37 protein-coding genes and 3 tRNA genes are annotated in these 46,761 nt (G+C 70.9%); 21 read left to right on the top strand and 19 right to left on the bottom strand.

Annotation, left to right across the window (positions count from 1 at the left end):
• Window positions 1–296: 296 nt before the first annotated feature.
• The 3 genes from ON36_RS00190 to lysX form a co-directional block, all read right to left on the bottom strand.
• A complete protein-coding gene (locus ON36_RS00190; RefSeq protein ID WP_043646146.1) occupies window positions 297–986 on the bottom strand; it encodes a hypothetical protein in 690 nt (229 codons plus the stop codon).
• 84 nt (window positions 987–1,070) lie between these two features.
• A complete protein-coding gene (locus ON36_RS00185) occupies window positions 1,071–1,484 on the bottom strand; it encodes a hypothetical protein (protein ID WP_043646143.1) in 414 nt (137 codons plus the stop codon).
• 173 nt (window positions 1,485–1,657) lie between these two features.
• On the bottom strand, window positions 1,658–4,981 hold the full coding sequence (gene lysX / locus ON36_RS00180) for a bifunctional lysylphosphatidylglycerol synthetase/lysine--tRNA ligase LysX (protein ID WP_174377522.1): 3,324 nt from the start codon (window positions 4,979–4,981) through the stop codon (window positions 1,658–1,660).
• Between the two features lie 73 nt (window positions 4,982–5,054).
• On the opposite strand from lysX, the gene ON36_RS00175 reads away from it, so the two are divergent.
• Window positions 5,055–5,276 carry an RNA-binding S4 domain-containing protein gene (locus tag ON36_RS00175; RefSeq protein WP_043646140.1) on the top strand — a complete coding sequence of 74 codons (222 nt, stop codon included), beginning with the start codon at window positions 5,055–5,057 and terminating at the stop codon, window positions 5,274–5,276.
• A gap of 145 nt (window positions 5,277–5,421) precedes the next feature.
• On the opposite strand, the gene ON36_RS00170 is transcribed toward ON36_RS00175, so the two are convergent.
• Together ON36_RS00170 and gltB are read right to left on the bottom strand one after the other, a co-directional pair.
• Complete coding sequence (locus ON36_RS00170; RefSeq protein ID WP_043646137.1) at window positions 5,422–6,894, bottom strand: glutamate synthase subunit beta; 1,473 nt, start codon at window positions 6,892–6,894, stop codon at window positions 5,422–5,424.
• Window positions 6,895–6,953: 59 nt separating this feature from the next.
• Window positions 6,954–11,615 carry a glutamate synthase large subunit gene (gltB, locus tag ON36_RS00165; protein ID WP_043646134.1) on the bottom strand — a complete coding sequence of 1,554 codons (4,662 nt, stop codon included), beginning with the start codon at window positions 11,613–11,615 and terminating at the stop codon, window positions 6,954–6,956.
• Window positions 11,616–12,606: 991 nt separating this feature from the next.
• On the opposite strand from gltB, the gene ON36_RS00160 reads away from it, so the two are divergent.
• The 6 genes from ON36_RS00160 to ON36_RS00135 all read left to right on the top strand — a co-directional run bounded on the left by ON36_RS00160 (window position 12,607) and on the right by ON36_RS00135 (window position 20,466).
• Window positions 12,607–14,472, top strand: a complete 1,866-nt coding sequence (locus ON36_RS00160) for a DUF4407 domain-containing protein (RefSeq protein ID WP_043646130.1) — start codon at window positions 12,607–12,609, stop codon at window positions 14,470–14,472.
• A gap of 208 nt (window positions 14,473–14,680) precedes the next feature.
• Complete coding sequence (locus ON36_RS00155; protein ID WP_245557785.1) at window positions 14,681–16,249, top strand: adenylate/guanylate cyclase domain-containing protein; 1,569 nt, start codon at window positions 14,681–14,683, stop codon at window positions 16,247–16,249.
• 107 nt (window positions 16,250–16,356) lie between these two features.
• Complete coding sequence (locus ON36_RS00150) at window positions 16,357–17,151, top strand: hypothetical protein (protein WP_245557783.1); 795 nt, start codon at window positions 16,357–16,359, stop codon at window positions 17,149–17,151.
• On the top strand, window positions 17,148–18,164 hold the full coding sequence (locus tag ON36_RS00145) for a DUF4129 domain-containing protein (protein ID WP_043646127.1): 1,017 nt from the start codon (window positions 17,148–17,150) through the stop codon (window positions 18,162–18,164). The genes ON36_RS00150 and ON36_RS00145 overlap by 4 nt, the downstream gene beginning before the upstream one ends.
• Entirely contained in the window at window positions 18,161–19,168 is a 1,008-nt protein-coding gene (locus ON36_RS00140; RefSeq protein WP_174377521.1) for an AAA family ATPase, read from the top strand. Before ON36_RS00145 ends, ON36_RS00140 begins: the two co-directional genes overlap by 4 nt.
• A 2-nt stretch (window positions 19,169–19,170) precedes the next feature.
• On the top strand, window positions 19,171–20,466 hold the full coding sequence (locus ON36_RS00135; protein ID WP_043646125.1) for a DUF58 domain-containing protein: 1,296 nt from the start codon (window positions 19,171–19,173) through the stop codon (window positions 20,464–20,466).
• A gap of 403 nt (window positions 20,467–20,869) precedes the next feature.
• Here ON36_RS00135 and ON36_RS00130 read toward each other — a convergent pair whose 3' ends face one another.
• The gene (locus ON36_RS00130; protein ID WP_043646155.1) at window positions 20,870–21,634 is read right to left on the bottom strand and encodes an RDD family protein; all 765 of its coding nucleotides are present in this window, start codon (window positions 21,632–21,634) and stop codon (window positions 20,870–20,872) included.
• A 19-nt stretch (window positions 21,635–21,653) separates the two neighbouring features.
• Here ON36_RS00130 and ON36_RS00125 point away from each other — a divergent pair, with 19 nt between their 5' ends.
• Window positions 21,654–22,649 (top strand): stage II sporulation protein M, encoded by a 996-nt coding sequence (locus tag ON36_RS00125; RefSeq protein ID WP_052313487.1) that lies wholly within the window; start codon window positions 21,654–21,656, stop codon window positions 22,647–22,649.
• Between the two features lie 714 nt (window positions 22,650–23,363).
• Here ON36_RS00125 and ON36_RS00120 read toward each other — a convergent pair.
• Entirely contained in the window at window positions 23,364–25,523 is a 2,160-nt protein-coding gene (locus ON36_RS00120) for an MMPL family transporter (RefSeq protein ID WP_043646123.1), read from the bottom strand.
• 91 nt (window positions 25,524–25,614) lie between these two features.
• Between ON36_RS00120 and ON36_RS00115 the strand changes: the two genes are divergently transcribed.
• Together ON36_RS00115 and ON36_RS00110 are read left to right on the top strand one after the other, a co-directional pair.
• Window positions 25,615–26,262, top strand: a complete 648-nt coding sequence (locus tag ON36_RS00115; protein ID WP_043646121.1) for a TetR/AcrR family transcriptional regulator — start codon at window positions 25,615–25,617, stop codon at window positions 26,260–26,262.
• A gap of 32 nt (window positions 26,263–26,294) precedes the next feature.
• Window positions 26,295–26,942, top strand: a complete 648-nt coding sequence (locus ON36_RS00110; protein ID WP_043646119.1) for a methyltransferase domain-containing protein — start codon at window positions 26,295–26,297, stop codon at window positions 26,940–26,942.
• A 94-nt stretch (window positions 26,943–27,036) separates the two neighbouring features.
• On the opposite strand, the gene ON36_RS00105 is transcribed toward ON36_RS00110, so the two are convergent.
• Window positions 27,037–27,122: transfer RNA gene (locus ON36_RS00105), tRNA-Leu, on the bottom strand.
• Window positions 27,123–27,344: 222 nt separating this feature from the next.
• Here ON36_RS00105 and ON36_RS00100 point away from each other — a divergent pair.
• The 7 genes from ON36_RS00100 (at window position 27,345) to pknB (ending at window position 37,226) form a co-directional block, all read left to right on the top strand.
• Complete coding sequence (locus ON36_RS00100) at window positions 27,345–28,760, top strand: FHA domain-containing protein (RefSeq protein WP_043646117.1); 1,416 nt, start codon at window positions 27,345–27,347, stop codon at window positions 28,758–28,760.
• Window positions 28,761–28,928: 168 nt separating this feature from the next.
• Window positions 28,929–29,405: an FHA domain-containing protein FhaB/FipA gene (locus ON36_RS00095; protein WP_043646114.1), complete on the top strand. Its 477-nt coding sequence runs from the start codon at window positions 28,929–28,931 to the stop codon at window positions 29,403–29,405.
• On the top strand, window positions 29,402–30,844 hold the full coding sequence (locus tag ON36_RS00090) for a PP2C family protein-serine/threonine phosphatase (RefSeq protein ID WP_043646111.1): 1,443 nt from the start codon (window positions 29,402–29,404) through the stop codon (window positions 30,842–30,844). The genes ON36_RS00095 and ON36_RS00090 overlap by 4 nt, the downstream gene beginning before the upstream one ends.
• On the top strand, window positions 30,844–32,316 hold the full coding sequence (locus tag ON36_RS00085; protein ID WP_043646108.1) for an FtsW/RodA/SpoVE family cell cycle protein: 1,473 nt from the start codon (window positions 30,844–30,846) through the stop codon (window positions 32,314–32,316). The genes ON36_RS00090 and ON36_RS00085 overlap by 1 nt, the downstream gene beginning before the upstream one ends.
• Window positions 32,313–33,779 carry a peptidoglycan D,D-transpeptidase FtsI family protein gene (locus tag ON36_RS00080; protein ID WP_043646106.1) on the top strand — a complete coding sequence of 489 codons (1,467 nt, stop codon included), beginning with the start codon at window positions 32,313–32,315 and terminating at the stop codon, window positions 33,777–33,779. The genes ON36_RS00085 and ON36_RS00080 overlap by 4 nt, the downstream gene beginning before the upstream one ends.
• 37 nt (window positions 33,780–33,816) lie before the next feature.
• Window positions 33,817–35,346, top strand: a complete 1,530-nt coding sequence (locus tag ON36_RS00075) for a protein kinase domain-containing protein (RefSeq protein ID WP_043646102.1) — start codon at window positions 33,817–33,819, stop codon at window positions 35,344–35,346.
• Complete coding sequence (pknB, locus tag ON36_RS00070) at window positions 35,343–37,226, top strand: Stk1 family PASTA domain-containing Ser/Thr kinase (protein ID WP_043646098.1); 1,884 nt, start codon at window positions 35,343–35,345, stop codon at window positions 37,224–37,226. The genes ON36_RS00075 and pknB overlap by 4 nt, the downstream gene beginning before the upstream one ends.
• Before the next feature lie 53 nt (window positions 37,227–37,279).
• On the opposite strand, the gene ON36_RS00065 is transcribed toward pknB, so the two are convergent.
• The 3 genes from ON36_RS00065 to ON36_RS00055 form a co-directional block, all read right to left on the bottom strand.
• The gene (locus ON36_RS00065; RefSeq protein ID WP_043646094.1) at window positions 37,280–37,738 is read right to left on the bottom strand and encodes a cytidine/deoxycytidylate deaminase family protein; all 459 of its coding nucleotides are present in this window, start codon (window positions 37,736–37,738) and stop codon (window positions 37,280–37,282) included.
• A gap of 113 nt (window positions 37,739–37,851) precedes the next feature.
• On the bottom strand, window positions 37,852–38,565 hold the full coding sequence (locus ON36_RS00060) for a RibD family protein (protein WP_043646090.1): 714 nt from the start codon (window positions 38,563–38,565) through the stop codon (window positions 37,852–37,854).
• Window positions 38,562–39,224, bottom strand: coding sequence for an aminodeoxychorismate/anthranilate synthase component II (locus tag ON36_RS00055; protein WP_043646087.1), 663 nt, complete (start codon window positions 39,222–39,224; stop codon window positions 38,562–38,564). Before ON36_RS00055 ends, ON36_RS00060 begins: the two co-directional genes overlap by 4 nt.
• A 94-nt stretch (window positions 39,225–39,318) precedes the next feature.
• Between ON36_RS00055 and crgA the strand changes: the two genes are divergently transcribed.
• Both crgA and ON36_RS00045 read left to right on the top strand, forming a co-directional pair.
• Window positions 39,319–39,585, top strand: a complete 267-nt coding sequence (gene crgA, locus ON36_RS00050; RefSeq protein ID WP_043646084.1) for a cell division protein CrgA — start codon at window positions 39,319–39,321, stop codon at window positions 39,583–39,585.
• A gap of 90 nt (window positions 39,586–39,675) precedes the next feature.
• Window positions 39,676–40,119: a PH domain-containing protein gene (locus ON36_RS00045; protein ID WP_085999543.1), complete on the top strand. Its 444-nt coding sequence runs from the start codon at window positions 39,676–39,678 to the stop codon at window positions 40,117–40,119.
• A 42-nt stretch (window positions 40,120–40,161) separates the two neighbouring features.
• Here the strand turns inward: ON36_RS00045 and ON36_RS00040 are convergent, their stop codons facing one another.
• The gene (locus tag ON36_RS00040; RefSeq protein ID WP_043646078.1) at window positions 40,162–40,695 is read right to left on the bottom strand and encodes a peptidylprolyl isomerase; all 534 of its coding nucleotides are present in this window, start codon (window positions 40,693–40,695) and stop codon (window positions 40,162–40,164) included.
• A gap of 80 nt (window positions 40,696–40,775) precedes the next feature.
• Between ON36_RS00040 and ON36_RS35355 the strand changes: the two genes are divergently transcribed.
• A complete protein-coding gene (locus ON36_RS35355) occupies window positions 40,776–40,952 on the top strand; it encodes a hypothetical protein (protein WP_169334661.1) in 177 nt (58 codons plus the stop codon).
• Window positions 40,953–40,956: 4 nt separating this feature from the next.
• On the opposite strand, the gene ON36_RS00035 is transcribed toward ON36_RS35355, so the two are convergent.
• The 3 genes from ON36_RS00035 to ON36_RS00025 all read right to left on the bottom strand — a co-directional run bounded on the left by ON36_RS00035 (window position 40,957) and on the right by ON36_RS00025 (window position 44,237).
• The gene (locus tag ON36_RS00035; RefSeq protein WP_043646149.1) at window positions 40,957–41,751 is read right to left on the bottom strand and encodes an ABC transporter permease; all 795 of its coding nucleotides are present in this window, start codon (window positions 41,749–41,751) and stop codon (window positions 40,957–40,959) included.
• Window positions 41,752–41,801: 50 nt separating this feature from the next.
• Complete coding sequence (locus ON36_RS00030; RefSeq protein WP_043646075.1) at window positions 41,802–42,788, bottom strand: daunorubicin resistance protein DrrA family ABC transporter ATP-binding protein; 987 nt, start codon at window positions 42,786–42,788, stop codon at window positions 41,802–41,804.
• 528 nt (window positions 42,789–43,316) lie between these two features.
• Entirely contained in the window at window positions 43,317–44,237 is a 921-nt protein-coding gene (locus ON36_RS00025; protein WP_043646072.1) for an acyl-CoA dehydrogenase family protein, read from the bottom strand.
• A 105-nt stretch (window positions 44,238–44,342) separates the two neighbouring features.
• Here ON36_RS00025 and ON36_RS00020 point away from each other — a divergent pair, with 105 nt between their 5' ends.
• Window positions 44,343–45,938, top strand: coding sequence for a serine hydrolase (locus ON36_RS00020; protein WP_043646069.1), 1,596 nt, complete (start codon window positions 44,343–44,345; stop codon window positions 45,936–45,938).
• 24 nt (window positions 45,939–45,962) lie between these two features.
• On the opposite strand, the gene ON36_RS00015 is transcribed toward ON36_RS00020, so the two are convergent.
• The 4 genes from ON36_RS00015 to ON36_RS00005 all read right to left on the bottom strand — a co-directional run.
• Window positions 45,963–46,035, bottom strand: a tRNA-Ala gene (locus ON36_RS00015).
• A 20-nt stretch (window positions 46,036–46,055) separates the two neighbouring features.
• Window positions 46,056–46,163 (bottom strand): DLW-39 family protein, encoded by a 108-nt coding sequence (locus ON36_RS35740; RefSeq protein ID WP_218001152.1) that lies wholly within the window; start codon window positions 46,161–46,163, stop codon window positions 46,056–46,058.
• Between the two features lie 30 nt (window positions 46,164–46,193).
• Window positions 46,194–46,267: transfer RNA gene (locus tag ON36_RS00010), tRNA-Ile, on the bottom strand.
• Between the two features lie 136 nt (window positions 46,268–46,403).
• A partial coding sequence (locus ON36_RS00005) for a DUF3566 domain-containing protein (protein WP_043646068.1) occupies window positions 46,404–46,761 on the bottom strand: 358 nt, incomplete at its 5' end.

Raw genomic sequence — 46,761 nt, 5'->3', positions numbered from 1 at the left:
GCACGACCTGCCCACCGTCGCGGGCTCCAGGACGACCAGCCGTCGCAGGCGGGCACTAGCGCGACCTGCCCACCGTGGCGGACTCCAGCGCAACCCGCCCACCGCGGCAGGCCCACGGCGACCCAACCACCGCGGCGGGCCCACGGCGACCCAACCACCGTGGCGGACTCCAGCGCGACCGGTTCCTCGGGGGTCCGCAGCCGATCGGGCGGCGCCGCGTTCCGGTCGGGCCGGGACCGGCGCCGGTTCGATGCATGGAACGTGTTTCGGGAGCATGGGTTTCGGCGCGGTGGGGGTCAGGGTTCGGGGTCGATTTCCTCGCGGTGCAGGACGTCGTTGACGTCGATGATGCGGATCTCGCGGTCGCGTTCCAGCAGCACCTTGAGGAAGCCGGGCGGGTTCTCCAGCACCCAGCCCTCGACGCGGCCGGTGCGGGTGTCGATGTCCTCCTTGGTCATCCACGGCACCTGTACGGCGGCGGCGAGGCCGAGCGCGGCGGCGGCGATGACGATGCCGGTGCGGGTCATGAACCAGCGCGCGAAGCGGGCGCCGTCGGTGTTGCGCTTGCTGGTCCACAGGACCGCGAGCAGGAGGGCGGCGAGGGCCGCGGCGGTGCCGGGGACCCACCAGATGCGGTAGGTCCAGGTGAGACTCGCGGCGAACAGGCACAGCAGGATCAGCCAGACGGTGTTGCCCGCGGACTCCCAGCGCGGCATGCCCAACCGGATCTGGCGGATCAGCGCCTCGGCCAGCAGCACGCTCACCGCGATGCCGCCGAGGAACGGGCTGGCCATGAGGGTGCCGAGGATCATCGGCGGCACGTCGTCGAGCTCGAGCGTGCTGACCACCGAAAAGGCGGCACCCCAGTGATAGTCGGTGATGGCGAAGACCCGCAGGACGATGAACAGGGCGGCCGCGCCGGTGGCGGTCAGGCCCTTGGCGACCAGGTGCCGGTTCTCGGGCGCGCTGCGCGCCGTGCCGGACATCAGCCGGCCCGCCGTGACGTCATGGGCCGACAATAGGCGAGCGGCCCGGTCCCCTCGGGGAACCGGGCCGCTCGGCGCGACGGATCAGTGCTGGCCGTAGGGCGGCTGGCCGCCCTGACCGTACGGGGGCTGCCCGCCCTGGCCGTAGGGCGGCTGGTTCTGGCCGAAGGACTGCTCACCGGTCTGGTACGGCTGGCCGCCGGGCTGACCGTACTGCTGCCCGTAGGGCTGCTGGCCGTACTGCGCGGGCGGCTGGCCGTTGCCGCCGTTGTCCTTCTTCTTCTTGAGCAGCACGATCGCGACCACGATCAGGATGACGATGATCAGGCAGCAGATGCCGCCGAAGAGGAAACCGCCACCGCCCCGGCTCTTCCTCTTCGACTTGGCGAGCAGGTCGACCACGGTGTCGGTGGTGCCCGAGCTCGCCAGGGTGTCGATGCTGTGGCCGACCACGTGCGGGTCGACGAGCGCGGCGTTGGTGAGCAGATCCAGATACATGTCCCATCCCGGTTTTCGAAGTGTCGACATCCTCCCGGTGCCGAAGGTCCTACCCTAACGCCCGCTACGCGAAATTCGTCCTGCGAGTCTCGGCGGCGGGCGCGCGGAAGCCCTGTAGTGAGTAATCGCCACCGGGCACCCCACCGTAAACATTCCGGTCGCCCGTGTCTCGCTCAGCGCGGCTTGACCAGGGGGAACGGCAGGGTCTCGCGGATGCTGCGGCCGGTGATCAGCATGACCACCCGGTCGACGCCCATGCCGAGCCCGCCGGTGGGCGGCATGGCGTGCTCGAGGGCCTGCAGGAAGTCCTCGTCGAGTTCCATCGCCTCCGGGTCACCGTTGGCGGCCAGCATGGACTGCTCGGTGAGCCGGCGTCGCTGCTCGACCGGATCGGTCAGTTCGCTGTAGGCCGTGCCGAGCTCGACGCCCCAGGCGACCAGGTCCCAGCGTTCGGTGACCCCGGCGATGCTGCGGTGGGAGCGGGTCAGCGGCGACACCGAGGTCGGGAAGTCGAGGTAGAAGGTGGGTTCCTTCGTCTGCGACTCCACGAGGTGCTCGTACATCTCGAGCACCACCTGTCCGCAGTCCCAGCCGTGCTGCACCGGGACGCCGGCCTTGTCGCAGAGCTCGCGCAGGGTGTCCAGGTCGGTGCGCGGGGTGATCTCGGTGCCGACGGCCTCCGACACCGCGCCGTGCACGGTCTTGACCGACCACTCACCGGAGATGTCGACCGGCTCGTAGCCGCCGTCCCCGGTGGGGCGCATGGCCACCTCGGCGCCGTTGGCCGCCATCGCCGCGTCCTGGATCAGCCTGCGGCACACGTGCATCATCCGCAGGTAGTCGCTGTGCGCCTCGTAGGCCTCGAGGATGGTGAACTCCGGATTGTGGCTGAAATCGACACCCTCGTTGCGGAAGGTGCGCCCGATCTCGAAGACCTTCTCCATGCCACCCACGCACAGCCGCTTGAGATAGAGCTCGGGGGCGATGCGCAGATACAGGTCGAGGTCGTAGGCGTTGATGTGGGTGAGGAACGGGGTCGCGTTGGCGCCGCCGTGGACCTGCTGCAGGATCGGCGTCTCGACCTCGAGGAAACCCCAGTGGTACAGCGAGTCCCGCAGCGAGTGCAGGACCGCGCTGCGCTTGGCCATGAGCTCGCGGGTCTCGGCGTTGATCGCCATGTCGACGTAGCGCTGGCGCACCCGCGACTCGGGATCGGCCAGGCCGCGCCACTTGTCCGGGAGGGGGTGCAGGCACTTGCCGTTCATCCGCCAGTCCTGCGCCAGCAGCGACAGCTCGCCGTTGCGGCTGGTGCCGATCCGCCCGCTGACCTCGATGAGGTCGCCGAGGTCGAAGAACTCGCCGAACTCGGCGCTGCGTTCCGCGCCGACCCGTGCCTTGTCGATGACCAGCTGGATGTCCCCGGACCAGTCCCGCACCAGCGCGAAGATCACGCCGCCGTAGTCGCGGATGCGCAGCAGCCTGCCCGCGACGCGGACGGTGGTGCCGCGCGGGGTGTTCCTGGCCGCGGCGATGGTGTGGGTCGGCGGATAGGCGACCGGGTAGGCGTCAACGCCCGCCGCGGTGAGCCGGTCCAGCTTGTCCATGCGGACCCGCACCTGCTCCGGGCGCCGCGGGCCCTGCAGCTCCTCCTCGCCGTCGGGCGCGTCGGGCGCCGAGCCGTCGGCGTGCAGGCCGACCATGCCCTCGGGCACCGCGGGTTTCGTGCCGGTGTGCCGGTAGGCGTCGGGCTCCTTGCCGAAGCGCGGCAGGAAGCCCTCGGCGAGGCCGCTGGCCGTGGCGACCCGCGGCAGCTGCCTGCGCTCCTCGAACAGGAAGAAGCGCGGCACCCAGCGCGGCTGGTACTTCACGTTGGACCGGTAGAGCGCCTCGAGCTGCCACCAGCGCGAGAAGAACAGCAGCACCCCGCGCCACAGCCGCAGCACCGGGCCTGCGCCGATCCGGCCGCCCTCCTCGAACACCGAGCGGAAGACCGCGAAGTTCAGCGAGACGCGGGTGATCGCGTGCTGGTCGGAGTTCAGCGCGAGCTGGGAGATCATCAGCTCCATCACGCCGTTGGGGCTGCGCGGGTCGCGGCGCATCAGCTCCAGCGAGACGCCGGTGCGTCCCCAGGGCACGAACGAGAGCATGCCGACCACCTCGTCGTCCCCGCGCACAGCCTCCACCAGCAGGCAGTCGCCGTCGAGCGCGTCGCCGAGGCGGCCGAGCGCCATGGAGAACCCGCGTTCGGACTCGGTGTCACGCCACGCCTCGGCCCGGCCGATGATGCCCGGCCACTCGGAGACCGGGACGTCGCGGTGCCTGCGGACCCGCACGCTCAGCCCCTGCTTGCGCAGGCGGTTGGCGGCCTGGCGGACCTGCTTCATCTCCGGCCCGGCCAGCGAGAAGGTGCGGGTGTCGAGGATGGCCTCGTCGCCGAGGCGCAGCGCCGAGAGCCCGGCCCGGCGGTAGGCGGTCGCGCCCAGCTCGCTGGCGCCCATCACCGCGGGCGCCCAGCCGAAGTGGTCCGCCTGCCGCAACCAGGCGTCGATGGCCTGCGGCCAGGCCGAGCGCGGCCCGATCGGGTCGCCGGAGGCGAGGCTGACCCCGAGCTCGACCCGGTAGGTCACCGCGGCCTTGCCGTTGGGCGCGAACACCACCGCCTTGTCGCGGCGGGTGGCGAAGTAGCCGAGCGAGTCCTCCACGTCCGAGGCGGCCAGCAGGCCGCGGATCGCCGACTCGTCGTAGCCGGTCATGGCGTTGTCGGCGCGCTGCGAGCGCAGCAGCACCACGACCGCGGCCAGCAGCGCGATCGCGCCGAACAGGCCGAGCAGGAAGTTCACCCAGGCCCGCGGGTGCCCGTCGAAGTGCTCGTTCTCCACCAGCACCACCGCGGTCACCCGGTAGACCGCCCACAGCGGCCGCTGGATGCCCTCGGGCAGGGTGCCGGGCGCGAGCTCGACCAGGCCCCAGCCGAGCAGGCAGCCGGCCGCGAGCCCGACCAGCAGCACCCCGAGCGCCTTCCACGCCGCGCCGCGGCGTACCCGCGTGTAGAACTCCCCCCGCGCGGCGATCAGCACCCCGAGGACCACCAGGTGCACCACCAGCGCGACCAGCGCGTTGACGTTGTCCTCGGTGACGAACTCGGCGAGGTTGGCGACCGCGAACAGCAGCATGTAGACGACGAGCAGCCACCAGGCGATCCGTTTGCGTGCCGCGGTCGCGCCGGCCAGCAGGCCGATCACCACCGCCCACACCAGGCTCGTGTCCGGGGCGTCGAAGTAGTACGCGTCGATGTAGCGGCGCGGCACCTGCGTGACGAAGCGCAGGGCGGGCGAGAGGCTCCACAGCAGGATGGCCACCGCGAAGACCCCGAGTACGGTGCCCGCGATGTGCGGTACCTCGGCGAGCCTGCCGTGCCCGCGATGGGGCACCGGCGCGGCCGGCCGGTCCGCAGCGACGTCGACCGGTTGGGGCACCTCGGTGTGCGTGGAAGTCACCGATCCAGTGTGGCCGCTCCACCGGGGTAACCGCCACGCGGGCCGCTGCGGCGTGTTGTGGTGTGATTAGCCCATGTCGGATCCAGTCGAGGTGCCCATCGATGACGACGTCATCCGGCTCGGGCAGTTCCTCAAACTCGCCAATCTCATCGATTCCGGTTCGGAGGCCAAGCTGGTCATCGCCGAGGGCCTGGTCCGGGTGAACGACGAGGTCGAACTACGCCGCGGCAGGCAACTACGCGCGGGCGACGTCGTCTCGCTCGCGGGGCACAGCGCGGTGGTCGGCACCGCCTGAGCGTCCGGCGTCCGGAGGCGGCAGCGCAGCGTCACCACGCAGGACGCCCGCTCAGGCGACATGGACACCGCCTGAGCGGTCGGCGTCCCCGAGACGAACGAAGGCGCCCACGGAGAGTCCGTGGGCGCCTTCGGTTCTCGATCGATCAGCGCTGCGCGACCGCCGTCGGGACGATCGGCGCGGGCAGCGCGGTCTCGCCTTCGAGGTAGCGGTCGACCGCGGCTGCGGCGGAGCGGCCCTCGGCGATGGCCCACACGATCAGCGACTGGCCGCGACCCATGTCACCGGCGACGAAGACGCCGGGCACGTTGGTGGCCCAGTTCTTGTCGCGCTGGACGTTGCCGCGCGCGTCGTAGCCGACGCCGAGGTCGTTGAGCAGGCCGTTCTTCTGCGGGCCGACGAAGCCCATGGCCAGCAGCACCAGGTCGGCCTCGAGGGTGAAGTCGGTGCCCTCGACCTTCTCGAAGCGCCCGTTGGCCATCCTGACCTCGTGCGCCTCCAGGCCGGTGACCTTGCCGTCCTTGCCGACGAAACGCTCGGTGTTCACGGAGAACACCCGCTCGCCGCCCTCCTCGTGCGCCGAGGACACCCGGTACATGAGCGGGTAGGTCGGCCACGGGGTCGACCCGGCGCGCTCCTCCGGCGGGCGCGGCATGATCTCGAACTGGTGGACGCTTTCGGCACCGTGGCGGTGCGAGGTGCCGAGGCAGTCGGCGCCGGTGTCGCCACCGCCGATGATGACGACCTTCTTGCCCTTCGCGTGGATGGGCGGCAGGCCGTTCTCGTCGGTGATGTCGTCGCCGAGCTGGACGCGGTTGGCCAGGGGCAGGAACTCCATCGCCTGGTGGATGCCGTCGAGCTCGCGGCCCGGGATCGGCAGGTCGCGGGCGATGGTGGCGCCACCGGCGAGGACGACCGCGTCGAACTGCTCGCGCAGCTGTTCGGCGGTGATGTCGACGCCCACGTTCACGCCGGCCTTGAAGATGGTGCCCTCGGCCTCCATCTGCGCGAGGCGGCGGTCGATGAAGCGCTTCTCCATCTTGAATTCCGGGATGCCGTAGCGCATCAGGCCGCCGATGCGGTCGTCGCGCTCGAAGACCGTGACGGTGTGGCCGGCGCGGGTCAGCTGCTGGGCGGCGGCCAGACCGGCCGGGCCGGAGCCGACCACGGCGATCTTCTTGCCGGTCAGACGGGTCGGGTACACCGGGGTGACCCAGCCCTCGTCGAAGGCGTTCTCGATGGTCTCGAGCTCGACCTGCTTGATGGTGACCGGGTCCTGGTTGATGCCGAGCACGCAGGACGCCTCACACGGAGCCGGGCACAGGCGGCCGGTGAACTCCGGGAAGTTGTTGGTCGCGTGCAGCCGGTCGATGCCGTCCTTCCAGGTGCCCTTGTAGGCGAGGTCGTTCCACTCGGGGATCAGGTTCCCCAGCGGACAACCGTTGTGGCAGAACGGGATACCGCAGTCCATGCAGCGGCTGGCCTGGCGCTGGAGGGTGTCCTTCGAGAACTTCTCCTCGACGTACACCTCCTTCCAGTCCAGCAGTCGCAGCGGCACCGGCCGGCGGGCGGGCAGCTCCCGAGAGGTGTGCTTCAGAAATCCCTGAGGGTCAGCCACGTGCGGCCTCCGTATTCTCGCCAGACCAAGCCGCGCCGGCCTGCTGATCGCGGGTCGATTCAGCCACGTGCGGCCTCCATAATCGCCTCGTCCACGTCCTTGCCGCTCTTCTCGGCTTCGGAGATGGCGAGCAGAACCTTCTTGTATTCGCGGGGCATGACCTTCACGAAGTGGTTCACCTGCTGGGACCAGTCGCTCAGGATGCGTTCGGCCACGGCCGAACCCGTCTCGTCCCGGTGCACGGTGATGATGTCGCGCAGCCAGGTGAAGTCGTCGCCGGACAGGGCCTCGATGGCCTCGGCCTGCTCCGGGCTCAGGCGCCCGGCGAAGGTGCCGTTCGGGTTGTAGACGAACGCCACGCCGCCGGACATGCCCGCGCCGAAGTTGCGGCCGGTCTCACCGAGGATGACCACGCGGCCACCGGTCATGTACTCGAGGCCGTGGTCGCCCACGCCCTCGACGACCGCGGTCGCGCCGGAGTTGCGGACCGCGAAGCGCTCGCCCGCGACACCGTTGATCAGGGCCCGGCCGCTGGTGGCGCCGAACAGGATCACGTTGCCCGCGATGATGTTCTCCTCGGCGACGAACCCCTCGGGCGCGGTCGGCGCCGGGCGGACCACGATGTGGCCGCCGGACAGACCCTTGCCGACGTAGTCGTTGGCGTCACCCTGCACCCGCAGCGTGATGCCCGCCGGGACGAACGCGCCGAAGCTGTTGCCCGCGGAACCGGTGAAGGTGATGTCGATGGTGTTGTCGGGCAGGCCCGCGCCACCGTAGAGCTTGGTCACCTCGTGGCCGAGCATGGTGCCGACCGTGCGGTTCACGTTGGTGATCTTGGTTTCGATCTTCACCGCCTGACCCCGCTCGAGCGCGTCGGCCGACAGCGCGATGAGCTCGTTGTCCAGGGCCTTGTCCAGGCCGTGGTCCTGGGTCTTGGTGCAGCGGGTGTCCTGGTTCATGAACGCCGTCTCCGGCTGATCCAGGATCGGCGACAGGTCCAGCTTGCTCGCCTTGAAGTGGTTCTTCGCGGCGGAGGTGTCGAGCAGGTCGGAACGGCCGACCGCCTCGTCGAGGGTGCGGAAGCCCAGCTGCGCGAGCAGCTCACGGACTTCCTCGGCGATGAAGCGGAAGAAGTTCTCGACGAACTCCGGCTTGCCGGTGAACCGCTCACGCAGGGTGGGGTTCTGGGTGGCGATGCCGACCGGGCAGGTGTCGAGGTGGCACACGCGCATCATCACGCAGCCGGACACCACGAGCGGGGCGGTCGCGAAACCGAACTCCTCGGCGCCGAGCAGTGCGGCGATCATCACGTCGCGGCCGGTCTTCATCTGGCCGTCGACCTGGACCACGATGCGGTCGCGCAGACCGTTGAGCAGCAGGGTCTGCTGGGTCTCGGCGAGGCCGAGCTCCCAGGGGCCGCCCGCGTGCTTGAGCGAGGTCAGCGGCGAGGCGCCGGTGCCGCCGTCGTGGCCCGAGATGAGCACGACGTCGGCGTGTGCCTTGGACACGCCGGTCGCGACGGTCCCGACGCCCGGCTCCGCGACGAGTTTCACGTGAATCCGCGCCTGCGGGTTCGCGTTCTTCAGGTCGTGGATCAGCTGCGCCAGGTCCTCGATCGAGTAGATGTCGTGGTGCGGCGGCGGCGAGATCAGGCCGACGCCCGGCGTGGAGTGCCGCACCTCGGCGACCCACGGGTACACCTTGTGCGGGGGCAGCTGGCCGCCCTCGCCCGGCTTCGCGCCCTGGGCCATCTTGATCTGGATGTCGGTGCAGTTGGTCAGGTAGTGCGCGGTGACGCCGAAGCGGCCCGAGGCGACCTGCTTGATCGCCGACCGGCGCCAGTCACCGTTCTCCTCGACCTCGAAGCGGGCCGGGTTCTCGCCGCCCTCACCGGAGTTCGAGCGACCGCCGAGCCGGTTCATGGCGATGGCCAGGGTCTCGTGCGCCTCGGCCGAGATGGAGCCGTAGCTCATCGCGCCGGTCGAGAAGCGCTTGACGATCTCGTCGACCGACTCGACCTCGTCGATCGAGATGGGCGCGCGCTGCCCGGACTTGAACTTGAACAGGCCGCGCAGCGAGGCGAGACGCTCGGACTGGTCGTCGACCAGCTTGGTGTACTCCTTGAAGATCGAGTACTGGCCCGAGCGGGTCGCGTGCTGCAGCTTGAACACGGTGTCCGGGTTGAACAGGTGGTACTCGCCCTCGCGGCGCCACTGGTACTCGCCGCCGACCTCGAGCTCGCGGTGCGCGCGCTCGTTGCGGTTCTCCAGGAACGCGCTGCGGTGGCGGGCGGCCACCTCCTCGGCGATCTCGTCGAGGCCGATACCGCCCAGCGGCGAGCGCAGGCCGGTGAAGTACTCGTCGACCAGGTCCTGCGCCAGGCCGATGACCTGGTACAGCTGGGCGCCGTTGTAGGAGGCCATGGTGGAGATGCCCATCTTGGACATCACCTTCAGCACGCCCTTGCTCGCGGCCTTGTTGTAGTTGTAGACCGCAAGACGGTAGGCGGCGTCGCCGGTGGCGTTCGGGATCTGCAGCGCGCCGCGCTCGAGCATGTCCTCGATGGTCTCGAAGGCCATGTACGGGTTGATCGCGGCCGCGCCGAAGCCGACCAGCATGGCCATGTGGTGCACCTCGCGGGCGTCACCGGCCTCGACGACGAGGCCGACCATGGTGCGGGTGCGCTCGCGGACCAGGTGGTGGTGCACCGACGAGGTCAGCAGCAGCGACGGGATCGGCGCCAGCTTCTCGTTGGACTCGCGGTCGGAGAGCACGATGATCCGGGCGCCACCGTCGATGGCGGCCGAGACCTGGATGTTGATGGCTTCCAGGGCCTTGCGCAAACCCTCGCCGCCCTCGGCGACCGGGTACAGGCCGCGCACGACGACCGACCGCAGGCCGGGGTGGCTGCCGTCGTCGTTGATGTGGACCAGCTTGGCCAGCTCGTCGTTGTCCAGGATCGGCTGCTCGATGGCGATCTGCTTGCAGGACTCCGCGCTCGGGTGCAGCAGGTCGGACTCGGGGCCGATGTTGCGCTTGAGGCTGGTGACGACCTCTTCGCGGATGGCGTCCAGCGGCGGGTTGGTGACCTGCGCGAACAGCTGCTGGAAGTAGTCGAACAGCAGGCGCGGCCGCGAGGACAGCACCGCGATCGGGGTGTCGGTGCCCATGGAGCCGAGGCCCTCGGCGCCGGTACGGGCCATGGGCGAGATCAGCAGGTTCAGCTCTTCGTTGGTGTACCCGAAGATCTGCTGGCGGATGAGCACGCGGTCGTGCGACATGTGCACGTGCGGGCGGTCGGGCAGGTCGGCGAGGCGGCTCACGCCGGCGTCGAGCCACTCCTGGTACGGGTGCTCGCCCGCCAGTTCGGCCTTGAGCTCGTCGTTGCCGATGATCCGGCCCGCGGCCGTGTCGACGAGGAACATCTTGCCCGGCTGCAGGCGGACCTTCTTGACCACGGTGGCCGGGTCGATGTCCAGGACACCGACCTCGGAGGCCATCACGACCAGGCCGTCCTCGGTGACCCAGATCCGGCCGGGGCGCAGGCCGTTGCGGTCGAGGACGGCGCCGATGACGGTGCCGTCGGTGAAGCACACCGAGGCCGGGCCGTCCCACGGCTCCATCAGCATCGAGTGGTACTCGTAGAACGCCCGCAGCTGCGGGTCCATGTTCTCGTTGCGTTCCCAGGCCTCGGGAATCATCATCAGCACGGCGTGGGGCAGGCTGCGGCCGCCGAGGTGCAGGAGCTCGAGCACCTCGTCGAACCGCGCGGTGTCGCTCGCCCCCGGCGTACAGACGGGGAAGATCTTCTCGAGCCGGTTCTTGCCCGCCTCGTCGGTGCCGAAGACGTCCGAACGCAGCAGCGCCTCACGCGCGCGCATCCAGTTCTCGTTGCCGGAGACGGTGTTGATCTCGCCGTTGTGGGCGACCCGGCGGAACGGGTGCGCCAGCGGCCACGACGGGAAGGTGTTGGTGGAGAAGCGCGAGTGCACGATGCCGAGCGCCGACTCGACACGGTCGTCCTGGAGGTCCAGGTAGAACGCGCGCAGCTGCGGGGTGGTGAACATGCCCTTGTAGACGAAGGTCTCGCCGGACAGGCTCGGGAAGTACACCGACTCCTTGCCGAGGCCGCCCTCGCCCGCGCCGGACTTGCCGAGCTCGTGCTCGACCCGCTTGCGGATGACGTAGGCGCGACGCTCGAGGTCCATGCCGGAGAGCTGCTCGGCCGAGCCCTTGGGCGAGGCGATGAAGATCTGGCGGAAGGTCGGCATGGCGTCGCGGGCCAGCGCGCCCAGCGACGACTCGTCGATGGGGACCTCACGCCAGCCGAGGACGGTCATGCCCTCTTCGGCGACGATCTTCTCCACGCCGTAGGCGGCACGGGAGGCCTCGCGGCGCGACTGGGGCAGGAACGCGATACCGGTGGCGTAGGACCCCGCGGCGGGCAGCTCGAAGGCGGCGTTGTTCTCGGCCAGGATCGCCCGGAAGAACTTGTCCGGGAGCTGGATCAGGATGCCCGCGCCGTCGCCGGAGTTCGGCTCGGCACCGGCGGCACCACGGTGCTCCAGGTTCAACAGGGCCGTAATAGCCTTGTCGACGATGTCACGGCTGCGGCGGCCGTGCATGTCGACGACGAGCGCGACACCGCAGGCGTCGTGCTCGTATGCCGGGTCGTAGAGCCCGATGGGTCCAGGTGACCTGTGGCCAGGAAGTTGCGTCATGCCTCTGCCTTCAAGAAAGTCGGCTGTCGATGAATCGGCCTTCGTGTGGTTCGAAGCCTCTCGTCGTACGCCTCCGTCAAGACTGCGTCCGTACGATCCTCAGAACCAGCCGCGCTGATGGTCTTCGGCGTGCAGTCACGTCTCCAGTTGTCCACCCGCTTCGTTGACGTAGTGGGTGCTCGGAGGTAACGGAGCGCTTACACACTCCTAACCTCCGCGCGGGCTTGCGCCCGCTACAGTGAGCCCGTCCTCACGGGCCCGCAACGGGCTGTCTCGCCGAGCATTTGTGTGTTCGGCGTAAGAGCAAACGATAAGTCAGGTCGCAGACCCAACCAACTAAGGTTGTGCTAATAACCCGATCTAGCTGGGCTTTATGTCAGCGGTCCTCCACGTCGCACGCGTCGTCCAGTGTAAAGCAGGAGCAGGGGTGGATCGATCCCCGCCCGCACGCCGCCGACCTGCGCGAACCGGGCTTCCGGACACCTGTCTCCGACACTGCCGCGCGTTCCCGCACCGCTGTTCACCTGCATCGCAGCAGATTTCCCCGGTTCCGCCCAGGTCAAACCGCTGTCGAGACGGCTAACCCGACGGTCACGGGATGAGACATTCGCGACAGCGCCTCCGACAGGCCACAGCAGTGATCCGACCGTACGGTCTGTAGCCCGAATCACGCCGCTGGCAATCGATCGGCAAATACTTTCAGTGGTGTTCGACACAGCACCGGCGACGCGCCGAAGGCGTTGTGCGGCAACACACGCCTTCCGCGTGTCGCGGGCCGCGTCACCGGCGCGCCCCGGGGTCCGCGGGCGCGGCACAGATACCGCGCCGCCGGCGGTGTGAGGCTGCACACAGGTACGGCCACCCGCTCGGTGTGTCGGCCGCGAGGCTGTCACGCTGAGACAACGAATCCGTGACAGTTTCGCCAGCCCGCGCCCTGGGAAGCGCGGCACCGGGCCACCACGGCGGGGGAAGCAGAGGATGTGAGTTCCCAATGACCGTCACCGGCACGCTGACCTGGCTCGGCGGAGGTCTGTCCGCCCCGCGCGCCGCCACCGATCCGGCCGTTCGCCAGGAATCCGCGGGATATGTGCTGACCGGTACCGCGGTGCTGCTGTTCGCCGTGGTCTCCGGCGCGGTCACCGCGGCCGCGCTCGCGGCCGCCGACGGCGTCGCGGGCTTCGTGGTCGTCCTCGGCGCGCTGCTGGCCTGCGCCGCGACGGGCGCGATCGGGCGCGCGCTCGTGACCGGCCGGGCAGGCGACCGGACCGATCGGGTGGCCCGGATCGCGGTCGCGGTGCTGGCCGGCGCGCTGGTCGCCGAGCTGGGCAGCACGGTGCTGCTCGGCGCGACGGTCGACCGCGCCCTCGACCAGCGCGCCCAGTCCGCCGCCGAGTCCGCGCCCGCCGTCGTCACCGCCCGCGCCGAACACGAGCGCGCCGTCGCCGACCGCGCCGCGCTCGACCAGACGCTCGGCCGGGCCCAGGGCGAGATCGACCGCGCCCTGGTCACCGCCCGCTGCGAATACAACCCGACGCCGGAGTGCCCGCAGACCCGGATCACCGGCGTCCCCGGCCGCGGCCCCGAATCGCGGACCGCCGAGGCCATGCTCGACGACGCGCGCAAGCAGCTGACCGCCGCGCAGGACCGCGTCGCCCCGCTCGACACCCGGGTCACCGAGACCGACCGCGCCCTGGCCACCGCCCGCGCGGCCGCCTTCGCCGAGGGCGACCGCGGCCTCGGCGCCCGCTGGGTGGCGCTCAACGACCACACCCTCGACCACCCCGGCGCGCTGGCGCTGCGGCTGCTCGTGCTGGCGGCCGGCGTCCTGCTGGCCGTCGCGCCGCTGCTGCTGCGCCGCTGGCGCGGCGAGACCGCGCTCGACCGCGCGGTCACAGTGGCCGAGGTGACCGACCGCGCCGAGCGCGAGGCCGACGCGGCCATCGCGATCAAGCGCGCCGAAACCCGCGCCGAAGCCGAGACGCTGCGGGCGGAGGCCGAACTGGCCTCGACCCGGCTGGCCGTGCACGCCGACTCGGTGATCGACCAGGAGCGTCAGCGCACCCGGATCATCGCGGCCGTCGGCGGCTTCGAAATCGGCATCACCGACCGAAAGGACAATCCCGTGGCCCTGGAGGGAAACGCGAGCCCGGCGGCGCTGCCCGCCGCCTATCTCCCGAACGCGCTGCCGCAGGCCGGCACCACCGGCGGGGCCCTTGTGCCCGCGCCGCTCCCGCAGCCGCAGCCGGTGATCACCGAGGGGGTGCCGGTGGAGAGCCCGCGGCCGGGCGGCCTCGCGCTGCCGATCATCGGCCAGGTGCCGTTCACCGACACCGCCGCCCGCTGGATCCGCCCGCTGGTCCCGTCCTTCGTGGCCAACGCCATCGACACCGCGACCCATCCGCTGCGGACCGCCCGCCAGGCGTTCGAGGAGGTGGAGGAGGTGACCTTCACCCTGCGCCGCAGCCGCAAGGTCACGGTGAACAGCGAGGATTCGGGCGCGCAGGCCGTGCCGCAGCAGCTGCCGCCGGGGTACGCCGTGCCCGGATATCCGCAGCTGCCCGGCCATCCCGCGCCGGGGTACGCCGGGCAGGGGTACGCCGCACCGAATCCGGTTCCGCCCCAGGCCGATCCGTACGCCGCGCAGTACGCCCGTCAACTGGCGTCGTCCGTCGTCGACGCGCCGGGTGCGGTGTACCACCCGGACCCGCGCCAGTACCCGAGCGCGCCACAGCATCCCGGGCTGCCCGCCGCGGCCCAGGCCCCGCTGACCGCCGCCGAGCAGGCCGAACTGTCCGGACCCGGCACCGGCGAACTGCCGGGACGGCGCGGCCCGCGCGCGCTGCCGCCCGGACGCTGACCTCGGCGCGGCCGGGCCCGGCGCGCCCTCGGCCCGGCCGTTTGAGTGGACAAGTGTTCTCGGCGACGGTTTCCGCCCCGACCACTCGTCGCGGCCGACGAATCCCCGATCGCGACGCGCTTCCATCACCTCATATAGCCGAATGCTCGGCATAGTGACCTGAGCGACAACGGGGCGCCGTCCCCCGGTTCCGGTTTACAGTGCGAAGGTGATTCACAGCGCGGCTCCGGACCGAGCGGCCACCGCCGCGCCCTGGGGTTCGCCCCTGCTCGGCCCCGTCGAGGAGAACTCGCGCATCCGGCGCGTCCGCGTTCAGCTGCTGCTGACCATCCCGCTGCTGGTCGCCAACATCACCGGCGCGACCATGACCATCGTGCTCGCCGGCTTCGTCCTGCCGGGGCCGTCGATCTTCACCCGGGAACTGTTGCTGCTCAACGCCGTCTTCGCGCCGCTGTGCGCGGTGGCGGCGCTGACCGCGGGCACGATCTGGGGCACCGTCGGCGGCGTCCGCTCCCTGGGCTGGGCCATCGACCCCGACCACGTGCCGACGCCGCGTCAGCAGCGCTCGGCCATGGCCGCCCCGCGCTGGCTGATGCTGCAGCAGGCCGCCCTGTGGACGATCGCGGCGACCGCACTGGTCATCGGGTACGGGGTGGCCGACCCGCGGCTCATCCCCAAACTCATCCTGGCCATCGGCGCCGCCGCGATCGTGGTGTGCACCAACAGTTATCTGATCGCCGAGTTCGCGCTGCGGGTCGTCACGGCGCGCGTACTCCAGGCCGACCCGCAGCGCAACCGGCACGGCATCGGCGTCTTCGGCCGGACCATGCTGACCTGGCTGGTCGGCAGCGGCGTCCCGGTGGGGGTGTCGATGGTGGTCGCGGTGTGGGCGCTGACCGATCCCGAGGTGAGCAAGGCCCGGCTCGCGGTGTGCGTGCTGAGCCTCGGCGGGTCGGCGCTGCTGTTCGGCATGGTGCTCATGGCCCAGGTCAGCAGCGCGACGCTGGCCCCGATCCGCGGGGTGCGCCAGGCGCTGCGCCAGGTGGAGAACGGGGACCTGACCGTCGAGATCCCGCTCTACGACGGCACCGAACTCGGCGACCTGCAGAGCGGGTTCAACCGAATGGTGCAGGGGCTGCGCGAGCGCGCGCTCATCGAGGACCTGTTCGGCAAGCACGTCGGCCGCAAGGTCGCGATGGCCGCCATCGAATCGGGCGCCGAACTCGGCGGCGCCGAGACCGACGCCGCCGCCCTGTTCATCGACATCATCGGGTCGACCACCATGGCCGCGACCCGGCCCGCGCCGGAGATCGTGGCCATCCTGAACCGCTTCTTCGACATCGTGGTCGACGAGGTGGACCGGCACGGCGGCCTGCTCAACAAGTTCGAGGGCGACGCGGCGCTCGCGGTCTTCGGCACGCCCGCCCAGCTCGACGATCACGCCGGGCAGGCGCTGGCGTGCGCCAGGGCCATCCAGCGCAGGCTGCGCGGCGCCACCGACCTGGCCGCCGGCATCGGCGTCGCCGCGGGGCGGGTGGTCGCGGGCAACGTCGGCGCCCACCAGCGCTACGAGTTCACCGTCATCGGGGACGCCGTCAACGAGGCGGCCCGGCTGTGCGAGCTGTCGAAGTCCCATCCCGAACGCCTGCTGACCTCGGCGGCCACCCTCGACGCGGCGGGCGACGCGGAGGCGGCGCACTGGGTGCTCGGTGACACGGTGACGCTGCGCGGCAGGCTGACGCCCACCCGGCTGGCCGCCCCGGTCCTCGACGAGTAGCCGATCCGGACGTATCGCCGCATAGACTGCACCTCGTGCCCGTCGTCGATACGGCCGGTGCCGTCGGGGCGGGAGTCGATCCGGTATCAGAGCGCTCTGGTCCGACGGTGCCGATCCGCCCTTTGCGATTCCGCGAGCAGCTCGATGAGCCGTTCGCCCTGCTCCAGGCCCACCTGCGACCGCTGGCCACCCTGGGCGGCCTCGGCCTCGCCGTGGCGCTGCCGGTGACGCTGGGGGTGACCGGGCTGGTCGCCGAACTGACCGGCGACAACGACGCGGCGGTCGGGTGGACCGCCGTCGGGATCACCGCGCTGGCGATCTGGCTGCTGCGCTTCGTGCTGCGCGGCGCGACGGTCGCCATCGGGCTGGCCGACCTCGCCGGCGTCCGGCTCGGCCTGAGCGCGGCGCTGCGCGGCGCGCGCGCCCGGTTCGGCCCGCTGCTCGTGGCCCAGCTGATGTTCACCCTGATCGGGCTCGCGGTCCTCGTGCCCGGCGCCGTGCTGATCATCACCTATCCGTTCGCCCTGGTCGGGCTCGCCTTCCTGCGGGGCAGGCGGTTCGTGGTCGAGCCGGTCGTGCTGGCCGAGCAGCTGGATCACGGCGCGGCCGTGCGCCGGTCGAAGGAGCTCACCGAGGGCGCCGGGTCGCCGCTGGCGGGGCTGTGGCTGTGCCAGCGGCTGCTGTTCGCGCTGCTCGCGGTGCCGCTGTTCGGCGTGCCCTTCTATCTGTCGGAGTTCACCGGTACCCACCGGTGGGCCGTGACCGGCCTGCTCATCGGGGGCACCCTGCTGGTCACGGTGATCGCCGAGATCGTCGAGGCCGCGTCGCGGGTGGTCGTCTACCTCGACCGCCGCTGCGTCCGCGACGGCATGGACATCCGGATCCCGGGCGGCGCCCGATGACCGGTACGCCGCCGCCCCCGCGGCTCGGCTCGGCCGCCGACCACCGCGATGCCGCCGAGAACGCCGCCCGTCGGCGGGATTTCGACACCGCGCTGCGCGAACGGTTTCGCGCGGTGCTGCGCGGGATGGAACAGGACGGCACCCTGCCGGTGCGCCGCTCCCGGACCGCGCAGGAGACCGCGAACGACGCCTCGACCGTGCTGCCCCTCGAGCAGTCGGGCGAATTCCGCCCGGCGGCGGAGAGTTTCGACGAGGTGGTCTACGGCGGCCGGGCCGCCACCGAGGACGAGTACCGCAGGCTCGAATACGCCGATCGCTTCTCCCAGGGCGCGCCGCCGCCGAAGCCGGAGGTCACCGAGGTCGAGGTGACCGAGGTCGAGGCGAAGCCGCGGCGCGGCCTGCCGCCGCTGCCCGCGATCCTGCGCAATCCGCGGTTCTGGGCCGCGGTCGTCGGCGTCGCCGTGCTGCTCCTGCTGCTCTACGCCACCCTGCAGAGCTGCGGCGCCCCCACCGCGCCGAAACCGGCGCCGCCACCGGACCTCCCGGACGCGCCCGACACGCCGCCGCGGGACGATCCCGATCCGGGCTTCGGCACCGGCCAGGACTCGATCTTCACCCGCCAGCCCGCCTGGCTCGCCTTCGGCGGCCTGCAGTTCCTGATCGCCTTCGCGGTGCTGGTGTGGTGGCGCGCGCGCCGCCGCGGCGCCCTCGTCGGCGAACCGCGCCCGGTGGAGGTGCCCGCCAACGAGCTGATGGCCGGGCAGGCCGGCCTGTACCGCCGGTCGCGGGACTACCCCCACGTCGCGCGGATCCTGCGCGCCGCCACCCTGCGCCGGATCCGGCCCCGACTGGGCGGCGAACTCACCGACGCCCAGCTCGTCGCCGCCGTGGCGGCCCGCCTCGGCGCGCCGCCCGCGCAGATCGGCGTCACCCTGTTCGACCCGGTGGAGACCGAGGACGACCTGTATTACGTTGCCGCACACCTCGAATGGATCGAGACGGAGCTCGGATGACCGACGACCAAGTGATCACCCGCAAGACGGACGCCGTGCCCGCCCGTCCCGACGCCGCCGAGGCCGCGGCGGCGCTGGCCGCGCTGCGCACCGAGATCGGCAAGGCCGTGGTCGGCAACGACCAGGCCGTGCTGTACCTGGTGCTCGCGCTGCTCTGCCGCGGGCACGTGCTGCTGGAAGGTGTTCCCGGCGTGGCGAAGACGCTGCTGGTCCGGGCGCTGGCGACCGCGCTCGACCTCGAGCACGCCCGGGTCCAGTTCACCCCCGACCTGATGCCCGGCGACGTCACCGGTTCGCAGATCTACGACCCGCACACCGGCGAGTTCACCTTCCGGCAGGGGCCCGTGTTCACGAATCTGCTGCTGGCCGACGAGATCAACCGCACCCCGCCGAAAACCCAGTCCTCCCTGCTGGAGTCGATGGAGGAGCGGCAGGTCTCGGTGGACGGCGCGCCCCGCCCGCTGCCGGACCCGTTCGTGGTGGTCGCCACCCAGAACCCGATCGAGCAGGAGGGCACCTATCCCCTGCCCGAGGCCCAGCTGGACCGCTTCCTGTTCAAGGTCGACGTCCGGCTGCCCGGCCGCGACGACGAGTTCCGCATCCTGCAGCGGCACGCGAGCGGCTTCGACCCGCGTGACCTCGCCGGCGCGGGCCTGCGCCCGGTGGCGGGCGCCGGGCACATCGCCGCCGCCAGGGCCGCCGTCGCGCAGGTGGCGGTGAGCCCGGAGGTGCTCGCCTACATCGTCGACCTGTGCCGGGCCACCCGCACCTCGCCCGCCGTCGCGCACGGCGCGTCCACCCGCGGCGCGACCGCGCTGCTGGCCGCGGCCCGGGCCTTCGCCTGGCTGAACGGCCGCGGCTTCGTCACCCCCGACGACGTGAAGTTCGTGGCGACGCCCGTGCTGCGGCACCGGCTGCAGCTGCGCCCGGAGGCCGAGCTGGACGGCGTGACCACCGAGAGCGTGCTGTCCTCGCTGCTGGCCGCGGTCCCGGTCCCGGTGTAGCGGTGGTCGTCACCGGCCGGTTCGCACTGCTCGCCACGGCCGCGGCGGTGCTGGTGATGCTGGTCCTGCCGTCCTGGGCCGGGGTCGCCGCGGTGTGCGCGGTGCTGCTGGTCGTCGCCCTCGCCGATGTCGTCCTCGCGGCGACACCCGCCGACCTCGCCTGCACGCGCGTCCCGCTGACCGTGGTGCGGCTGGGGCAGCACGCGGACGTCGAACTGGCCGTGACCAACACGGGACGCGGCACGGTGCGCGGCAGACTGTGGGACACCTGGCCCAGCAGCAGCCGCGCCGAGCACGGCGAGCACCGGCTCGCGCTGGCGCCGTCGACCCGCGTCCGCGTGCGCACCACCGTGACGCCGTCCTTCCGCGGCGACCGGACCGCGGGACCGGTCGTCCTGCGGCTGCTCGGTCCCCTCGGGATGGCGGGCAGGCAGTACCGGATCGAGGTGCCCACCCGGGTCCGCGCGCTGCCCGCGTTCCGCAGCGAACGGCTGCTGCGGTCGAAGATCAAGCGGCTGCATCATCTCGAGGGCCGCACCGTCGCCAACACCCGCGGCCAGGGCACCGAATTCGACTCGTTCCGCGAATACGTCGCCGGGGACGACGTGCGGGCCATCGACTGGCGCGCCACCGCGCGGGCGAACGACGTGCTGGTGCGGACCTGGCGCCCGGAACGCAACCGGCACATGCTCATGGTCCTCGACACCGGGCGCTCGGCGGCGGGCCGGATCGGGGAGGGCACCCGGCTCGACGCGTCGATCGAGGCGGCCCTGCTGCTCGGCGGCCTCGCCGCGGCGGCGGGCGACACCGTCGACCTGCTCGCCTACGACAACCGCCTGCGCACCGAGGTGAGCGGGGCCGGGGGCAGGCAGCTGCAGGTCAAGCTCCTGCACGCGCTGGCCGGGGTGACCCCGCGCCTGGTCGACACCGACGTCACCGGGCTGGTGCGCACGGTGGTCGCGCGCAGCAGGCGGCGGGCGCTGATCGTGTGGTTCACCGCGCTCGACGCCGCGGCGGTGACCGAGCACCTGCTGCCCGCGCTGCCGGTCCTGCTGCACCGGCACCGGGTGCTCATCGTCTCGGTGACCGATCCCGACATCGCCGCCGCCGCCCGGGACCGCTCGACCACCGACGCGGTGTTCGCGGCGGCCGCCGCCGAGTCCGTGCTCGCCGAGCGCGCGCTGCTCGGCGAGCAGCTGCGCCGCCGCGGTGTGGCCGTGGTTTCGGCCGCCCCCGACCGGCTGGCGGAGGCGCTGGCCGACGAGTACCTGGAGCTGAAGCAGTCCGGCTCCCTGTGAACAGCGGGGCGGCATCCCCAGCGGCCGGGACGGCCCTGTGCGGGCCTGTGGACAACCCGTAGTCCACCCCCGCTCACAACGCATCCACCGATCCACCCACAGGTTTGTCCACAACTGTGAACTGTCCACATCCCGTACACAAGGACACCACCGTGTCCGCGCCGGATGTTCGCATCGGCCGCCCACAACGCGGTTTTTCCCTGGTAGTGGACGCGTACCGGCTGTGCAGCGCGGCTGTCCCCAGTGTGGACAGCCCGGGGTCGCGACGCCGAAACCCGTTGTCGGTGGATAACTTTGCGCGGCGCCACTCACAGCGGGGAACGCGGGAATCGGCCGTTGTGCACAACCCGCGTTCTCCACAGCCGCGCCGCTGTGCACAACACCGGCGGAGTCCGCCGGCCGATCAGCGCAGGGCCGGGACCGCGGTGAGCTCCCGGCGCTGGCGCTCGGCGAGCACCGCGGCCAGCACGTGGTACGGCGGATAACCCCGCGGTACCGGGCTGTGCACGACCGCGCAGACCCGGACCGCCAGCTGGGTGCCCAGTTCGTGGGTGGCCGCAGGGGTGAGGGTGCGCAGGCGGGTCAGGTAGCGGCGCACCGCGCCGGCCAGGTCGTCGGAGAACCCAGTCAGCTCGAGGGCCGCGGCCCACTGCGCCAGCCACGGCGGCGGCGCGACCAGCGCGGGCATCGGCAGTTCGACCCGCGTGTGCACGACGACGGTCCCGGCGAGCACGTCACCGACGCGGCGGCCCTGCGGCGAGCACAACGAGCACACCACCGCGACCGCGCCGAAGGCGCCGAACATCCAGAAGTCGACGATCGCGCCGGCGAGGCCGCGGGTCAGCGCGTGCCGCACGTCGATCGGGCCCGCATCGGACCGGATCACCCGCAGCCCCATGACCAGCTTGCCGAGCGAGCGGCCGTCGGACAGCGTCTCCGACACCACCGGATAGCCGACCAGCACCGTCACGAGCGCCACGATGATCGAGGCCGAGAACCAGGCCGAGTCGGCGTCGCTGATCAGCAGCAGGAAGCCGAGGACCAGGTACAGCCCGAACGCCAGCCCGAGCTGGGCGAGCAGGTCGATCACGAAGGCCGCCGCACGGCTGGGGATACGCGCTACGGGCAGGTCGAGCGAGACTGCTTCGCCGGTGGTGAATTCGGCCATGATCACTAGCATTCCCGATATGGACACCGATGCCTACAGCTGGGCACATCAGCGCTCGTGGCGGCGCCTCGACCAGCTGTCGCGCCAGCGCAAGCTCACCGGCGGGGAGGCCGACGAGCTGGTCCGCCGTTACCGCGCCGCCTCCCAGGAACTGGCGCGGCTACAGACCCGGCACCCGGACCCCGACCTGGTGACCGGCCTCAGCGCGATCCTGGCCCGCGCCCGCGGCCGGGTACTGGCGGCCCGGTCGCGGACCTGGCGCGAGGTCGGCCGCTTCTTCACCCACTACTTCCCGGCCGCGGTGTACCGGGCCTGGCCGTGGTGGTCGGCGGTGGCGCTGGTGTTCGTCACGGTGGCGATCGTGTTCGGCGTACTCACGGCCGAATCCGCCTCCTTCCGTACGGCTTTCGGCATCCCCGACGACGTGCCCGGCCTGACCCGGCCCGGCGGCGCGTTCGAGACCTACTACACCGAACACCCCAACGGCGCGTTCGCGGCGAAGGTGTGGACCAACAACGCGTGGGTGTCGGCGATCGCGCTGTTCCTCGGCGTGCTGATCCTGCCCGCCGTGTACGTGCTGTTCATGAACGCGCACGGGCTGGGGATCACGGGAGGGCTGATGGCCGAGGCCGGGCGGCTCGACTCGTTCTTCGGCTTCATCCTGCCGCACGGCACCCTCGAGCTGACCGCGATCTTCGTGGCGGGCGGGGTCGGCCTGAAACTCGGTTGGACGCTGGTGGATCCGGGCCCGTCGAGCCGGGCGTCCGCGCTGGCCCGGCAGGGGCGGGCTACGGCGACGGTGGCGCTCGGCCTGGTCGGCGTGCTGTTCGTCTCCGGCCTGCTCGAGGGCTTCGTGACGCCGAGCGGACTGCCCGCCGCCGTCCGGATCGCCATCGGTTTCGCCGCCGAGGCGGCGTTCCTCACCTATGTGCTCGTGCTCGGCCGGCGGGCCGTCGCGGAGCAGGAACAGGGCTCTCGCCTGCATGAATTCTCATCTGCAAGTACATCTGCATGACAGGCAACACCGAGCACACCCGGACAATAGGGACACCGGACAACCGGGAGCAAAGGCCGGTTACGAGTTGGTGAAGAACTCCCCCATTTGAGTTCCGCTGGCCGCAGCGAGTCGGGCTCGAGCTGCGGCCAGCGTTGCTACCAACTGTACACAATCGTTATGCCCGCGCAACCCCCAACACGCAGGTCGGGCGTATGAATCGCAGAGGAGCAAACCTGCGCGAGCGCTGGGATTTCCACTCCGCCGGCAAACATTCAGCAGCCTTCTGCGCCACTTCCGGCAACCACCGAGAATTCACCCGCAGCAAACCTTCGTTATCCAGCCGCCCCCGGGGCGCGCACCCCGCGCCACCCCTCGCCGACGGTTAACCCCGGGTGCGGTCGGTTCCGCGATCTAGCCCATGACCTGCGCCTTCGGCAAGTCTTTTTTGATTTGCCGAGCGAAACCCGCCGGAAAAGAAACTTCAAGTTTGTTTATCGCCATGCAAACAAGATTGATGATTGGCAACCAGCCCGAGGCGCACGCAGCGACTCCACGAATCGGTCGGTCGACAGGTTGCGGAAGGCTGCCCTAAGCACCAGCGGAACGGGCGGAGAACGCCCCGGAAACAGTGCGCGCCCGCCGGTGTGATCTTCGCCTCACCAGCGCGAACCGGCCCCGCGCCCGGACCGGACGCGGGGCCGTTCACTCACCGGGCCCACCGGACCCACCGGATCAGCCCTCGGCCAGACCGACCTTCGCGTGCACCCGGCGCAGCGGCTGCGGCGCGTACCAGGCCGCCCGCCCGAGCAGGCGCATCGCCACCGGCACCAGCACCCCGCGCACCAGCGTGGCGTCGATCAGGATCGCCAGACCCGCTCCGAGACCGAAGAACTGGATGAATCGCACGTCGCTGGTGACGAAGGCGAGGAAGCTGATCGAGATCAGCGCCGCCGCGGTGGACACCAGCCGTCCGGTGCGCGAGAGTCCCTCGACCACCGCCTCCCGGTCCGGCACGCCGCGGTCGTGCAGCTCTTTGATCCGGCTGATCACGAACACCTCGTAGTCCATCGACAGGCCGAAGGTGATGCAGAACAGCAGCAGCAGCATCGAGACGTCGAGCGGGGCCGGGGTGAAGCCGATGATCCCGGCGAGGTGGCCCTGCTGGAAGACGAACACCATCAGCCCCAGCGTGGCGGCCAGGCTCAGCACGTTGGACAGCAGGGCCCGCAGCGGCTGCACGACGCTGCCGGTGAACAGGAACAGCAGGACCAGGGTCGTCACCACGATCCAGCCGATCGCGAACGGCAGCTTCGCGCCGATCGCGGACAGGCTGTCGCGGAGTTCGGCCACCTGCCCGCCGACGAGGGTGTCCGAGCCGGCGGGCGCCGGGACCGCGCGCACCCGCTCGACCAGGTCGCGCGCCGCCGCGGAATCGCGGTCGAGCTCGGTCAGCACGCTCAGGCGCTGGGCGTCGGGGCCCGCGAAGCGGGCGTCGGCCGGGGTGAGCGAGACCCGCTCGCCGTGCGCGAAGGTGCCCGCGCTGGACTCCACCCGGCTGACGTGGTCGACCCGCGAGACGGCGCGCGCGTAGTCGGCGACCGCGTCGGGGTCGGCCGCCGAGGTGGTCACCACCGACAGGGCGTTGCCCTCGCTGCCGCCGAAGTCGTCGCGCAGCGCGTCGCCGACCTGGCGGACCGTCACCTCGGTGGGCAGCACGCGGTCGTCGGGGGTCCCGAACTGCACGGTCAGCAGCGGCGCGGCGGCCAGCAGCAGCACCGCCACCACCGGGAGGCCCGCGACGAACGGCCTGCGCCAGGCGAATTCGGCCACCCGGCCCCAGAACCGGCTCGGCTCGCCCTGGATGCCGCGCACACCGGGCACCTTCCAGCGGTCGGTCCGCGGGCCGAGCACCGCCAGCAGGGCGGGCAGCACCAGAACCGCGGCCGCCGCGCTGATCGCCACCACACCGATCCCGCCGTAGGCGAAGGACCGCAGGAAGTACTGGGGGAAGATGATCAGGGCCGACAGCGCCGCGACGACGGTGGCCGCGCTGAACACGATGGTGCGGCCCGCGGTCGCCACCGCGGTCACGACCGCGGCACCGGATTCGTCTCCGGCGCCGCGCCGTTCGCGGAACCGGCTCACCATGAGCAGGCCGTAGTCGACGGCGAGGCCGAGTCCGAGCCCGGTGGTGAGGTTGACCGCGTAGATCGAGACGTCGGTGAACGAGCCGAGGATCGACAACTCGGCGAAGGTGCCGAGGATCGCGATACCGCCGACGACCAGGGTCAGCAGGGCGGCGACCACGTTGCCGAAGGCCAGCACGAGCAGCGCGAGGATCAGCGGCACCGCGACGGCCTCGGCCAGGCCGAGGTCCTTGCCGATCTGCTCGGTGATGGCGGCGAAGATCGCCGAACTGCCGCCGATCCGCACGTCGGCGACCGGGGCGCCCGCGCCGTAGTCGGCCAGGATCGCCGTGGCCGCCTCGTGCTCGTCGGCGCCGGCGGTGTTGCCCGCGAGCACGATCGCGGCGGTGCCGTCGGCCGCGCGCATGCCGGGCGCGCCGGTGCTCCAGTAGGAGACGACGTTGACCAGGCGCTGGTCGGCGGCCAGGCGCGCGGTCAGCGCGCGGCCGAAATCGGCGACCGCCGCGTCGTCGACGGATCCGGTCCGCGCGGTGACGAGGAAGACGTAGTCGGCCTCCGCGCCGAACTCGTCGGCCAGGCGCACCGCCGCCGCTGTCGATTCGGCGTGTGGGTCCTCCTGGCCGCCGGGCTGCATCTTGCTGAACGCCGTCGCGCCGACGATGCCGCCCGCGAGCAGCGCGATCACTCCCGCGATCAGCACCGCGCGAGCCCGTCGGACGACGAATCTCCCCAGGTGTTCGAACATGTCGGGCCTCCCCGCGTCTGCATGTTTCCATGCGTAAACTTTATGGGTGTTAACTTGCCACGAGATGTGCACGGGTGTCAACATCTAGGAGATGACGAATTCGGAAGCACCGACCGCGACGAAGCGTGAGGGCCCGTACCACCACGGCGACCTGCGCAACGCGCTCATCGCCGCCGCCGCCGAACTCGCGGGCGCGGGCGGGCCCGAGGCGGTCACCGTGCGGGCCGCCGCCCGGCAGGTCGGCGTCACCCCCACCGCCGCCTACCGGCACTTCGCCAATCACGAACAACTCCTGCGGGCCATCCAGGAACAGGCACAGCACATGCTGTTCCGGGCCATGACCGAGGCGGTCCCCGAGGACGCGAGCCCCATCGACCGGCTGCTGGCCTCGGGCCGCGGCTACGTCCTGCTCGCCACCCGCGAACGCGGGCTGTTCCGCACCGCGTTCTGCCAGTACGACGGCGAGACCGACGAGGCCCCACCCACCGACGCGCCCGGCTTCGCCCTGCTCGGGCGGCTTCTCGACGCCCTGGTCGACTCCGGCTACCTCGCCGCCGATGACCGGCCGGGCGCCGAGATCGCGGCGTGGGCGCCGGTGCACGGGCTCGCCTCCCTCATCGTGGACGGGGTCCTGCCCTGGCTCGACGAGGCCGGGATCGAGGCGGCCATCGCGTCCACCCTCGCGGTCGTCGGCCGCGGCCTCGCCACGGGACCGAACGCGCCGCACGTCTCCCACTGACCTCGCGCGGCGGTGACGCGATCGCGCCTACCATGGCGACTGTGACCGGGGTCAGACAGCGACTGTTCAGCACCGTGGCCGATCAGCTCGGCAATCCGCACGGCTTCCTCGGCAAGGGCGTGGCGTTCGTCCTCGACCGCGGGAACCGGCGCGCCATCGACGCCGCGATCGGCGCCGCCGATCCGCAGGCGGGGGCCACCGTCGCCGACATCGGCTTCGGCGGCGGCGTCGGGCTCGGGCTGCTGCTGGAGCGGGTCGGCGCCGACGGCCTCGTGCACGGCATCGAGCCCAGCGCCGACATGCGCGCCCGCGCGGGCGACCGGTACGCGGGGCCGATCGCCACGGGCCGCCTCGTCCTCAGCGACGGCACCCTCACCGCGCTCGGCCTGCCCGACGCGACCCTGAACGCCGCCGTCACCGTCAACACCATCTATTTCCTCGACGATCTCCCCGCCGCCTGCGCCGAGCTCGCCCGCGTGCTCGAGCCCGGCGGCACGGTGGTGATCGGGATCGGCGATCCGGACGCCATGCGGCGGATGCCGTTCACTCCCTACGGGTTCCGGCTGCGCCCCGTCGAGGACGTGCTCGCCGCCCTGGCCGGCGCGGGACTCGCCGTCGACCACCGCACCCTCGCCAACCCGCCCATCCCCCACCACCTGCTCATCGGCAGGAAGGGCTGACGATTCGGTCGTGGACGGTGGACGCCGCCCGGCCGCCGCGCACACCCCGAGAAACGACGAGAGGCCCGGTTCTTGCGAACCGGGCCTCTCGTCTTGGTGGGCGAAGGGGGACTTGAACCCCCACGTCCTTTCGGACACTGGCACCTGAAGCCAGCGCGTCTGCCATTCCGCCACTCGCCCGAGCGACGTGAGAAAACTTAGCACGCCTGCGCGCGGAAAATAAAATCGCCCCTCTGACCAGTGCTTTTCCGCGGCGCCGCGACGCGGGAACCCAGCGGGCTCGCCGGGAGTTACAGGGTTGGACGATCGTGGATATCATGCAAGGAACGTGGCCGGGACCGGACACGCCGGATTCGGCGTGACCAGAACGTACGAGACACGCTCACCGAAGGGAGGGCTGAGATGGGCATCGTGTCGAAATTCGAGCGGCGCCTGCAAGGCGCTGTCGGTGACGTGTTCGCCAGGGTGTTCGGGGGCAGTGTCGTGCCCCAGGAGGTCGAGGCGGAACTCCAGCGCGAAGCGGCCGACCGGATCCAGGATCTGGGCGGCGGACACAAGCTGGCGCCGAACAGTTACGTCATCACGATCAACGAATCCGATCACGCGAAGTTCGACGCCGATCACGAGCTCACCACCCGCGCATTCGCCAAGCATCTGCAGGATTACATCCGCGAGCAGGGGTGGCAGACCTACGGTGAAGTACACGTGAGCTTCCAGGCATCACCTACGCTGCACACCGGACAGTTCAGAGCGAGCGGCCGCGTCGACCCGGACGCGGGCCCCGCGGCGCCACCGGCTCGCCCCGAACCCACGAACCGACCACCTGCACACCCGCAACCAGGAGCTGGCCCCATGACGCAGAACTCAGGCTACGAACCCAGCCGAGAGCCCGCGGAGTCCGATCCACGCAACCGCGGGTACGCGCCGCCGCCCGCAGGCGGCGCCGGACAGGGCTACGAACAGGGCTACGGCGCCGACCAGGGCTACGGCAGGCAGGGCGGCTACGAGCAGGGCGGCGGCTACGGCCAGCAGGGTTACGGCCAGCAGGGCGGCGAGTACCAGAACGGCTACGACTACGCCGGTGGCAACAACGGCTACGGCCAGCAGCCGGGTTACGGCCAGCAGGGCTACGACCAGGGCTACGGCGCGGGCGAACAGGGCGGCGGCTACGGCCAGCAGCCCGGCTACGGCCAGCAGGGCTACGACCAGGGCTACGGCGCGGGCGAACAGGGCGGCGGCTACGGCCAGCAGGGTTACGGCCAGCAGCCCGGCGGCTACGACCAGGGCTACGGCCAGCAGCCCGGTTACGGTCAGCAGGGTTACGACCAGGGCTACGACCAGCAGGGCGGCTACGGCCAGCAGCCGGGCTACGGCCAGCAGGGCTACGACCAGGGCTACGGCGGCGACCAGGCGGGCTACGGCCAGCAGGGCTACGGCCAGGACGAGCAGGCGGGCTACGGCCAGCAGGGCGGTTACGGCCAGCAGCAGGCAGGCGGCTACGGCCAGGCCGGCTACGGCGGCGCGCAGTCCAGCTACTCCGCCACCCTCCAGCTCGACGACGGCAGCGGCCGCACCTACCAGCTGCGCGAGGGCTCCAACATCATCGGCCGCGGCCAGGACGCGCACTTCCGGCTGCCCGACACCGGTGTCTCCCGCCGCCACATCGAGGTCCGCTGGGACGGCCAGACGGCCATGCTCTCGGACCTGGGCTCCACCAACGGCACCCTCGTCAACGGCTCGCCCGTGCAGGACTGGCAGCTCGCCGACGGCGACGTCATCCGCGCCGGGCATTCCGAGATCCTGATCCGGATCGTCTGATCCCGTAAGCTGCGCGGTGCAGATCACGAGTCGGCGCTGTCGGCCCTATGATGCTGCCATCACACGCACGGCCCCGGCATCGGGGCCCGCAAGCCAGCACGCCGGTGGGGGTCCTTCGTCCCGCACCGGTGTACCGACACCGACCGGGCGTACAGGAGGTGGAACGCCGTGCAGGGACTGATCCTGCAAGTGACCCGCGCGGGGTTCCTGTTGCTGCTGTGGCTGTTCGTCTGGGCGGTGCTGCGGACCTTGCGCAGCGATATCTACGCGGCATCCGGCATCCGGGTCCAGCCGAGAGCCACGCGCGGGGCGCGCGGTTCGATCGGCCTCCCATCCCTGAGCCGAAGCCAGAAGGGCGCCAAATATCTTGTGGTGACTCATGGTTCACTGGCCGGCACGCGGATCACGCTCGGGACACAGCCCGTGCTGATCGGCCGCGCCGACGACTCCACATTGGTACTCACCGACGACTACGCCTCCACCAGGCACGCGCGGCTCTCCCAGCGTGGTGACGACTGGTACGTCGAGGATCTCGGTTCGACCAACGGCACCTATCTCGACCGCGCGAAAGTCACCACCGCCGTCCGTGTTCCGCTCGGCACTCCCGTCCGGGTCGGCAAAACAGTGATCGAGCTGCGATCGTGACTCTTGTTCTGCGCTACACCGCGCGAAGCGACCGCGGACTCGTCCGGGGCAACAACGAAGATTCCGTCTACGCGGGCGCGCGCCTACTCGCGCTGGCCGACGGCATGGGTGGACACGCGGCCGGAGAAGTCGCCTCCCAGTTGATGATCGCGGCGCTGGCCCATCTCGACGACGACGAGCCCGGCGACGACATCCTCGGCAAGCTCGACCGGGCCACCCGCTCCGGCAACGCCGCCATCGCCGACCACGTCGAGGCCGAGCCCGAGCTGGACGGCATGGGCACCACGCTCACCGCGATCCTGTTCGCGGGCCGCAAACTCGGCATGGTGCACATCGGTGACTCGCGCGCCTACATGCTGCGCGACGGCGAACTCACCCAGATCACCCGGGACGACACCTTCGTCCAGTCGCTGGTCGACGAGGGTCGTATCACCCCCGAGCAGGCGCACACCCATCCGCAGCGCTCCCTGATCATGCGCGCCCTCACCGGCAACGAGATCGAGCCGACGCTGATCATGCGCGAGGCCCGCGCCGGCGACCGCTATCTGCTCTGCTCCGACGGGCTCTCGGACGTGGTCAGCGACGAGACCATCGGCAACACCATGCGCGAGGGCAACACCGACGAGTGCGCCGACCGGCTCATCGAACTCGCGCTGCGCAGCGGCGGACCCGACAACGTCACCGTGGTCGTCGCCGACGTCATCGATCTCGACTACGGCCAGAGCCATCCGATCGTCGCGGGCGCGGCGTCGGGCGAGGACGAGGACACTCCCCCGCCGAACACCGCCGCGGGCCGGGCCGCCGCCATGCGTCCCCCGCGCGCCCAGCCGCGCCGGGCGGCCGCCGCGCCACCCCCGCCGCCCACCAAGTCGCACAAGCTGCGCTGGCTGCTGCTCTCGCTCGCGTTGATCGCCGCGGTCGCGGTCGGTCTCGTGGTCGGCTACAAGATGATCCGCAGCAATTACTACGTCGGGTCCGACAACGACCAGGTCGTCGTCCTGCGCGGGCTGCCCGGCTCGATCCTCGGCTACTCCATCCACGACGTGGAGCTCGGCGGCTGCGTCAGCCGCACCGGCGAGCTGACGCTGGTCCCCGCAGGCGACGACCTGCCGAACGGCTGCAAGAAGCTGATGGTCAGCGACCTCAAGCCGACCGGGCGCGACCAGGTCGAGCGGGGCCTGCCGCCGGACACCCTCGACTCCGCGCGCGAGAGCATGAAGCGGCTGGCGCAGAAGGAACTGCTGCCGCCCTGCCCGAAGAAGGAAGCCGTGCCGCAGCCTGGCGTGCTGACCGAGACCAGCACGCCCGCGCCGACGCCGACCCCGGCGCCCGCGCCGGGCCCGGAACCGCAGCCGACCACGACCGCACCGCCCGCCCCCACCACCACCGCGCCGGCAACCCCGCAGATCTCCGGGGAGAACTGCCGGGTGACGGACTGATGTCCGCCCCCGCACCTCCGTCGGCCGGGGCGTACCCCAGTCCGCCGGGTGGCTTCGCGCCCGCGCCGCCTCCGTCGACGCGGCGCAACCAGGAGTTGCTGCTCCTCGGCTTCGCCGCGGTGATCACCACCGTGTCGCTCTTCATCGTCGAGGCCAGCCAGGAACAGTCCATCACCTGGGACATCGCGAAGTACGGGCTCGCCTTCGGCGCCATCTTCGGGGTGGCCCACCTGGCCGTGCGGCGGTTCGCGCCGTTCGCCGACCCCCTGCTGCTGCCCATCGTCGCCCTGCTCAACGGCCTCGGCCTCGTCCTCATCCACCGGCTCGACCTGGCCGACGCGCAGACCGCGATCTACAACTCCCAGCCCATCCCCTCCCCCGACGCGAACCAGCAGATCATGTGGACGGGGCTGGGGATCGTCGGATTCGTCGTGCTGCTCATCGTGCTGCGCGACTACCGCACGCTGGCGCGCTACACCTACACCGTCGGCCTCGCCGGCCTGGTGGCCCTGGCCATCCCGGCGCTGCTGCCGGGCAGGTTCTCCGAAGTCAACGGCGCCAAGATCTGGATCCGGCTGCCGGGCTTCAGTGTGCAACCGGGCGAGTTCGCCAAGATCGCCCTCATCATCTTCTTCGCCGGCGTGCTCGTGGCCAAGCGTGACCTGTTCACCGCCGCGGGCAAGCACTTCCTCGGCATGGAGTTCCCGCGCCCGCGCGACATGGGCCCGGTGCTCATCGTGTGGATCGTGTGCATCGGCGTGCTCGTCCTGGAGAAGGACCTCGGCACCTCCCTGCTGATCTTCGGCACCGTGCTGGTCATGATCTACATCGCCACCGAGCGGGTCGGCTGGCTCATCATCGGCGGCGGCCTGCTCGCGCTCGGTTTCGTCTTCGCCTACCAGCTCTTCGGCCACGTGCGGGTGCGCGTCGACACCTGGCTGCACCCGTTCGACGACTACAACAACACCGGCTACCAGATCTCGCAGTCGCTGTTCGGCTTCGCCACCGGCGGGCTGGCGGGCACCGGCCTCGGCAGCGGACGACCCAACCAGGTGCCCTTCGCCAAGACCGACTTCGTCGTGACCACCATCGGCGAGGAACTGGGCCTGATCGGCCTGACCGCCGTGCTGATGCTGTTCACCATCTTCATCGTGCGCGGCCTGCGCACCGCGCTCGCGGTGCGGGACAGCTTCGGCAAGCTGCTCGCGGCCGGCCTGTCGTTCACGATCGCCATCCAGATCTTCGTCGTCGTCGGCGGCGTCACCAAGCTGATCCCCCTGACCGGCCTGACCACGCCGTTCATCTCCTACGGCGGGTCCTCGCTGCTGGCCAACTACGTGCTGCTCGCCCTGCTGATGAAGATCTCCGACGCCGCCCGCGCCCCGGCGCCGACCCGCAAGCGCGCCCCCGCACCGATCGCGGACGCGCCGACGGAGATGCTGCGCGCGCCGGAGGACGGGGCCAAGGAATGAACACACCACTACGCCGGGTCGCCGTCGCCGTCATGGTGATGGTGGTCGCGCTGCTCGTCAACGCCACCTACCTGCAGGTGGTCAAGGCCGACGATCTGCGCAGCGATCCCCGCAACTCGCGGGTGCTGCTCGACGAGTACTCGCGCCAGCGCGGCCAGATCTCGGCCGGTGGCGTGGTGATGGCGTCGTCGGTGGCCACCGACGACCGCTACAAGTACCTGCGCACCTACCCGAGCAGCCCGCAGGCCTACGCGCCCGCCACCGGCTTCTACTCGATGCAGTACGGCAAGACCGGCCTCGAGCTGGCCGAGGACCCGCTGCTGTCGGGCAACGACTCGAGCCTGTTCGGGCGCAGGCTGGTCGACATGTTCTCCGGGCGCGACCCGCGCGGCGGCAACGTGCTGACCACCCTCGACCCGATCATGCAGCAGACCGCCTACGACCAGCTCACCGCCAAGGGCTACACCGGCGCGGTGGTGGCCATCGAGCCGAGCACCGGCAAGATCCTGACCATGGTGTCGACCCCGAGCTACGACCCGAACACGCTGTCGGGGCACGACGGCGCCGCGGGCCGCGCGGCCTGGGAGGAACTGAGCACCGACCCGAACCAGCCGATGCTCAACCGGGCCGTCTCCCAGACCTATCCGCCCGGTTCGACCTTCAAGACGATCGTCACCGCGGCCGCGCTGAGCAACGGGGTCGCCAACCCCGACACCCAGCTCACCGCCGCGCCGACCATCACGCTGCCGGGCACCAGCACCACGCTGGAGAACTACAACGGCACCACCTGCGGCGGCGACGCGACGGCCAGCCTCACCGAGGCGTTCCGCCGCTCCTGCAACACCGCATTCGTCGAGCTGGGCGTCAAGGTCGGCGCCTCGGCGCTCAAGGACGAGGCGGCCGCCTTCGGCATCGGCCCGCACCGCGGGGTGCCGATCCCGGTGGCCGAGTCGACGGTGGGTTCCATCCCGGACAACGCCGCGCTCGGTCAGTCCAGCATCGGTCAGCGCGACGTCGCGGTCACGCCGCTGGACAACGCGGTGATCGCGGCGACCATCGCCAACGGCGGCGTCCGCATGCAGCCGTACCTGGTCGACCAGACCCAGGGACCCGACCTGTCCGAACTGAGCAAGACGAAGCCGGTCTCGGTCGGACAAGCCGTCAGCGCCCAGGTAGCGTCGTCGCTGACGAATCTGATGATCGCTTCGGAGTCCAACACCGCCGGTGGCGGCAGGACCTCCTACCAGATCGCCTCGAAGACCGGAACCGCCGAGCACGGCGCCAATCCCCGTAACACCCCGCCGCACGCGTGGTATATCGCCTTCGCGCCCGCGCAGAACCCGAAGATCGCCCTCGCGGTGATCGTCGAGAACGGCGGCGACCGGGGCGAGGCGGCGACCGGCGGGTCGGTGGCCGCGCCCATCGGCCGGGCCGTGATCGACGCCGGGTTGCGAAGGGGCTGAACGAAATGAGTGTGCGAGTGAATACACGGGGGCCCCGATGCTGAACAACGGTGCCATGATCGCCGACCGCTACCGGCTGCAGCGCCTCATCGCCACCGGTGGGATGGGCCAGGTGTGGGAGGCCACCGACACCCGGCTCGACCGTCGGGTCGCGGTGAAGGTCCTCAAGACCGAGTTCTCGGCCGACCCGACCTTCCGGCAGCGGTTCCGTACCGAGGCGCGCACCACCGCCCAGCTCAACCACCCGGGCATCGCCGGCATATACGACTACGGCGAGACCACCGACCCGCAGGGCGGCGAGACCGCCTACCTGGTCATGGAGTTGGTGCAGGGCGAGCCGCTCAACGCCGTCCTCAACCGGATGGGCAGGCTCTCGGTCGCCCAGGGCCTCGACATGCTCGAGCAGACCGGCCGCGCCCTCGAGGTGGCCCATGCCGCCGGGGTGGTGCACCGCGACGTGAAGCCGGGCAACATCCTGGTCACGCCGACCGGCCAGGTGAAGATCACCGACTTCGGCATCGCCAAGGCCGTCGACGCGTCCCCGGTGACGAAGACCGGCATGGTCATGGGCACCGCCCAGTACATCGCGCCCGAGCAGGCCGTCGGCGAGGACGCCACCTCGGCCAGCGACGTGTACTCCCTCGGCGTGGTCGGCTACGAGGCGCTGGCGGGCCAGCGCCCGTTCACCGGCGACGGCGCGATCACCGTCGCGATGAAGCACGTCCGCGACACCCCGCCGCCGATGCCCGCCGATCTGCCCGGCAACGTGCGTGAGCTCATCGAGATCACCATGGCCAAGGACCCGGCGCAGCGCTACGCCAGCGGCGGCGAGTTCGCCGACGCCGTGGCCGCGGTCCGTGCGGGCCGCCGTCCCCCGCCGCCGCAGGGCGCCGCGGGCATGGCGCCGATGACCGGGGCGACCCGCGTGCTGCCGCCCGGCCCGACCATGATCATCCCGGCCCCGCAGGGCGACTACGACGGCGCGACCGTGCGCTACAACACCCCGCCCGGCGGTACCGGCACCCCGCCGCCGCCCGCGACCATGGCGGCCGCCGCGGCGGTGCCGGGCAACGGCACCGGCGCCGGTCGCGAGGACAACAAGAACCAGAAGTGGTGGCTGATCGGCCTCGGCGTCGGCGCGCTGCTGCTCGGCGGCGCCGTGCTGTGGGTGCTGTTCGGCGGCGAGCCGAATCGCGAGGGGCCGACCGTCCCGGTGGTGACCACCACCCGGCCGCTGCCGACCACGACGACCAAGTCGGCCGTCCCGCCGGTGACCACCACCGAGGACGTGCCCGAGCCGACGACGACGGTGCCGCCGACCACGACGACGCCCCCGCCGACGACGACCACCGAGCCGCCGACCACGACGACCACCCCGCCGACGACCACCAAGTCGACGACGACCAAGCCGACCACGACCAAGCCGACCACCACGTCGGCGACCGCGGGCGGCACCACGACGGCGGGTAGGCCGCGCCTGCCCACCTTCGACTTACCGTTCCCCAATTCCCCTGGCGCGCAGGGCGAGTCCTCCGAGATCACCCTTCCCTCACAAGGACAACAATGACGACCCCGAAGAATCTCTCCTCCCGGTACGAGCTGGGCGAGATCATCGGGTTCGGCGGGATGTCCGAAGTCCACAAGGCGCGCGACATCCGGCTCAGCCGGGACGTCGCCATCAAGGTGCTGCGCGCCGACCTGGCGCGCGACCCCACCTTCTACCTGCGGTTCAAGCGCGAGGCCCAGAACGCGGCCGCGCTGAACCACCCGGCCATCGTCGCCGTGTACGACACGGGCGAGGCCACCGTCGACGGCGGCCCGCTGCCGTACATCGTCATGGAGTACGTCGAGGGCGACACGCTGCGTGACATCGTGCGCGGCAAGGGCCCGCTGCCGCCGCGCAAGGCGATGGAGATCATCGCGGACGTGTGCGCGGCGCTGGACTTCAGCCACAAGGCCGGCATCGTGCACCGCGACATGAAGCCGGCCAACATCATGCTCAACCGCGCAGGCGCGGTGAAGGTGATGGACTTCGGCATCGCGCGCGCGATGGCCGACAGCTCCAACCCGATGACGCAGACCGCCGCGGTGATCGGCACGGCCCAGTACCTGTCCCCCGAGCAGGCCCGCGGCGAACCGGTCGACGCGCGCTCGGACGTGTACTCCGTGGGCTGCGTGCTCTTCGAGATCCTCACCGGCGTCCCGCCGTTCACCGGTGACTCGCCGGTCGCGGTGGCCTACCAGCACGTCAAGGAGGACCCGCAGCTCCCCTCCAAGGTGAACCCGGGCATCCCGCGCGAGCTGGACTCGGTGATCCTCAAGGCCATGGCCAAGAACCCGGCCAACCGGTATCAGACCGCGGCGGAGATGCGCGCGGACCTGATCCGGGTGCTCGGCGGCCAGAAGCCGAGCGCGCCGATGGTCATGACCGAGGAGGAGTCCTACCAGAGCGACGACGGCTACGACGACGCCTACGACGACGACGATCGCGGCCCGCACACCGGCGAATACGATCCGGTGCCGCCGGAGCGCAAGCGCCGGACCGGCTGGATCGCGCTCGGCGCGGCGGCCGTGGTGCTGGTCGCGGCGGGCCTGTACTGGGTGCTGCTCGGCCCCGGCAGCAAGGGCGACCAGGTGCCGATCCCCGACGTGTCGGGCAAGCCGTCGGCGCAGGCCGAGCAGTCGCTGCGGGAGGCCGGTTTCCTGGTCTCGGTCAACACCAAGAACGACGGCAAGGTCGCGCCGGGCAATGTCATCTCCACGCAGCCCCTCGGCGGCTCGCGCCTGGAGAAGGGCAGCACGGTGACCATGCAGGTCTCGGCGGGCCCCGACCAGGTGCAGGTGCCGCGGCTGACCAACATGACACGCGAGAGCGCCGAGCAGACGCTGAACTCGATCGGCCTTCGCATGGACCCGAACGTGCAGAAGAAGTCGTCGAGCATCGCCGAGACCGACAAGGTGATCGCCTCCGAGCCGCCGCTCGGCACCTGGGTGACGACCGACCGCCCGATCGTCATCATCCTGGGCAGCGGCCCCGAGCAGGCGCGGGTGCCCAGCGTGGTCGGTCAGGACATCTCGGTGGCCGAGCCCAACCTCACCGGCGCCGGTTTCACGGTGGAGCAGCAGGAGACCAAGTCGAACCGGCCGCGCGGCGAGGTCCTCTCGACCAGCCCGGCGGGCGGGTCCAACGCGGAGAAGGGCTCCAAGATCACCGTCCAGGTGTCGGCGGGCGACAAGATCGTCATCCCCAACCTGGTCGGCAAGACTCCCCAGGACGCGATCGAGACGCTGCGGGCGCTCGGCTGGACCGGCCAGATGAACCAGTCCACGGTGCTCACCCTCGACAGCAGCACCTCGGGCCAGATCATGGCGCAGTCGCCGGGTGCGGGCAGCCAGCTCTCGCTCAACGGCACGGTCACCGTGCAGGTGGCCGCGTCGCTGCGCTGACGAGTTGTCCACAGGTTCCGCCCGGTCGTGTGCGCGACCGGGCGGTTTCCGTCTCAGGACAGATCGAGGTGCCGGTTCATGGACATGGCCTCCTCGGCCAGGTCGGTCAGTTCCACCACTCGCACGCCGTGCTCGCGCAGTTTGTCCACACCCTCGCAGGCCGCGACGAACAGGGCGGGTTCGCGCCAGGCGATGACGACGCTGGGGATTCCGGCGGCCAAGATGCGGTCCGTGCAGGGCAGCCGGTCCTTGCTCGCCCTGGTCGAGCAGGGTTCCAGGGTGGAGTACAGGGTCGCGCCGGCCAGGCGGGGGTCGCGGGGGTCGAGCTTGTTCAGCGCCGACTCCTCGGCGTGCACCTTGGGATCGGTCTCCCGGGAGTAGCCGGTGGAGATCTCCACACCGTCCGCCACCACGACGGCGCCGACCGAATAGGCGGTGTCGCTGGGCGGGCAGAGCCGGGCCAGGGCGATCGCCCTGTGCATGAACTGGTGATCGGGGTAGATGTCCGGCATGGGCGCTCCTGGTGGTCCGGAGTTATCCACAGGCTCACAGGGATGTGGATTCGATGCTGTGCAGATGGTCGGCGCGACGGTGGATTAGGTGTGAATCCCCAGAGTTTCCCAGGTCAGACCCTGTGAGTGCGGTCGCCCACCGGCGGCGCGCCGGTCGGGAGGGCCCGGTCGAGAAGGTAGCGCAGCACCGCGACATCCCCAAGTTTCTCCACAGCTTCCAGCCGGAAGCGGCGCTGGGGACCGCCGGGGAACCGGGCGGGGTCGACGAAACGCGGTGCGGCCGCGTCCCCCACCAGCAGCGGAGCCACCGCGAGCACGATCTCGTCGACCAGGCCCGCGGCGAGGAACCACGTGTGCATCCCGGTCCCGCCCTCGACCATGAGCTGTCCGATACCCCGGCCGGCCAGGTCGTCGAGCAGCGCCGCGGGCGACGGGTCCGGGCCGAGGGAGACCACCTCGGCCAGCGCCCCCACCCGCTCGCGCGCCGCGGCCAGCCCCGCGTCGCCGGTGTAGACGAGTTTGTCCCCGCCCGTGTGCCAGAACCGCAGGCCGGGATCGAGCGCGCCCGACGCCGTCACGGTGATCTTCAGCGGGTGCTCCGGCCGCCCGGAGGCCAGACGGTCGGCCCGGCGGTCGGCGCTGCCGACCAGCAGGCGGGGATTGTCGACGCGCAGCGTGCGAGCGCCGACGAGGATGGCGTCGGAATCGGCCCGCAGCTGGTCGACCCGGTCGAAGTCGGCGGCGTTGGACAGCAGCAGCCGCTCCTCGCTCGCGTCGTCGATGTAGCCGTCGAGGCTGGTCGCGACCGACAGGACCACCCTGGTCACGGCGTCACCAGCGCGGCGACCTCCGCTTCCAGTGCCGAGACGAGGCCCTCGGCCGGCCGCTCGCCGCACACCTCGAGCCAGTTGGCGAGCATGCGGTGCCCGCCCTGGGTGAGCACCGACTCCGGGTGGAACTGCACGCCGTGGATGGGCAGCTCGCGGTGGCGCATGGCCATCACGATGCCGCTCTCGGTGTGCCCGACCACCTCGAGGTCGGCGGGCATGGTCTCCGGCAGGACGGTGAGCGAGTGGTAGCGGGTGGCGGTGAACGGGTCGGGAAGTCCGGCCAGCACGCCGGCGCCGATGTGGAACACCGAACTGGTCTTGCCGTGCAGCAGCTCGGGCGCGCGGTCGACCGTGCCGCCGAACGCCTCGCCGATGGCCTGGTGACCCAGACACACGCCCAGCAGGGGCGTGCGGTGCCGGGCCGCGGCGTGCACCAGCGGGATGCTGGCGCCTGCCCGGTCCGGGCTGCCCGGCCCGGGGCTGATCAGCACGCCGTCGAAGGCGCCGCCCTCGTCGCCGCGGGTGAGCAGGGTGTCGAGATCGTCGAGGCGCGGGTCGTCGTTGCGCCAGACCACCGCTTCGGCACCCAGCTGGCCGAGGTATTGCACCAGGTTGAATACGAAGCTGTCGTAGTTGTCGACGACCAATACGCGCATGCACGAAAGCGTACGTGCCGACACCGGTGACCGTCGCATCCATTACCTGTTGGGATAGCCTAGGGGTTACCTGTACTCCGAATACGAGGACGTCATGCCCAAGTCCAAGGTCCGTAAGAAGGCCAACTACACCCCGACCGCAGCCAGCCGGACGCCGGTGAAGGTGAAGGCGGCAGGCCCGTCGCCGGTGTGGTACGTCGCGATCATGCTGGGCTTCATGCTCGCCGGGCTGGTGTGGCTGCTGGTGTACTACCTGGCGGCCGAGAAGATCAGCTGGATGAACGACCTGAACGCCTGGAACTTCCTGATCGGCTTCGGCCTCATGGTGGTCGGCCTCATCATGACGATGCGGTGGCGCTGACCCTGCTTACACACGTGTGATTCATTCACACTTGTGGATGAAGCCTGTGGACAACTCGAGGATGATGGGGGATCGAGCGACGTGAACGCCGTGCCGTCCGAGCACAGCTTCTCCTGGAGTACCCCGCTGGCGGGGCTGATCGCCGTGGCGGGCGGCGGTGTCGTCCTCGCCGTCGCCGCCTTCCTGGCCCAGGACGGGCCGAGCAGGCTCCTCATCGGCGTCGCCGCCGTGGTGATGCTGGGCCTGGCGGGGCTCGGCCTGCGCCAGCGGCCGCGACTCAGCGCGGTGGCGGGGCCGGCGCCCAAGCTGATCGTCGGCACCCTGACCGGCCGCGACGAGTACCCCCTCGAGGTCATCGACCGGATCCGGCTGGTGTCCTATCGCCGGATCGGCCGCAAGACCACCATGCTCGAGGTCGACGTCCACCACGACGGCGCCGAGCGGCTGCTGATCTTCGGCCGCTGGGACCTGGGGACGAACCCGGTCGACGTGTTCGATCTCCTGGTCACCAGCGGCTTCGAATCCGTGACGTGAACCGCGGCGCAGGCCGATGATTCACGTGAAACGTCGCCGCGCCTAGGAGAGCGTGATCCCCGAGATCACGACCGGTTCCGTCGGCCGGTCGTTGCGGTCGGTCTTGACCGCGGCGATGGCGTCGACGACCTTGCGCGAGTCCGGGTCGACCACCTCACCGAAGATGGTGTGCCGCCGGTTCAGGTGCGGCTGGGGACCGACCGTGATGAAGAACTGCGAACCGTTGGTGTTGGTGCCCGGACCGGCGTTGGCCATGGCCAGCAGGTAGCCGCGGTCGAAGCGCAGCTCCGGGTGGAATTCGTCGCCGAACTCGTAGCCCGGCCCGCCGCGGCCGGAGCCGGTGGGGTCACCGCCCTGGATCATGAACCCCGGGATCACCCGGTGGAAGATCGCGCCGTCGTAGAACGGGCCCGAGTCGGTGCCCGCGGCATTGGTGGCGGTGTAGGACGCGGTTCCGTCGGCCAGGCCGACGAAATTGCGCACCGTCTTCGGCGCGTGATTGCCGAAGAGAGCGATCTTGATATCGCCGTGGTTGGTGTGCAGCGTCGCCACGGCGGTCTGGTTCGGTGAGGTCACCCGGTCATCGTCCCACGGCCCCGCCGCGCCGCCCGGAAAGCGGTGGAGCGTGCCGCGTCACTTTGTGCCACAGTGGTCGAATGACCTTCGGAAAAGGAATCCTCGCCGCGCTGACCGTCGCCGCCGCCGCCGCTCTGGTGCTGGTCGCGCGCAGCAAGCGCCCGCAGCTCCCCGAGCCCGCCGACCAGCCGCCCCGCATCGGCTATTCCCGCAACGGCGCGGCCCCGGCCACGTCGGCCGAGGCCGTCCAGAACTGACCTCCTACCGGCTCACGGTCTTCTTGTACTGCCGCTGAGCCAGCGGGATGAACACGACCAGGATCACCACGACCCAGATGAGCGTGGTCACCACCGGGTACTGCATCGGCAGGGCGTCCGGTGGTGGCACCGCCGGGCTGGTGTTGCCGAAGAGCTCTCGCGTGGCCTGGGTGAGCGCGGAGACCGGATTCCATTCCGCGAAGACCTGGAGCACGGTCGGCAGGTCCTGGAGCGGGACGAACGTGTTGGCCAGGAAGGTGAGGGGGAACATCACCATGAAGCTGGCGTTGTTGAACACCTCGGGCGTGCGGACCAGCAGCCCGACGACCGCCATGATCCACGAGACGGCGTAGGCGAACAGCAGCAACAGCACGTAGGCGAGCACCGCGTCGAGGAACGAGCTGCGGATGCGCCACCCGACGAGCAGGCCGGTCAGCGACATGACGACGAGGCTGACCACGTTGATCACCACGTCCGACAGCGTCCGCCCGAACAGGACCGCCGAGGGGGCCATCGGCAGCGAGCGGAACCGGTCGATGATGCCCTTCTGCATGTCCTCGGCGAGCCCGGCGCCGGTGAACGAGGCGCCGAACACGACGGTCTGGGCGAAGATGCCGGCGATCAGGAACTCGCGGTAGCCGCCCTCGAGGCCGGGAATCTTGATGGCCGAGCCGAAGATGAAGGCGAACAGCAGCACGAACATGATCGGCGACAGCGTCGAGAAGATGAGCACGTCGGGCACGCGCTTGATCTTGATGACGTTGCGCTTGGCGATGGTGAGGCTGTCGCCTGCCACCATCGCCAGGCGGGCGGGCAGCGGGGGCCGCTGCTCGGTGACCGTGACGGTGCTCATCGCGGCTGTCCTTCCTCGACGGGCGCGCCGCCGTTGATCAGGTCCTCGGCTTCGTGCCCGGTGAGGGAGAGGAAGACGTCGTCGAGCGAGGGCCTGCGCAGGGCGACATCGTTGATCGTGATCTTGTGCTCGTTGAGGCGGCCGATGGCGGTCACCAGGTCCTGGGAGCCGTCGGCGACCGGCACGATCACCTTCCGCAGCCCGGGCTCGACGTGGATCTCGCCGTCGGCCAGCCCCGTGAGTACCTGCTGCGCGGCGGCGATCTCGTCGGGCGAGCCGACGGTCAGTTCGATCCGGTCGCCGCCGACGAGGGTCTTCAGTTCGTCGGCGGTGCCGCGGGCGATGACCCGGCCGTGGTCGATGACCGCGATGGCGTCGGCCAGGCGGTCCGCCTCGTCCATGTACTGCGTGGTGAGCAGCAGGGTGGTGCCGCCGGCGACGAGTTCCTCGATGACGTCCCAGAGGTCGAGGCGCGCACGGGGATCGAGGCCGGTGGTCGGCTCGTCGAGGAAGAGCACGGGCGGATTGGCCACGAGGGCGCCGGCGAGGTCGAGGCGGCGGCGCATTCCGCCGGAGTAGCCCTTGACCGGCCGGTCGGCGGCGTCGGTGAGCCGGAACCGCTCGAGCAGTTCGCGCGCGCGTTCCTTGCTGCGCTGGATACCGAGGTGGTAGAGCCGCCCGACCATCTCGAGATTCTCGAAGCCGGTGAGGTATTCGTCGACGGCGGCGTACTGCCCGGAGGCCCCGATGCGGGAGCGCAGGGCCTGCGGCTGGGCGAGCACGTCGATGCCCGCGACGGTGGCGCGACCCTCGTCGGGGACCAGCAGGGTGGTGAGCACCCGGACCGTCGTGGTCTTTCCTGCGCCGTTGGGGCCGAGCAGCGCGGTGACCGTGCCCTCCGGTACGGACAGGTCGAGTCCGCCGAGAGCCTCGAGTTTGCCGTACCGCTTGACCAGTCCCTCGGCGACGATTGCGTCGGGCATGTCTCTCCCTGAGTCGAGTCGTTCTCCGCTTGTCGTGCGGGCGCACCCGAAGAGGCGGGCGGCCGGTGGGTCCAGTATTGCCTCGAGGTCCGACAAATCTCATCCCATTTGTCCGGTGGCCGGTGCCCGCGACATGCCGGTGCCGACGCGACACGCGGACGACTCCGCCGCCGTCCCGATGTGATCCCCGACCGCCCGTCAGCGGCGGCCCCCGCGCCCCCGACGCCGCCCACAACGCCGCTTTCGGCCGCGCTCTCTACCAAAGACCTTGTTACGCAGGCAATTAGGAACGGCAACACAGAACGCGCGCGGACTTGGTTGCGCGGGACAGCCGTCACATCGGCCGGGCCGGCGCATCGCGCGCGGGACACGCGGGAAAAAATCTCCGAAACTCGTCGATCGCGTGCACACGAATTCCGCAATCATCGCGTACGATCGTTCATGTCGGCCCCTCCCCCCCGGGCCGACCCTACGCGGGCCTCGGCTAACTCCCCCCCTTCGCCGAGGCCCGCTCCCCATTTTCCGGGCCTATTCGCCCGCCGGACGGACCGTTCGCCACGCGGTCGCCAGCCGCTGCGCACGCACCTTCCCCGCGACACCGAGCAGCGGCCGATCCCGCTCCCACCGTCGCCGCTGCGCCTCGTCGACGCGGGCCCACAGCGGCTCCGTGTCGGCGACCCACGTGTTCAGCGCGCCGAAGAGCCCGCCGAGGGCGACGTGGGCGCCGGGAGACCGATACGCGGCCGGTTCGATGCCGCGCACGCCGGCCAGCAGCGCCAGCAGCCGCTCGACGGTGTCGTCGGGCCATGCCGCCCCGCGGGCCACGCGGATCAGGTACCCCAGCGTGGCCGCGAGCACGTGGACGTCCTCCACCGTCCGGAACGGCTTGAGCAGGTCGGTGTACCCGTCGCCGGGCAGCGGCTCGGCGGCCACCTCGTCGAAACGCACCGACGCGTGCGGGATCTCGGGCGCGAACGGCAGCTCGGGCAGCGGCTCGACCCGCACACCGGGCGCGTCCGCCGCCACCAGCGCCGCGCGCAGCCGGTTGCGGCCGTCCGGTCCGGCGCCGGTGCTCGCCACCACCACGAACCGGTCCGCCCGGTCACCGAGCGTGGCAAAGGATTTCGTGCCGGTGACGCGCCAGCCGTCCGCGGTCTCGGTGAGGGTGGTCGCGATCGCCGCCGGGTGGCCGCCGCCCTGCTCGGTCGCCAGCATCGACACCAGCGCGCCGGGGTCGAGGCCGGGCAGCAGCGCGCGCAGCGCGGCCTGGTAGCCGGGCAGGAAGGCGAAGCCGAGCCGGTCGGCGGCGAACCCCGCGGCGGCCGCGTCGTCGACGGTTCCCGCGAACCGGCCCGCCACCGCGCGATATCGGTCCCACACCCCGTCGACTCCGGTGGGCGCGGGCGCGTCGGCCGGGCCGCGGAGCAGATGATCGAAGACGAATTCCACTCCTGCACGCTAGTCGTTGCGGACCGGTCACGGTCCGGCCGCAGCTGCGCATCCGGTGGGCGACGCGGGGTTTCCCGCGGTCGGGCGCGGGCATAGGGTCGAGCGATGGTGCCCCGCCCCGGCAGGCTCACGATCGCTGTGATCACGGCGTTCGCGCTGGTCACCGCGTGCGGCGACGACTCACCCGACAGCACGGCACCGCCCTCGACGGCCTCCGCGGCCTCCGCGGCCTCCGCTCCCCCGAACGAGGCGGCCGGCGTGCCCCTGCCCGACGACGCGGTCGCCGACGCCGTCGGTCAGCTCGACGGCCTCGTCCGGTCGCTGATGGACCAGACCCACATCCCGGGCATGGCGGTAGCCGTCGTGCACGACGGGAAACCGGTGTACGCGAAGGGCTTCGGGGTGCGCCGCGCGGGCGGCGACGAGAAGGTCGACACCGGCACGGTGTTCCAGCTCGCCTCGGTGTCGAAGTCGCTGGCGGCGACCGTGGTCGCGCACGAGGTCGGCGCGGGCACCGTCGGCTGGGAGACCCCGGTCGTCCAGAAGCTGCCGTCCTTCGCCCTCGCCGACCCCTACGTCACCGCCAACGTCACCATCGGCGACCTGTTCTCCCACCGCAGCGGCCTGCCCGAGCACGCGGGCGACCGGCTGGAGGACCTCGGCTACGACCGCGCCCAGGTCCTGGACAAGCTGCGCCAGGAGCCGCTCGACCCGTTCCGGATCAGCTACCACTACACGAACTTCGGCCTCACGGCCGCCGCGGAGGCGGTGGCGACGGCCGCAGGCGTGCCGTGGGAGACCCTCTCGGAGCAGGTGCTCTACGGCCCGCTCGGCATGACCTCGACCAGCTCCCGCTTCGCCGACTTCGAATCCCGCGCCGATCGCGCCGAACCGCACGTCCTGGTCGACGGCCGCTGGGAGCCCCGCTACGTCCGCGACGCCGACGCCCAGTCCCCGGCGGGCGGGGCGAGCTCCTCGATCGACGACATGGCCCGCTGGCTGGCGCTGATGCTCGACGGCGGCCGCTTCCCCGGCGGCGTCATCGCCCCCGAGGAGGCCCTCACGCCCGCGATCACCACCCAGGTGATCTCCAACCCCGCCCAGGCCCCGACGGCCCGCTCCGGCGGCTACGGCTTCGGTTTCAACGTCTCCTCCTCGTCGGCCGGCCGCACGGCCTACAGCCATTCGGGCGCCTTCACCCTGGGCGCGGCGACCACCTTCCACGTCATCCCGTCAGCGAACGTGGGCATCGTCGTGCTGACCAACGCCGCCCCGATCGGCGTGCCGGAGATCCTCGCCGCCGAATTCGCCGACCTGGTGCAGTTCGGGTCCATCCAGCAGGACTGGCGGGCGCTCTTCAAGCCGGTGTTCGCCTCGCTGAGCGCGCCCGAGGGCGAGCTGGTCGGCAAGCAGCCACCGGCGAATCCCGCCCCGGCGCAGCCGCTCCCGGCCTACGCGGGCACCTACGCCAACAACTATTGGGGACCCGCCACGATCACCGAGGAAGGCGGCGCGCTCGTCCTCGTGCTCGGGCCGAAGGGAATGCGCTATCCGCTGCGCCACTGGGACGGCGACACGTTCGTCTTCGACCTGCAATCGGAGAACGCGCCACCGGGCACGATCTCGCGCGCGGATTTCGCGGGGAACACCGTCCGACTCGAGTACTTCGATCAGAACGGGCTGGGAACTTTCACCCGGTGAGCGGCACCGGGGAAGAAGAGGAAGTGGAGCCTAGGGGAATCGAACCCCTAACCCCTGCCTTGCAAAGGCAGTGCTCTGCCAATTGAGCTAAGGCCCCTTGGGGTGGTGACCCGAAGGTCAGCGGGTGGTCACCTCGTGCCACAGATCGGCGTCGTCACGCTTGCGCAGCTTGGTGATACCGATGAGAACCGCGACTACGACACCAACCGTGAGGATAATCTTCATGGTTCCCACCCTACTGTGAATGTTCGGGAGTGGGCCTAGGAGGACTTGAACCTCCGACCTCTTCGTTATCAGCGAAGCGCTCTAACCGCCTGAGCTATAGGCCCGTGAAGGTGTTTCGATCCCTGCCGAAGCAGTGCACCGCAACGAGACACGAGGTTACCCTACCGCTGCCGGGATAACCAAAACGGCCGGTCAGAGCCCTTTTCGGGATGACCGGCCGCAGGTGCGGAACAGGAGCCGCTAGTCGGGGTCGGCCAGGGTCACCTGGATCCCGCCGACCAGATCGCAGCACTGGTTGTAGATGAACACGCCGACCGTGGCCAGCGCGGTGAACAGCACGACGTTGATCAGCCCGATCACGCCGGCGTAGCCGAAGACCGTGCCCGCGTCGATGAGGCTCTGCGAACCGCCGTCCGGGTTCATCATGTCGCCCAGGGTGGTGTCGAGCCGCTCCCAGACGCCCATTCCCGCCAGCACGATGTAGAGCAGGCCGACGGCCAGCATCCACACGAAGAACAGCGCGACGCTGATCACCAGCGTGATCTTCAGGGTCGACCACGGGTCGATCCGGCGGATCTGGACGGTGGCGCGCAGCGGC

It is taken from the genome of Nocardia thailandica NBRC 100428 (assembly GCF_000308795.1).
GTDB classification, from domain to species: Bacteria; Actinomycetota; Actinomycetes; order Mycobacteriales; family Mycobacteriaceae; genus Nocardia; species Nocardia thailandica.
Note: the sequence above shows the minus strand (reverse complement) of the source record. Positions and strands in the feature narration are given on the sequence as shown.

Coding starts and splice junctions, on each gene's coding strand:
- ON36_RS00190 (WP_043646146.1), bottom strand. CDS start 986: ATGTCCGGCACGGCGCGCAGCGCGCCCGAGAACCGGCACCTGGTCGCC.
- ON36_RS00185 (WP_043646143.1), bottom strand. CDS start 1,484: ATGTATCTGGATCTGCTCACCAACGCCGCGCTCGTCGACCCGCACGTG.
- ON36_RS00175 (WP_043646140.1), top strand. CDS start 5,055: ATGTCGGATCCAGTCGAGGTGCCCATCGATGACGACGTCATCCGGCTC.
- gltB (WP_043646134.1), bottom strand. CDS start 11,615: ATGACGCAACTTCCTGGCCACAGGTCACCTGGACCCATCGGGCTCTAC.
- ON36_RS00160 (WP_043646130.1), top strand. CDS start 12,607: ATGACCGTCACCGGCACGCTGACCTGGCTCGGCGGAGGTCTGTCCGCC.
- ON36_RS00145 (WP_043646127.1), top strand. CDS start 17,148: ATGACCGGTACGCCGCCGCCCCCGCGGCTCGGCTCGGCCGCCGACCAC.
- ON36_RS00140 (WP_174377521.1), top strand. CDS start 18,161: ATGACCGACGACCAAGTGATCACCCGCAAGACGGACGCCGTGCCCGCC.
- ON36_RS00130 (WP_043646155.1), bottom strand. CDS start 21,634: ATGGCCGAATTCACCACCGGCGAAGCAGTCTCGCTCGACCTGCCCGTA.
- ON36_RS00125 (WP_052313487.1), top strand. CDS start 21,654: ATGGACACCGATGCCTACAGCTGGGCACATCAGCGCTCGTGGCGGCGC.
- ON36_RS00120 (WP_043646123.1), bottom strand. CDS start 25,523: ATGTTCGAACACCTGGGGAGATTCGTCGTCCGACGGGCTCGCGCGGTG.
- ON36_RS00115 (WP_043646121.1), top strand. CDS start 25,615: ATGACGAATTCGGAAGCACCGACCGCGACGAAGCGTGAGGGCCCGTAC.
- ON36_RS00110 (WP_043646119.1), top strand. CDS start 26,295: ATGGCGACTGTGACCGGGGTCAGACAGCGACTGTTCAGCACCGTGGCC.
- ON36_RS00100 (WP_043646117.1), top strand. CDS start 27,345: ATGGGCATCGTGTCGAAATTCGAGCGGCGCCTGCAAGGCGCTGTCGGT.
- ON36_RS00085 (WP_043646108.1), top strand. CDS start 30,844: ATGTCCGCCCCCGCACCTCCGTCGGCCGGGGCGTACCCCAGTCCGCCG.
- ON36_RS00080 (WP_043646106.1), top strand. CDS start 32,313: ATGAACACACCACTACGCCGGGTCGCCGTCGCCGTCATGGTGATGGTG.
- ON36_RS00075 (WP_043646102.1), top strand. CDS start 33,817: ATGCTGAACAACGGTGCCATGATCGCCGACCGCTACCGGCTGCAGCGC.
- pknB (WP_043646098.1), top strand. CDS start 35,343: ATGACGACCCCGAAGAATCTCTCCTCCCGGTACGAGCTGGGCGAGATC.
- ON36_RS00065 (WP_043646094.1), bottom strand. CDS start 37,738: ATGCCGGACATCTACCCCGATCACCAGTTCATGCACAGGGCGATCGCC.
- ON36_RS00055 (WP_043646087.1), bottom strand. CDS start 39,224: ATGCGCGTATTGGTCGTCGACAACTACGACAGCTTCGTATTCAACCTG.
- crgA (WP_043646084.1), top strand. CDS start 39,319: ATGCCCAAGTCCAAGGTCCGTAAGAAGGCCAACTACACCCCGACCGCA.
- ON36_RS35355 (WP_169334661.1), top strand. CDS start 40,776: ATGACCTTCGGAAAAGGAATCCTCGCCGCGCTGACCGTCGCCGCCGCC.
- ON36_RS00035 (WP_043646149.1), bottom strand. CDS start 41,751: ATGGTGGCAGGCGACAGCCTCACCATCGCCAAGCGCAACGTCATCAAG.
- ON36_RS00030 (WP_043646075.1), bottom strand. CDS start 42,788: ATGCCCGACGCAATCGTCGCCGAGGGACTGGTCAAGCGGTACGGCAAA.
- ON36_RS00020 (WP_043646069.1), top strand. CDS start 44,343: ATGGTGCCCCGCCCCGGCAGGCTCACGATCGCTGTGATCACGGCGTTC.
- ON36_RS35740 (WP_218001152.1), bottom strand. CDS start 46,163: ATGAAGATTATCCTCACGGTTGGTGTCGTAGTCGCGGTTCTCATCGGT.